Below are 54,985 nucleotides of genomic sequence, written 5' to 3'. Positions count from 1 at the left end.
CCTTCGCTGGCGGTGTCTTTGTGGTCACCCATGGGGCCATCATGGCGGACAGGTCCGTGCTGTGACGGGTGAGGCGGCTCCCGCGCGTCGGTGCGCGTCGGTGGGCGTGTGCGGGCCGCGGCGTGAGCGACTGCGCGCTGGCAGGACCTGAGGGCTCATGCAGCGTCGGATCCGACCCTCATGTCCTGCCAGAGGGACGTCGGCGGCTTAGGCTTGCGCGATACCTCACCGACCGAAGGTGCGACCATGAGCCTGCCCACCATCACCCGCGACGCGGCCGGAGCGCCGTCCATCGACTTCTCCGGCGCGGAGATGCCCGAGGGCCTCGTGGTCGAGGTGCTGAACGCCGGCGCCGGGCCCGTCGTCGTCGAGGGTCAGCACATCACCGTGCACTACAGCGGCTGGTTGTGGGACGGCGCCAAGTTCGACTCGTCGTGGGATCGCGGCGCGGCCATCGACTTCCCGATCGCCTACGGCGCGCTGATCGACGGCTGGGTGGACGGCATCGTCGGCCAGCCCGTGGGTTCGCAGCTGCTGCTGGTGGTGCCGCCGGAGTCGGGCTACGGCTTCCGCCCCATGGGTCCGATCCCCGCGGGCTCGACGCTGGTCTTCGTCGTGGACGTCATCGCGGCTCAGTAGCGGCGGGCGTGGGCGCGGAGGTGTCGGACCGCGCCATTCGGTCCGCGATCCAGGCGGCGTCGAGCGCGACGCCGTGGATCATGGACGAGGCGAGCGAACGCTGGAAGAGCGCGCCGAGCACGTAGAGCCCGGGCTGCGTGCGGCAGATGCCGCGATCGTGGGCGGGGAGTCCGTCGGCCTGGATGTCAGGGAGGTCCAGCCACGCGCCGTCCGCGTGGAATCCGGTGCACCATACGATCGCCCCGACGTCGAGCTCCTCGCCGGCGTCCGTGACCGGTCTGCCGTGGTCGACGCGGGCGATGCGGCCCACTCGACGCACGCCCGCCGCGGCGATGTCCGCGGTCTTCACCCGGATCAGCGGGCCGCCGTGGCCCTTGAGGTTCGCGGCGGCGCGTCGACCCATCGGGGTGTCGAGCGTGAGGACGTGGGAGAAGACCCAGAACACCACGCGGCTGGCGCGCCGTCCGAGCCGGCTGTCGATATGGAACGGGATCTGGCCGGGGTGGCGTCCCGCGAGGACGACGTGGTGGGTCTGGGCGAGCTCGAGCGAGATGTCGGCGCCCGAGTTGCCTGCGCCGACCACCAGCACGTCGCCCGCGGGGACATCCGACGGGCGACGGTACTCGGAGGAGTGCAGCTGGACGGTGCCGGGGTCGATCTGCGAGGCGAATGCGGGGATCTGCGGCAGCGCGTCGTAGCCGGCGGCGAGCACCACGCGGTCCGCGTGGATCGTGTCGGTGGCGGTCTCCACGACGAAGCCGGCGTGGTCCTTCCCGAGCCGTGTCACGCGGGTTCCCGAGCGCACCGGCAGGCCGTGCACGGCGGCGTATCGCTCCAGGTAGTCGGCGAACTGCCCTCGCGTGGGGTAGCTCTGCGGGGGTGCGGGATAGGGCGTGCCGGGAAGCCCGCTGTAGCGGGCGGGCGTGAAGAGGGTGAGGGAGTCCCATCGGGTGCGCCAGGCGTCGCCGACGCGGTCGCTCGCGTCGAGGATCACATGGGGTATGCCGCGCTCCTTGAGGCGATACCCCATGGCGAGCCCTGCCTGTCCGCCGCCGATGACGACGGTGTCGATCCGCTCGGTGCCCATCTCAGTTCTCCTTCGACGAGGTAATTCGCCCGAAGTAGTGTCGGATGAATATAGGATAGATCCATGACCGACGTTGTCAACAGGAGGACCTACCGCTCACAGGTGCGCAAGGAGCAGGCCGAGCGCACCCGCGCAGCGATCCTGCATGCTGCCAGGGAGCTTCTGACGACGGAGGGCTACGGCGTGCCCGTCTCGCAGATCGCGCGCCGCGCCGGCGTCGCCGTCGACACCGTCTACGCGAGCGTGGGACGCAAGCCGGAGCTGGTGCTCGCCGTCATCGACACGGTGCTCGGCACCTCCGAGCAGCCGATCCCCGCGGAGCAGCGCGACTACGTGATCGCGCTGCGCGCCGCCGCGACCGCACGCGAGAAGATCCGCATCTACGCGCAGGCTCTCGGTCGCCTGCTGCCCGTCGTCGCGCCGCTCCAGGAGGCGCTGCGCGAGGCGGGCCGCACCGACAAGGCGTGCGCCGAGGTCTGGTCGCGCCTCGACGAGCGCCGCGCGGGCAACATGCTGCTGTTCGCAGCCGACCTGCGCGCCACCGGCGAGCTCCGCGCCGACCTCGACGACCAGGCCGTGGCGGACCTGGTCTGGTCGACGAACAGCGCCGAGCACTACGCCGTGCTCATGCGCCGCGGCTGGACCGCCGGGCAGTTCGCAGCACACCTTCAGGACGTGTGGATCCGCGCGCTCGTGGTGCCGGAGGCGTGGGGCGACGCGAGCTGACGGATGCCGGGTCGGTGCTGCCGCGTGCGCCCGTTGCGGAACCCCGCTCGCATCTCGCACGGTCCGTGCCTGCGGCCTATCGTGGGCCGTGTCGGACCAGCGCCACCTGGAGGACCTCATGAGCACCACGTACCGCGTCGGCTACTTCGTCGGAAGCCTGTCGTCCACATCCATCAACCGCCTGCTGAGCAGGGCGCTGATCCGGCTAGCGCCCGAGGACCTGGAGTTCACCGAGATCCCCATCGGCGGCCTGCCGCTCTACAGCCCCGACTACGACGAGGACTACCCGCCCGAGGCGCGCGCTCTCAAGGACGCGATCGCCGCGTCGCAGGCGGTCCTGTTCGTCACCCCCGAGTACAACAGGTCCATCCCCGGCGCGCTCAAGAACGCGATCGACTGGGCGTCACGGCCCAAGGGCACCAACTCGTTCCACCACCTGCCGGCCGCGGTGATCGGCGCATCGCCCGGCAAGATCGGCACCGCCGTCGGGCAGCAGAGCCTCCGCGCGGTCCTGAGCTTCTGCAACGCCCGGCAGATGACCGCGCCTGAGGCCTACGTGACCTTCACGCCGGGGCTCGTCACGGCCGACGGCGAGGTCACCGACCCGTCCGTCGAGGCCTTCCTCACCGCCTACATGCAGGAGTTCCGCGACCATGTGGTCCGTGTGCTGACGGTGCTGCCGCGCGGCTGACCTATGCCACTGCGGGCTCGACGCCCGCCACTGCGCGGCCGACCTATGCCACTGCGAGTTCGACGCGCGCCACTGCGCGCTGGCTTGGTACGTCAGTGCACGTTTCTGCCGGGATTCGTACAGTCATGTTCCATTACGCGGTGGCGGTGGCGGTGGCGGTGGCGGTGGCGGTGGCCGCGGGCGTGGGTGCGGGTGCGGGTGCGAAGGCGAGGGTGCCTATGCCACCGGGCTGCTGGCGCAGAGACGACGAAAGGCCCCTCGTATGAGGGGCCTTTCTCGTGGAGCGGGTGACGGGAATCGAACCCGCGCTATCAGCTTGGGAAGCTGAAGTTCTGCCATTGAACTACACCCGCAGCGCCATGACGGCCCTCCCATCGTAATGGGTTCGGGCCGCGGGAAGCGAACTTCCCCAGGCGGGCCTCAGAGCAGCGTGGCCGTCAGGGACCAGCGGGCGGTGAACGTCTCGCCCGGTGCCAGTGGGTGCACGCCCACGCCGTCGACGCCCTCGGCGGCGAGCCGCAGCGCGTCGTTGGCGTGCGTGACGGGCTCTACCGCGAAGAACGGCTTGCCCTCGGGGACGTAGCAGACGATGTGGCTCAGCGCGTCGTCTGCCTCGAGGTCCAGCTGCAGGGCGCGCGGCCACGTGAGGGTCGCGGCGATGGGGGAGGTGCGGCCGGTGAGGCAGTCGTCCACGTGCACGTGCCCGAGCGGCCGACGCGTGCGGTAGTCGGCATGCGCGGGGACCTCGCCAGCGGCGCCGGTCGGCAGGCAGTTCACGAGCTCGTAGCCTGCGTCGCAGCGGATCTGCAGCTCTGCGTCCCCGCCGAGCGGCGCGGAGTCGGAGCCAAGCCGCCGCACGAAGTACGGGTGGTGACCCAGACCGGCAGGGAAGGTCTCGTCGGACACGTTTGTGAGCGCCATCGTCACGATCAGCCGGGCCCCGTCGAGCGCGTACGTGAATGCCGTGGTGAAGGGCCACGGGAAGTTGGGGTCCTCGAGGTCGCGCGAATCGAGCGTGAGGACTGCGTGGGTCGCGTCGAACTCGGCGACGTTCCACGGGTGCTTGAGGCCCACGCCGTGGATGGCGGTGCCGTCTCCGCTCGTGACGCGCAGCGGGTGCTCCTCGCCGTTCCAGCGCAGCACCGGTCCGCTGATGCGGTTGGACCACGGGACCAGGGGGAACGACGCCGTGTCGCCGGACTTCTCCACCTCGGCGGGGGTGGGACGCATCGCGTCGACCCACGCGTCGTCGATCCGCACCTGGCCGTAGGCGATGGAGCCGCCGGTCGCGGGCAGCAGGCCCACGCGCCAGGTGCCGTTGTCGAGGATGAGCATCGAGTCCATGGCCCCATTGTGAGGCAGGCGCGAGGGTGCTTCGTGCTCCTCAGGTCCCGTGCGTGTCCGGCTCGTCCGATTCGTGCAGCAGGGTGCGGGAGGTTCGTCGCACCAGGTATGGCGAGGGTTCTGGGCCTTCCCGTGCGGCCGTGGCAGCGCGATACTTGCCCGATGAGACGGTCGTCCCCGCTGCTCGCGCTCGCCTGCGTGGTCGCGCTCGCGGGCTGCGGCGGCTCGCCTGGAGTCGACGCTCCCGACGGGTCGACGTCCGCCGCCGCCGTGTCGGCCTCCTCTGCCGCGACGTCGTCCTCGTGGGCCGGCACGGGCTGGGACGCATCGGCAGCGACGGTGGACATCGCCTTCCCGCGCACCTTGCAGGCGGACAGGAAGATCGAGGTGCGGCTCGACGGCGTGGTCACGGACGATGCCGTCGTGGTCGGCGCGATGCTCGACTCCCCGCGCTTCATGCCGACGAACCAGGTGGCGGAGAACGTGCGGATCTTCGACGGCTACACGACTAGGGTCAGGGTGCCGTTGGGCGCTGTGGTCTGCGACCCGCCCGACGCGGGCACGACCGTGACCTTGGAGGTCTCGGTGGACGGCGTCGTCCAGTCGCTCACGCTTCCCGCGCCTGACGAGGTCCTTGCCGGGATCGCGGCCGACGAATGCGCCATGAAGGCGGTGCAGGACGCGGCGCCGGTGGCCTTCGGCTCCGACGCGACCCGCTCCGGGACGGACGTGGACACGACGCTCGTGCTCACGCGAGGCACGGCGGCCGGCGACGTGGTGCTCGACTCTGTCGCAGGCTCGGTCGTGTTCGATCTGGCGGGGATCGACGGCGCGGTGCCGACGACCCTCGCGGCGGGCAGCGACCAGGTGGTGGTACCGGTCCGCCTGAGCGCCACGCGCTGCGATCCGCATGTCTTCGCGGAGAGCAAGAAGACGTTCGTCTTCCGTGTCTGGGAGGCGGTGGACGGCGCCGCTCCCGCCTATGTGGAGATCCGACCGCCGGCGGCGCTACAGGACCTGCTGCAGCAGGCGTTCGACGAATGCGGAAGCTCCTCACGCTCCGAGTGACATCCCTGGTATATGACAGATCGACCGCGTTTTCGGAATATCTGAGAAGCGACGTCGGGTTGCCCTCTGTGACTGCAGGAGCGGTCGGCGGCCCTGAGCTCACGAGGCTCGATGGCCGTCCGAGACCCCCGCACAGTGGGGAGCAAGGAGCACATCATGGCCATCGGTTCAGGGATCTTCCTGATCGTCGTCGGCGCGATCCTGACCTTCGCTCTGAACACCTCGGTCGACGCCGTCAACCTGGGTGCCGTCGGGTGGATCTGCATGATCGCGGGAGTGGCGGCGATCGTCATCTCGCTGATCGTGAACGCTCAGCGGGCGAACACCACGCACCGCGAGATCCGCGATGAGCACGCGGTGCGCGACGACCACCATGTGGAGCACCCCGCGCCTGAGCAGTGATCAGCCGTCGCGGCGTGCGACGCCTCATCGACACGGGGCCGGCTCGTCCATCTGACGGGTGCGGCCCCGTCGTCGTCCGCGGTCCCGTGCGGATGCCGTTCAGGTCTGCGTGGTCTCGATGTCCGCGATCGGCTCGGCCTCGGGGGCGAGGCCACGCCCGAACCTCACGAACGGGCGTCGGACCTGGAGCTCGAGCACCACGTTCCAGCGGCGGGCGGACCACAGCCCCACGGCGGTGGCCACGATGAGCGACGCGATGGCGCCGATGCCGATGGCCCATCGAGGTCCGTACTGCTCTCCGACCCATCCGACGATGGGGGAGCCGATGGGGGTGGTGCCCATGAACACCATCATGTAGAGCGCCAGCACGCGGCCGCGCATGGAGGGCTCCGTGGTGGTCTGCACGGTCGCGTTCGCGGCGGTGATCATCGTGAGTGCGGCGAAGCCGACGGGGATGCCCGCGATCGCGAACGTCCAGAACGTCGGCATGAGCGCCAGCAGCGAGTTCGCGGCGCCGAAGCCGAACGCGGCGATGACGACGAGCTTGAGCGTCGGCTGCCGGCGACGGGCGGCGAGCAGCGCGCCGCCGAGCGAGCCGATCGCGAGGATCGAGCCGAGCACGCCGTACTCGCCGGGTCCGCGACCGAACTCGACGCGCGCCATCATGGCGCTGGTGAGCTGGAAGTTGAGCCCCAGCATGCCGACCACTCCCACGACCACGAGGATCGCGATGATGTCGGGCCGGCTGCGCACGTAGCGGACGCCTTCGAGGACCTGGCCGGGTCCGCGGGGGGCGCGGCGCTGACGCTCGAACTCGTCGCTGCGCATCAGCAGCAGCGCGATGATCGTCGCCAGGAACGTGAAGCCGTTGAGCAGGAACACCCAGCCGGAGCCGATCCAGGCGATCAGCAGGCCGGCGAGGCCGGGGCCGATCAGGCGGGCGGCGTTGAACGACGCCGAGTTCAGGCCGACTGCGTTGGAGAGGTGCGACGCGGGGACCAGGTCGCTGACGAAGGCCTGGCGGGCAGGGTTGTCGAACGCGGTCATGAAGCCCAGGCCGAGCGCGAACGCGTACACGTGCCACAGCTGTGCATGGCCGCTGAGCACGATCGCCCCGAGTCCCACGCTGAGCGCGGCGCCGACGACCTGCGTGACGAGGAGCAGCTTGCGGTGGTCCACGCGGTCCGCGAGCACGCCTGTCCACGGTCCGATCAGGAGGAAAGGGAGGAACTGGAGCGCGGTGGTGACGCCGACCGCGAAGCCCGAGTTGTCCGTGAGGACGGTGAGCACCACCCAGTCCTGCGCGATCCGCTGCATCCAGGTGCCGATGTTCGACACCACTGCGCCTGCGAACCAGAGGCGGTAGTTGCGGATGCCGAGCGAGCTGAAGGTGCGATTCATTCCTGGGGTCTCAACGCGGAGGGGGTGCAGGTGATTCCTGACGTACGTCAACTGTATCGGCGTTCGCGGATGCCACGGTCGCCTAGGGTGGCTCCCATGAGCCGATCACTGCTGATCCTGGGAGGCACCGCCTGGCTGGGCGCCGAGATCGCGCGGCAGGCGGTCGCGCGCGGCTGGGACGTGACATGCCTGGCTCGCGGCACGTCGGGCGTCGCGCCTGCGGGGGCGACGCTGGTGCCGGTGGATCGTTCCAGCCCAGGCGCGTACGACGCGGTGGCGGGGCGTCGTTTCGACGCGGTCGTGGAGGTCAGCTGGCAGCCCCGCTTCGTGCAGGAGGCGCTGGTGGCGCTGGCCGGCGCGACGGACCACTGGACCTACGTGTCGTCCGTGTCCGTGTATGCCGCCGTACGCGCGGAGAACACGGAGGACTCGCCACGACAGCCCGCGCTCGATCCCAGGGCCGATGCCACCGGCGCCGACTATGCGCAGGCGAAGGTGGCCTGTGAGGACCTGACCCTGGCGCTGCGTCCGCAGGCCCTGATCGCCCGCCCCGGCCTGATCGTCGGCCCCGGCGACCCGTCGGACCGTTTCGGCTACTGGCCCGCGCGCGCGGCGCTCGCGGGTGAGGGGCCGCTGCTGGTGCCCAAGGATGCGGCGCCTACCCAGTCCCTGGACGTGCGGGATCTGGCGGCGTGGATCCTGGATGCAGGCGCGGCGGGGGTGGTCGGTCCGGTGAACGCGGTGGGGGAGCAGATCCCGTTGGCGGACGTGGTGGCGCTCGCGCGGGAGGTCGCGGGGCACACCGGTGAGGTGCGTGAGGCGACCACTCCGTGGCTCGCGATCCACCGGGTGGTCGGCTGGTCTGGTCCCAGGGCGTTGCCGCTGTGGGTGGCCGCGGGTCCGTTCCCGCCGATGGGGACGCATGCGTCGGCCCGGTACCGCGATTCGGGTGGTGCGTGGCGTCCCCAGGCGGAGACGATGCGTGACGTCCTGGCATGGGAGAGGGGCCTGGGCGTGGATCGCGAGCGGGCGACGGGCCTGAGCCGCGACGCGGAGCTGGAGCTGATCGGGCAGCTGCCCTGACGGCCGTGCGTGCGCTCGCTGCGCTTGCTCTCGCGTCCGATGTCTGACTAATGTCAGCGATATGGATCCGCGTCTCGTCCAGTCGTTCCGTCAGTTCCAGCGCGTCGTGACGCGCGAGGTCGGCGCGCTGCAGGGCGACTTCCTGGACCGCGGCCGACCGTTCGCGGCCTCACGCCTGCTCTGGGAGGTCGGCGAGGGCGACGTGGAGATCGCCGCCCTGCGCGCGCGCCTGGGCCTCGACTCGGGCTACGCCTCGCGCCTGCTGCGCACCCTGGAGGCCGAAGGGCTCGTGGAGGTCGCGCCCAGTCCCGCTGACGCCCGCGCCCGCGTGGTCAGGAGGACCGCTGCAGGCACCGCGGAGGTGACGACGCTGGACGCGCTGAGCGACGACGCCGCGGCCACGCTGCTCGCCGGCTTGGACCCGGATGAGCAGCAGGCGCTCGACGCCGCGACCCGCACCGTCACCCGACTGCTCACCCGCCACCACGTGACGGTCGAGACCGTGGACCCGTCGTCGCCCGATGCGCGCTGGTGCGTCGAGCGGTACTACGAGGAGCTCCAGTCCGCGTTCGACGCCGGGTACGACCCCGCCAAGGCGGTCCCGATCGCCTCCGACGACCTGGCTGAGCCGCACGGCGCCTTCCTCGTCGCCCGCCTGCACGGCCAACCCGTCGCGTGCGGCGGCGTCACCGTGCCCGTGGGCGCGCCGGCCTTCCTCAAGAGGATGTGGGTCGCCCCCTCCGCTCGCGGGCTGGGCGTGGGCGCGCTGCTGCTCGACGCGCTCGAGGCGCGCGCGGTCCGCGGCGGCGCGGACGTGGTCCGCCTGGACACGAACTCCGTGCTCGGGCCCGCGTGCCGCATGTACGAGTCGCGCGGCTATGTGCAGGTGCCTGACTTCAACGGCGAGCCGCACGCCGACCGGTGGTACGCGAAGCAGCTGTGACCGCGGCGCGTTCCCGCCGCAGTCGCCGCGCGGAACGTCCGCCCTCGCGCGACACTGTGGCCATGACGGCCGTCACCCTCGAGACCGACCCGACCGTGCGCATCGTCCCCGCGTCCCAGGCGCGGCGCGAGGACCTCGACGCGATCTTCGACGCCCCGGGCGACCAGCGCTCGTGCCGATGCCAGTGGACGCGCCTCGCCAGCGCGGAGTACCGGACCATGACGGCCGCCGCACGTGCAGAGGCGCTGGCCGAGCAGGCCGGCTGCGATCGCGGCGGCGATGCGGCCAGCTCGGGCCTCATCGCCTTCGTCGACGGTGAGCCCGCGGGGTGGGTGGCCGTCGAGCCGCGCACCGTCTACCGACGGTTCCGCACCGCCCGGATCCCCTGGCTGGGCCGTGACGAGGACAAGGACGACGACGGCGTCTGGGTCGTGTCGTGCTTCGTGGTGCGTCGCGGCTTCCGCGGTCGCGGCCTCATGGCGGTGCTCGCCGCCGCAGCGGTCGCGCACTCCGCCCAAGGGGGCGCACGGGCCGTGGAGGGATATCCGGTGGTCCTCGATCCGGCGAAGGGCACCTACCCCGGCGAGCTCTACGTCGGCACCGTCGGAGCCTTCGAGGCGGCGGGGATGACGGAGGTGGCCGCGCCCAGCGCCCGCCGCCGCGTGATGCGCATCCAGCTGTGACGCCCCGGCTCTAGCCTTGAGCCATGACGCACCGCCCGCTGAAGATCCTCATCCTCGGAGGAACCGCCTGGCTGGGGGCGCTCACCGCCCGGACCGCCATGACGCGTGGACACGACGTGACGTGCCTGGCACGGGGAGTCTCGGGCGCGGTGCCCGAAGGTGCGCACCTCGTCGTCTCGGATCGCGATCAGCCCGGGGCCTACCGGCAGGTGGCGAACCGCGACTGGGACGCGGTCGTGGAGGTGAGCTGGCAGCCCCGTCATGTCCGGGAGGCCGCGGAGGCGCTCGCCGTGCGCGTGGGCCACTGGACCTACGTGTCCTCGGTGGCGGCCTACCTTCCCGTGCGGCACGTGATCGACGAGGACGCGCCGCTGCGCGAGCCCGCCGCCGTCGACGAGCGGGTGGACGGCTCGCGCTACGACGCCGCGAAGTCCCGCTGCGAGGCCGACACGCTGGTCGCGCACCCCGACGCGATGGTGGTGCGTGCCGGGGTGATCGCAGGCCCTGACGACCCGACCGACCGCACCGCGTACTGGGTGCGTCGCGCGGCGCAGGCCGGCGACGGCCCCATGCTCGTCCCTGCCGAGCCCGCCGTGCCGGTCCAGATCATCGACGTGCGCGACCTGGTCGAATGGATGGTCGAGGCGATCGAGGCCGGCGTCACGGGGCCGGTCAACGCGGTGGGCGCCAGGATGTCGATGAGGACGCTGATCGACGCGGCCCGGGACGTCGCGTGCGCCACGGGTCCTCTTGTCGAGGCGCCCGGGCCGTGGCTGCTCGACCATGGCGTGCGCGAGTGGAAAGGACAGTCCTCCATGGGCCTGTGGGTGGACGACAAGGGCGAGCCCGCGCGCTGCGGCTACCACTCCGATCGGCGGTACACCGGGCTCGGCGGACGTCGGCGCGCGCTCGCGGACACGCTGAGCGACGTGCTCGCGCAGGAGCGTGCGCTCGGCCTCGACCGCGAGGGCCTCGCGCCTCTCAGCCGCGGGCGGGAGCTCGAGCTGATCGCGCAGCTGGCGGGCTGAACGTCCCGATCCTCACGCGTCAGGTGCCGTGGAGGTCAATGCAGGCCCCGCAATTTCGGCACGCGGCGTATCGCATCCGCTCCGCTGCGTGACACGATGTGCGAATGACAGCTCTCGCCGCCCGCCTCGACGCCGCCATCGACGCTGCGCTCGAGGCGGAACGCCTGGTGGGGTGCGTCGTGCTCGTCGCGGTCGACGGCGCGGTCGCGTACGCGCGCGCCGCGGGCATGCGCGACCGCGAGGCGGGTGCACCCATGCAGCGCGACTCGATCTTCCGGCTCGCGTCCGTCACCAAGACCTTCGTGACCGCCGCCGCCATGCGGCTGGTGGAGGAGAACGTGGTGGGCCTCGACGAGCCGACGTCGCTCTGGCTCACCCGCTTCCACCCCCTGCTGCCCGACGGCACCGAGCCGGACATGACCCTGCGTCACCTGCTCACCCACACGTCGGGGCTCGGGTACGGCTTCGCGCAGCAGCCTGGCCATCCGTACCACGCGCTCGGGGTCTCCGACGGTCTCGACTCGTCCGTCGAGACGCTGCACGAGAACCTGGACCGGCTCGCCCAGGCGCCGCTCCACTTCGCGCCAGGGGAGCGATGGGAGTACGGGCTCAGCCTCGACGTGGCGGGCCACCTGCTCGAGGCGTCGTCCGGAGTGCCGCTCATCGAGATCATGAGGCACGCCATCATCGAGCCGCTGGGTCTCCACGACCTCGGGTTCGTGGCGAAGGACCTGCACCGTCTGGTGGTGCCGTACGCCTTGGACGCCTCCGGACCGGTGCGGATGACCGACCCGTACGTGCTGAGGTACGAGGACGGGACGTCGACCGTGTTCTCGCCGAGCCGCGCGACGTCCCCGCAGCTCTATCCGTCGGGCGGCTCGGGCATGGTCGGCACCGCCGACGAGGTGCTGAAGCTCCTCGAGGCGCTGCGCCGTGACGGTCAGGGGATCCTCACGCCCGACTCGGCGGGGCAGATGATGTCGATGCAGGTGGGGCCGGAGAACGAGTGCAACGGTCCCGGCTGGGGCTTCGGGCTGGGCGGGGCGGTGCTCGCCGATCCGGCTGTGGCGCAGGTCCCGCACTCGCCGGGCACCTTCGTGTGGGGTGGCGCGTACGGTCACCACTGGTTCGTGGACCCCGCCGAGCGGATCACGACGGTGATCCTCACCAACACCGCGCCGGAGGGCATGGACGGCCCGAGCGCGGCCGCGATCACGCAGGCGGTCTACGGCTGAGCCTCGCACGGGGTCGAGCGCTTCGCCTCGTGGGCGTCGGCCGGGTCGTCCCGTGATGCCCTCGCCTCCGCTCGACTGGCGGATCGCGTGCATCGGACGTATCGTTCAACCAAATGGTTGTATCAACTGATCTGACCGACGCCGAGGTGGACCGCCTGTTCCACGCCTTGGCCGATGCGACGCGACGAGACATCGTCCGCCGTACCCTCGCCGACGACGCGTCGGTGACCGACCTCGCCGCCGCGTACGCGATGTCCTTCGCGGCGGTCAGCAAGCACGTCGCCGTGCTCGAGGAGGCTGGACTCGTGACCCGCCACCAGGACGGAAGGCGCCGCCTCGTGCGCGCCGATCCCGCCCGCCTCGCGCGAGCCCAGGAGCTGCTCGCCCGCTACGAGCAGCTCTGGCGCCACCGCGTCGGCCGTCTCGATGCCCTCCTCGGCGAGGCGTCGCCCGCGCCCCATCCGCGACCCAGCGGTCCCCACCCCTGACCCGCCCGCACCCCGGAAGGACCACCATGCCCATCACGAATGTCGAGAAGGACCTCGACGCCCTCACCATGACCATCACCGCCGAGTTCCCGGTCCCGGTCTCGCGGCTCTGGGGCGCGTTCGACGACCCGCGTCAGCTCGAGCAGTTCTGGGGCCCTCCCGGCTGGCCGGCCCGCTTCACCAGGCACGACATGGCCGTCGGCGGACGCTCCCACTACACGATGACGGGCCCGGAGGGGGAGAGCTCGTCCGGCTACTGGGAGTTCACCCGGATCGAGCCCGGCAAGACGATCGAGCTGGTCGACGGCTTCGCCACCGACGACGGCGAGCCCAACCCCCAGATGCCCACGATGCGCATGTCCATGGTGTTCGAACCGACCGACGCAGGCTCACGATTCGTGTCCACCACCTGGTTCAACTCGCTCGACGAGCTGAACCAGCTGCTCGAGATGGGGATGGAGCAGGGCACCCTCATGGCCATGGGCCAGATGGATCGCGTGCTCGAAGGGCTGCGCGAGTTCGCCGCGGGCAAGGGCACGCTGCTCGAGGAGCTCAGCGAGGTGCACGTGCGCATCACCCGGTGGATCGAGGCCGACCGCGACACCGTCTGGCACGCGTACAACACCCCCGAGCTCATGCGGCAGTGGCTGCTGGGCCCCGACGGCTGGCGCATGACGGAATGCGAGATGGACCTCACCAAGGGCGGCTCGTACCGCTACGCGTGGGAGCCGGAGGAGGGCACCGAGGGGACGGCCTTCGGGTTCGAGGGCGAATGCCTGCTCGCCGAGCCGCCGTACCGCGCCGTCACCACCGAGCGCATGCGCGGCACGCCCGCGCCGCAGACCACGAACGACCTCACCATGGTCGAGGACGACGGCGGCACGCTCCTCACGCTCGTGATCCAGTACCCCGACGAGGCCAGCAAGGAGTTCATCCTGGGCACCGGCATGGTCGAGGGCATGGAGACCAGCTACGCGCGCCTGGAGCGGATGCTTCAGGACGACTGAGCGCGCGGCTTCGACGCCACCACGACCACGGCGCCCAGCTGGTCGTCCCGCTCCACGCGGGAGGTCAGGCCGAGCGCCGTGGCGTGCGAGGCGGTGAGAGGGGCCTGCGGTACGGACGTCTCGACCACCGCGTGCCCCCCCGGGCGCAGCAGCGCGGCGGCCGCCTCGAGCACGCGCCGCTGCAGATCGGTGCCGTCCGCGCCTCCGTCGAGCGCCCGCAGCGGCTCGTGCTCCCGCGCCTCGCGCGGCATGTGCGCGATCTGAGCGGTGGGCACATAGGGCGGGCAGGCGGTGACGACGTCCACGCGCCCACGCAGGTCGGGAGCCAGGTCGTCCGCCATGTCGGAGACGACGGCGGTGGCGCCGTACGCTCCCAGCGTGACCGACGCGACGGCCACCGCGGCAGGGTCGAGGTCGGCGCCGATCACTGTCGCACCCGGCCGACGCGACGCGACGACGGCCGCGATCGCGCCGGTGCCGGTGCACAGGTCCACCACGACCCCGTCGGCCGGGGCGAGCGCGACGGCCAGACGCGCCACGAGCTCGGTGCGTCGACGCGGCACGAAGGTGCCGGGAGCGACGGGGATGCGCAGCCCGGCGAAGTGCGCCCAGCCGACCAGCGGCTCCAGCGGCTCGCCCGCGCAGCGCCGTGCGATCAGGTCCTCCAGCGCCGCGGACCCGCTCGCGGCCGCCTCGACCAGCAGCGCTGCCTCGTCCTCGGCGAACACGCAGCCCGCAGCCCGCAGCCGTGCCGCGACGGCCGTCAGGTCCGGGTCCATGGGCCGACGCTACCGCGCGCGACGCCGGGGCGGCTCAGTCGCCGAGCGCGGGCGTGCTGGCCGACGGCGCCGACGCGGTGGACGCCGGCGACGGCGCGGTCCGCACGATCGGGGTCGCGCCGGTGGTCAGCGGCGCGCGCGGGATCGTCATGGTCACGGTGGTGCCGTGCCCCACGGTGCTCGTGACGTTGAGAGTGCCGCCATGCGCGTCCACGATGGCCGCGGTGATCGCGAGGCCCAGCCCGGCGCCGCCACCCGTCGCACGCGAGCGCGACGAGTCGCCGCGCACGAAGCGCTCGGTCGCCCGTGCGGCGACCTCGGGGCTCATGCCAGGCCCGTCGTCCTCCACCGCGATGCGGACAGCGCCGGAGGTGGTGGTGACGCGCACCGTGACGTTGTCGCCGCCGTGGATCGCCGCGTTCCGCACGATGTTGATCACGGCCTGCCGCACCTTGTCCGCGTCGACGGCGGCGATCGCGGGGCCGTCGGCCTCGAGCGCGAACTCGGTGTCGGGGTCCGCGGCCGCGGAGTCGCCCACGATCTCCGCCGCGAGGGCGGTGATGTCGGCGTCCACCCGCTGCAGCTCGGGCAGCGCGTCGTACTTCGCAAGCTCCAGCATGTCCTCGACCAGGCGCTTCATGCGACCGGCCTCGGACTCGGTGCGCACCCAGGCATCGTCCACGTCGGCCTTGTCGGACAGGGCGCCCTTGCGGTACAGCTGCGCATAGCCCAGGACCGTGGTGAGCGGGGTGCGGAGCTCATGGGACGCGTCGGCGACGAACTCGCGCAGCTTGGCCTCGGAACGCTCGCGCTCGGTGAGGGAGGCCTGAAGACGGCCGATCATCCCGTTCAGCGCGATCGCCAGGTCGTGGCTCTCGGAGCCCGCGGACGCGCCCTCGAGACGCACCGACATGTCGCCCTCGGCGATCTGCTTGGACGCGTCCACCATCCGCCGCATGGGCGTGATCCCCAGCCGGATCACCCACAGGCCCACGAGAGCGAGGCCTGCCAGCAGCGCACCGATGCCGAACGCCTCGATCACGACGAGGCGGGTGGTCGCGTCCTGCACGCTGTCCATGGACAGCGCGGTGAACGACCAGTAGGTCCCTCCGGAGGCGTTGAAGGGCCGCACCAGCACCCGGTACTCGCCGGCCTCGCCGCCCAGCGCGTCGACCGTCGTGGAGAACGCCTGGCCGTCGGCGAACAGCGCCACGTCGAGCTGCGACAGATCGGGCTCGGTGTCGTCGGACGCCGTGTTGGGCTTGAGGGCGAAACCGTACGATCCGTCGGTCGCGTTGATGAGCCCGGTGTAGGCGTCGGAGGGCCGCTCGGAGCTCTCGGTGGAGCCGGGCGGCGTGAGCGGCACGATGACGTCGCTGCTCGAGTCGTTGCGGTGGAGCAGGACCGCGTCGATCTGGCCGGAGTACGACTCGAGCCGGGCGTCGAGCTGCTGCACCAGATAGCTGTGCGTGGTGACGGTGACGGTGACGGCCACGCCGATCGCGATCGCCGCGACGACGGCGAGGCCGATCATCAGCCGGGTCCTCAGAGAGAGCCCGGGGTGCGCCTCGCTCATGTGTGCTGGACCCTCATCGTGTAGCCGACTCCGCGCACGGTGTGGATGAGCTTGGGCTCGAAGGCGTCCACCTTGCGGCGGATGTAGCCGATGTACGTCTCGACGACCGACGGGTCGTCGTCGGGGGAGTAGCCCCACACGTTCTGCAGCAGCTGCCCGCGCGACAGGACGCGCCCGGTGTTCTGCAGCAGGAACTTCACGAGGTTGTACTCGGTGGGCGACAGGTGGATCTCCTCGCCGTTGCGGGTGACGCGGTGCGACACGTCGTCCATCGCGAGGTCCGCGAGCGTCCACGTCTCAGCGGAGTCGGGGGACGCGTCGACGCGGCGCAGCACCGCCTCGACGCGCGCCACGAGCTCCTCGAGCGCGAACGGCTTGGACAGGTAGTCGTCGCCGCCGATCTGCAGGCCTTGGACCTTGTCCGATGCCGAGTCGCGCGCGGTGAGGAAGATGACGGGCGTGCGGTTGCCGCTGTCTCGCAGGCGCTTGGTCACGGCGAAGCCGTCGAGGTCCGGCATCATCACGTCGAGCACGATGAGATCCGGCGCCGACTCACGCACCAGCTTGAGCGCGGTCTGACCGTCGGGGGCGAACGTGACGTCGAAGCCCTCGTACTTGAGGGCGGCGACGAGCATGGTGCGAAGGTTGTCCTCGTCGTCGACAACCAGGATGCGGCGCTGTGACATGCGAACAGTCTCACAGAGACGGCTCCACGTTCGCTGAGAACAGGTGGTCAGAACGCTCAGATCGGCCACGTGGTTCCCGCCGAAACCGCGCGAATGGGACCAGAACCTGCAGGAAACCGGTCGCCGGCGTGATCGGCGAGCTCTCTGTGGTCCTTCTTAGCGCTTTCTTAGAATCCCCAGGTTTGCTGGATGAACGAAGGGTGAACAGCCCTCATCGTCCCAACGACCACGCTCAGGGGAGCCCACCATGTCAGTCTTCGCCTACATCGCCGCCGATCTGGTGGCCATCGCCGCCCTCGTCTTCGGGCTGTACTTCCCGCGCCATAGGCGCAAGGACCTCATCGTGTCCTTCCTCGCCATCAACGTGGGCGTCATGGGCGTCACCTACGCCATGGCCACGGCCGACCTCACGCTCGGGTTCGGCATGGGCATCTTCGCGGTCCTGTCGATCATCCGCCTGCGCTCCACCGAGATGGAGCACAACGAGATCGCCTACTACTTCACGGCGATCGCGCTCGGCCTCCTGGGCGGCTTCCCGTCGGGCAACCCGGCGGTGAGCTTCACGCTGATGGCCGTGCTGCTCGCCGTCATCCTCATCGGCGACCACCCCGCCCTGTTCGGCCGCACACGCATGACCCAGCTGGTGCTGGATCGCGCCGTCGCCGACGAGAAGGCCGCCTCCGACCTCGCGGCCGCCATGCTCGGCGCCACCGTGCACCGGATCTCCATCCGCAAGGTCGACTACGTGGCGGAGACCACCGCCTGCGAGGTGCGCTACACGCTGATCGACCCGGACGACGCGCTGGGCACCGTCGCCGCGACGGGCGAGCTCCACGTCACGAGCCCGGCGGGCCTGCGATGACGCTCGTCACGCCCTGGGAGGCGTACGTCGGCACCCTGCCCGCGATCAGCCTCGAGCAGATCGAGACCACGGCGGCCATGCTCACCAGGGTGGACCGCAAGTACGTGGTCGAGCCCGGTCACTGGGCCGAGGTCGTCGCGTCGCTCGACGTGCCCGTGCAGGTCCTGGAGATCGACGGACGGCGGTCGTTCCGCTACGAGTCCGTCTACCTGGACACCGACGATCTGCAGATGTACCGGGACGCAGCGCGCCGGCGACCTCGCCGCACCAAGGTCCGCACCAGGCACTATCTGGACACGGGCGCCTCGGCGATCGAGGTCAAGGAGCGGAGCGCCTCAGGATCCACGGTCAAGTCGCGGCTGTTCCTCGACTCCCGGCCCGACGTGGCCGAGGGGCTCACGTCGGAGGCGCTCGACTTCGTGGGCGGCTTCCCCCGCTTGGCCGATGTGGCCGCGTCGCTCCGTCCCTCCCTCACCACCACCTATGTGCGGACCACGCTCGTCACCCCGGACGGGCGGGTCACTGTCGATGCCGGAGTCGAGGCGCATGACGTCGACGGCCGATCCATCGCGTACGACCACCGCCTGATCGTGGAGACCAAGGTCTCCCACCACGCCGGCGCCGTGGATCGCACCCTCTGGGCGCGAGGCATCCGCCCCGCCCGCGTCAGCAAGTACTGCACGTCCATGGCCGCGCTGCGGCCCGACCTTCCGTCCAACCGCTGGGCACGGACCCTGCGTCGGCACGTCGACGCACCCGCGCTCGCGAGCTGAGAATCCCCGAAAGGCCCCACCCATGAAGATCCCCCGCAAGCCTGCGATCGCGTTCGCGTCCTTCGCCGCCGCCAGCGCGCTGTTCCTCAGCGCGTGCTCCTCGAGCACCACCGACGCGTCGTCCAGCACCACCACCGACTCCTCGACGGACTCGACCACGGAGACCGTCTCGTCGTCCACGACCAACGGCGAGGCGACGTACGACGACCTTGACATCTCGGACGTCGATCTCAGCCCCAGCACCGACGGTGCGACGACGATCACCCTCGCAGACGGCGCCTCGTCGTCCGACGGCGACGGTGTCACGATCGACGGCGACACCATCACCATCACCGCGGCCGGCACGTACGTGCTGTCCGGCGAGCTGTCCGACGGCCAGGTGGTCGTCGACGTCGAGGACGGCGACGTGTACCTGGTGCTCGACGGCGCGTCGATCACCATGTCCGGCGCTCCCGCGATCCAGGTGGACAACGCGTCGAACACGATCGTCTACACCGAGGCGGGCACCACCAACACGCTCGCCGACACCGGCACGTACGACGACACCGACGAGGAGACCGGAGGCGCGGCCCTGTGGTCCAGCGACGACCTGTTCCTCGCCGGTGAGGGAACGCTCATCGTCGACGCCGGCCGCAACGACGGCATCACCAGCAAGGACACGCTCGTCATCGCGTCCGGCACCGTCGAGGTGACGGCCGTGGACGACGGCATCCGCGGCAAGGACGCGCTCGTCATCCTCGACGGCGACATCACGGTCGACGCAGGCACCGGCCACGCGCTCAAGTCCGACAACGAGGCGGACGACGAGGACACCTCCCGCTTCGTGGGCGTCGTGTGGATCGAGGGCGGGACGATCGACCTCACCTCCGGCGAGGACGGGATCCACGCCGCGAACCAGGTGACGATCGACGGCGGCGACGTCACGGTCGATGCCGGCGACGACGGCATCCACTCGGACGTGTATCTGCGCATCGGCGACGCCGAGATCGACATCACGAACTCGTACGAGGGCCTGGAGGCGGCGATGATGTACCTCGACGCCGGCACGGTGTCGATCGTGTCCAGCGACGACGGCATCAACGGCTCCGACGGCTCGGGCCAGTCCGACACGACGGGCATGGGCGGCGCGCCTGGAGGCGGCTCGATGCCGAACGGCGGCGGCCCCGGCGGTGGCAGCGCATCGGGCACGTCCACCACCACGGACGGCACCACCTCGACGACGTCCACCACCACCACGTCGGGCACCATCTCGGTGACCTACACGACGTCGACCGACGACACGTCGACCGCGAGCACCACGACCACCGCCATGGGTGGCGTGGACGCCGCCGAGGAAGGGGTCCTCGTGACCATCAGCGGCGGCACGTATCTCATCAATGCGGACGGCGACGGGCTCGACTCGAACGGCAGCATCGAGATGACCGGCGGCACCGTCGTCATCTCCGGTCCCACCAACAACGGCAACGGCGCGATCGACTACAACGGCACGTTCGAGATCACCGGCGGCACGATCGCCGCGTCGGGCGCCTCCGGCATGGCCCAGTCGCCCTCCAGCGGCGAGGCGACGCTGTCGATCTCCTTCAACAACACGGTCGCCTCGGGCACCACCCTGTCCGTGCTCGACTCTGACGGGAACCTCGTGATGTCGTTCACCACGGAGAAGACGTCGTCCTCGCTCGTGCTGTCCTCCTCCGAGCTGACGTCGGGAGAGACGTACACGGTCGTCTCGGGCGGCACCGCCTCCGGGGGAGACGCGTACGGTCCGCTCATGATCGGCGGCACCCTCACGGGCGGCGACACCCTGGGCACGCTCGACGCCTCCTGACCCGGCCGCACGGGGCCGCCGCACCGTTCCGGGATGCGGCGGTCCTCGTGCGTCCTGGCAGGACATGAGTGTCGATCGCGGCGCAGATCCTGCCGCCATGTACTGCCAGCGCGACCTGGCCGCCCCGGCCGGTGCGGAGCGACACGGTGAGCGTCGCCGCGCGTGACGCCGGAAGCGGCCCTAGCCTGAGATCGTGCGCGCGGGCGCACCGTCCCGGAGGAGGCCGATCATGGCGACCGTCAGCACCTATCTCAACTTCGACGGCACCTGCGAGGAGGCGTTCGCCTTCTACAGGACCGTGTTCGGCACCGAGTTCTCGGCGCCCGTGATGCGCAAGTCCGCGATGCCCGCAGGCGAGGGGATGCCTCCGCTCGCGCCCGAGGAGGCGGAGGGCGTGATGCACGTCGCGCTCCCGATCCTGGGCGGCCACCAGATCATGGGCACCGACATCACCCCCAGCATGGGTCACGTGCTCAAGCACGGCAACGACACGTCCATCAATCTCGAATGCGACGACCTGGCGCAGCTGAACCACCTGTTCTTCGCCCTGTCCGAGTCCGCAGGCGAGACCTTCGGCCCCATGCCGATGCCGTGGGGCCAGCACTTCGCCACCGTCGTGGACCAGTTCGGCATCCGCTGGATGCTGGTCGCACCGCTCGAGGCCGCACCGGCCGCCCCGTCCGCGTAGCGTGAGGGGCGGAAGGGAGTCCGCCATGGCCACCGTCGTCCTCATCCACTCCGCCCTGGGCCTCACGCCCACCGTCCTCAAGTGGGCCGATGACCTCCGTGCCGAAGGGCACAACGTCATCACCCCCGACCTGTACGAAGGCGCGATCTACGGCAACCTCGACGAAGGCGTGGCGCACGCCGACTCGGTCCCCATGAGCGCGCACGTGGCGGCCGCAAGGGCGGCGATCGCCGAGGCCGGCGGTCTGGGCCCCGACCCCGTGTACGCAGGCTTCTCGCTCGGGGCCGCGGTGGCTCAGATCCTCGCGCTCACCGACCCCGATGCGCGGGGCGTGGTGCTGATGCACGGTGCCATGTCTCCCCAGTGGATCGACGGCGCCGAGTGGGGCGAGCGGCTCACCGGCCAGCTGCACTACGCCGTGGACGACCCGTGGTGCGAGGCGGAGGAGGTGCAGGCGTTCGTGCGCTTCGCCCCCGACGGCGCGCTCGACGAGTTCAAGTACGACGGTTCCGCGCACCTCTTCGCCTTCGAGCAGCTGGGCGAGTACGACGCGTACCAGGGAGCCCTCATGCACGATCGGGTGATCGCGTTCCTCGCGGAGCTGTGACCCTCGTGTCGGGAGCGCTGCGCGGCACAGGGCGTTCGACGTGACCCTCAGCGCCACTCGGTGGAGGGCATGGAGCGATGCCCGATGCGGTCCTCGAGCTCACCAAGCTCGTCCATCACGTCGGATGCGACCCACACGCGGGAGCGTGCGGACCCGGTGATCTCCTCGAGCACGCCCGCATCAGTGAGGTGGTCCAAGGCCTCGTAGGCGCGGCGATGCGACGCTCTGGCAACCTTCTCGGCGCGTCCGATGTCGAGCACGGGGCTGGACAGCAGCCCGTCGACGAGGGTGCGGGAAGCCGAGCCTTGCCTCGCTGTGATCTTCTCGTGCCACGCCGCAGGCATCGCAGCAAGGTGGTCTGCGGACTCCAGCGCCGCCTCGGCCGCGGTCGACGTGCACTGTGCGACGTAGCGCACGAGCGGTTCTGGGTCTCCAGCCCGGTAGGAGGCAAGATGCGTGAAGTACATGTCCGTGTCTGCGAGCATCGCGGCCGCGACGGGGACGGTCGCCGACACGGTGAGGCCGCGCCTCCGGTATGTCGCGCCGATGAGCGCGCGGCCGATGCGCCCGTTGCCGTCGGTGAACGGGTGGATCGACTCGAACTGGCCATGCGTGATCGCAGCCTGCGCGACGGCGGGCATGTCGGTGCGCGAGTGGAAGGCGAGGAGGTCGTCCATGAGCGGCCGGACGTTCGCGGCGTCGCGTGGGGCGAGGTCCGACCCGCCGATCCAGTTCTGCATCGGACGGTACTTGCCGGCGAACTGAGCTTCACGCAGGTCGCCGTCGAGGAGCCGTTGGTGGGCTTCCAGGATTGCGTCGTGCGTGAGCGGAGCGTGGGCGCAGGAGTCGGTCAGCGCTGTGAGGGCGCGGCTTGCGGCGACGGTGGACCGGGCGCCGGCCGCCGCATCCGCATCGACGGAGGCGCGTGCAATGTCGTCAAGGGTGGAGTAGACGTGCTCGATCTTGGAGGACGCAACAGCCTCGGATCGTACGAGCAACTCGCCGAGGCCACCGAGGTGTTCGGAGCGGGACTCGATCCGAGCGATCGCGGCGACCGCATGCTCGAGCTCTGCCGTGAGGCTGGTCGGCAGAGTGACCGGCTGCTGCGCGATGTGTGCCGGGATCTCGACCGTGATCTCGGTGAGCATCCGATCGGCACGGTGGGGCCTGTTCCCTGAGACGCCCCGCTGGTCGGGGTTGGTGGACCATGGGCGGGTCTCGTGGGTTGCTGCGGGCCGTCCGGTGGCGGCGTGTTGCGTTCCGGTTGGTGTCGCTGCGGCGTCCTGCGACTGTGGGGTGCTGCCCATCGGTGCCTCCATCTTCTGACACCGGCAGTAATGTGAAGTGCTGTATATATCAATAAATGACACTCAGGACTTGTCTTGATGTCAGATTCGCGGTGAAGTCAAGTCCCTGCGCGTCACCGACATCGCCCGGCTCCACGCCCTTGTGGGGCTTCCTTGGGTCAAAGGCGCGCGACGGACTCGATGTCCTCCTCGAACTCCGCGACCACCTCGGGCGCGACGGTCGCGCGCGTGGCGCCGATCGCGTCCAGATAGTCGGCCGTGGTCGGGCCGCCCGCCACGCCCTCGTCCGCGGCGACCGCCTTCTCCAGCGCCGCCTGCGAGGCGCGTCTCGCAGCGAACTCGATGTCCGCGGGCGTGAACCCGTCGGATGCCGCGACGAGCGCTGCGACGTCCACAGGCCCAGCCGCGGGCGGGATGAACCGCTCCCAGATCGCCACGCGCGCCTCGGCGTCGGGCAGGCCGATCGGGATGACGTAGTCGAAGCGCCCGTGCCTCAGGAACGCGGAGTCGAGCGAGCGGATGAAGTTCGTGGCGCACACGAGCAGGCGGTCAGGGCGCTCGCGGAAGGCGGGGATGATCTTCAGCAGCTCGTTGGTGACGCCCTGCAGCGGTGAGGGCGGGTCGCCGCGGCGGTGCGAGGCGATCTCCTCGACCTCGTCGATGAGGACGACGGCGTGCTCCAGCTCGTCGATCCGGGTGAACGTCTCCCGGAGCGCCCCCGCGAGGCCCTTCGGGTCAGCGGCAAGGCGCGAGGGGAACACCTCCACGAACGACCACTCGAGACGTGAGGCCACCGCCTTCGCGAAGGTGGTCTTGCCGGTCCCCGGCGGTCCGAACAGCACGACCGCACGCGGCGGAGCCACCCCGAACCGGTCGGCCAGCTCGGGCTGCGCCAGCGGCAGCACCAGGCGCTTCTCCAGCAGCTCCTTCTCGTGCCGCATGCCGCCGACCGCATCCCAGAGGCCGCGGGGCAGCAGGCGTCCTCCCAGCTCCGCTAGCGGGCCGCGCTCCTCGCGTTGCACGGGGAGCCGACGCTCCAGGTAGCGGACAGCCTTCTTCTCCGCGAAGCCCGCGTCGCGGTACGCGTCCAGGTAGTCCTGTTCGGCGGGCACCAGCGCGGAGACGACGGTCACTCCGTCGTCGGCCACGCGGCTCTCGATCGCGCCCAGCAGAGCGGCTCCGATGCCGCGGCCGTGCCAGTCCTCGTCGACGGCGTGGAACACGACCCAGGCCTGGTTGTGGGCGCGTCGACCGACCGCGGCGCCGACGACCTCCTCGCCCACGACGGCGACCACCGCGTCGTCCTCCTGGGCGGAGGTGAGGACCTCGGCGAGCGCGTAGACGGGCTCGGCCCCAGCGGCGCGGGAGCCCTCCCACAGCCGAACGATGTCCTCAAGATCCTCAGCGTGGGCGTCGCGGATGCGCCACGAGCTCATGTCGTCCTCCTCTGCACGTCGATGTGCTCACCGGGTATACCCCAGTGGGTATCGAGGGTAGCGGCGGCGCGGACGACGCGCCAGGGGACTCCTGGCCCTCACCACCCAGTATTCACGCGGACGGGCGCCTCGCGCCGAGCGAGGTGAGCACCGCGAGCACGCGCCGATGGTCGTCGGGCGTCGCCACCAGCCCCAGCTTCGCGAAGATCGACGTCACGTGCTTCTCCACCGCACCCGCGCTCAGCACCAGCGTCTCCTGGATTCCCGCGTTCGATCGGCCCTCGGTCATCAGCGTCAGCACCTCGCGCTCACGGGGCGTGAGGGACTCGAGCGGATCGCGATGGCGGCTCACCAGCGCTGCGGCGAGCTCGGGATCCAGCACCGTCCCGCCCGCAGCCACCGACTCGATCGCGCGCCCGAACGCCGCGATGTCCGTCACCCGGTCCTTCAGCAGGTAGCCCACGCCACCGCGTCCATCAGCCAGCAGCTCCTCCGCGTAGGCGCGCTCCATGTGCTGCGACAACAGCACGCACGGGAGGCCGGGAAGCTCGCGCCGGAGCTCGAGGCAGGCGACCAGGCCGTCGTCCGCGCCGCGCGGCGGCATGCGGATGTCCGACACGACCACATCGGGCCGCCCCTGCTCCCGGACCGCCGCCAGCAGCTCGGTGGCCGAGCCGACAGCAGCGACCACCTCGTGGCCCAGCTCCGCGATGAGGCGCACCAGCCCCTCGCGCACGAGCGCCGAGTCGTCGGCCAGGACGATGCGCATGCGGCCCCTATCCGACCGGCAGCGTGGCGGTGACGACGGTCCCCCCGCCGTCCGCGTCGGTCACGGTGAGCGTACCGCCGGCGCCCGCGAGGCGGTCCTCCAGGCCTGCAAGGCCGTGGCCCTTCGCGACGCTCGCCCCACCCCGGCCGTCATCCTGCACGGTCACGCGCAGGGTGCCCAGCGAGTCGGAGATGTCGACGGCGGCGGCCCGCGCTCCCGCGTGCTTCGCCACGTTCGCCAACGCTTCTGAGACCACGAAGTACGCGGCCGTCTCCGTGGCGACCCCCAGCGGTGCGGCCGCCGTGACGGAGACCGTCACCGGCACGGGGCATCGCTCCGCGAGCGACCTCACTGCCGCAGCGAGGCCCCTTTCCGCGAGCAGCGGCGGAGCGAAGCCCCTGGTCAGCGCGCGGATCTCCGCGAGGGTCTCCTGGCTCTGCTCGCGCACCGCCGCCAGCAGCTCGCGGGCGCGCTCCGGGTCCGCGTCAAGGGCCCTCTCGGCGGCAGCCGCATCCATCTGGAGCCGCACCAGCCGCTGCTGCGGCCCGTCGTGCAGGTCGCGTTCGATCCGTCGCAGCGACGTGCTCTCGGCGGAGGCGGCCGCGCCCCGCTGCGATTCGAGCCGCTCCACCTCCGCACGCAGCCGCGCCTCGTCCGACGTGCCGAGGAGCCCCCGGCCGAGCCACCAGTGCGCGAGCGCCAGGCCTCGCGCCACCCACGGCAGCGTGGCGAGCGCGATCACGCCCAGCGCGACGTGCGCCACCGTGGTGTTGATCCAGTACAGGAAGCCCTCGGTGGGGTGCACACCCTCCGGCGGAAGGAACGGCTCCCAGATCCAGGCGGACACGCCGCCGAGCGCCATCGCCACCCAGCTGACGGTGACGCTCCACGTGAAGGTGGCCAGCGGCAGCGCGACCACGGCGTGCACCAGGTCCTTCCACAGCTGCGGGACGGCGAACACGTGCAGCAGGCGGCGCATGCCGGAGCTTCCGGCGGGTGCGACGGTGTAGACGCCCTCGATCCGCTCGGGCCGCACCAGGCGCAGACGCACGCGCTCGAACGCGGCGAATCCACGCATCGTCCACAGCGTCGCGACTCCCAGCGGCACGCCCACCCAGATGATGACGAGGCTCGCGCTCGTCGTCGCGAGCGTGACCGCGACGACGAACGACGCCGTCGCGATCGGGAACGCGGTCAGCAGGTAGGCGACGTCCTTGCCGGTCTGCACGGCGCGCTGCACGATCCACGGCCGCTGAGGGGTCTCGTTATCCATGGCTCCATTCCACCGGGTGGACGCCGTGCTCGCCATGAGGTGCGCCCCCGATCCGCACGGGGGATAACCCCCGGATCGTCGGCCTGGCGGCGCGCGGGCGCGGGCGTCCTGTGCATCAACGGGTGGAGGCGATCACCGGATCGGGCCGCACTCCTCGTACCGTCTCCCTGATGGCATCGGCAAGAGGCGTGGCCGTCCACCCGAAGCGCTGCTCGAACTCGTGCGCGTCCACCAGGTACGGCGCCTCGAACTCGTAGAGCATCTCGAGGCTCTCCCGAACCCGGGACGAGAAGAGGCTGGCGACCCGCATCGGGAGCCCGCGGAGGGAGAGCACCTTCGGCTGTCCCGTCCTGCCTGCCGTGCGCCACACCCTGGTGCAGAGCTCGGCCTGGGTCATGGGAGTCAGCGCGGGGAGCACCCATGCGCGTCCCCAGGCGTCGTCGGAGGTGCCGATGTCCGCCATCGCGCGCGCCACGTCGGGCACGTAGGCGAAGGCGTGAAGCCTGTCCATGCGGCCGATGACGGCCATCCGTCGGCCTTCGAACGCCGGCTCGACGAGCAGCTCCCGGGTGAGCGCGTAGTCGGAACCCAGATAGTGGGAGGGTCGGGTGAGGGCCACCTCCACCTGCCCCGAGCGATGCGCGGCGAGCGCCTCGGCCGCCATCTCCTTGCGCAGCGAGCCCTTCGTGCTGGCGGGCACCTCAGGGGAACGGTCGCTGATCGGGCCGTCGGGCCGCCCGAAGCAGTACAGGTTGTCGGCCAGCACCAGACGGGTGCCCGTGCGCGCTGCCGCGTCGAGGATCGCCTCCTGCAACGGCGGGAACTCCTCGCGCCAGCGGTGGTAGGGCGGCTGCGTCAGCTGATACGCCACGTCGGCGTCCTTCAGCGCTGCCGTCAGGAACTCCGGGTCGCGGACGTCGCCCACCCGCTGCTCGGCCTCGGGCGGCAAGCCCGCGCGCGAGCCCGAGCGGTTGATCGAGACGACGCGGTGGCCTCGTGACGCGAGCTCCCTGGCCAAGGGCGCGCCGATGGACCCGGTGCCCAGGACGACATGAGTGGCCACAGTTCTCCCCCCGTGGAGCGGCTGATGATGACGGGCCCCGCGCCGGGCCGCGCGCCGTCGTCCAGATTTGTCCGATTCGGCGTCCAAGTCAAGCGCCTGCGCCCGACTGTCAGTTGCGGGCAGGCGCGGCGCGTCTGGGGACGCCGCGGCGCCGGGTCAGGACGGCCCGACGGCGTGCGAGACTGCTGGCATGAGCGACTACCAGGTGACTGAGCTCGGTGCCCTCGACGACTGGCGGGCCCACTACGGCGGCTTCGTGCCGGACCGTTCGCGCGAGGGCAGGCGCGTCGTGGACCACGAGCTGCCTATGCAGTTCATCGGCATGACCGCGAACGCCCTGGTCCCGGGCGAGCAGGCCGGCTACTGGCACACCCACGCGTCCGACGAGGAGCTGTACGTGTTCCTGGCGGGGGAGGGGCAGATGGGTCTGGATGACGACGTGGTCGACGTCCGTGCGGGTTCCTGCATCAGGGTGGGTCAGGGCGTGTGGCGCACGTGGCGCTGCCTGCCCGACAGTCCCACCGAGCTGCGGTGGCTGTGCATCCGCGCCGACGGCGGCGCGCTCCCGCACCTCCCCGACGATGCGACGCGAGACGAGTCCCGCCCGTCGCCGTGGTGATCGCTCGCAGTTCAGGGATCCACAGAGTTGCACTTACATGTGAAACGTGGTTACGCTTGCATCTGCAATAGAGAAGGTGACAGTGATGACGATGACACTGCGCGCGGCAGATGGCCGCGCTGAGATTGCGGTGACAGACGACGAGAGCAAGGCAGCCGCGCTTGCTCTGAAGAATTTTCCGACCGAGGCAGCGGCCGAAGGTCTGGTGGAGATCAGCGTTCCTCGCGAGCTGGTGGATCTGGTGCACATGGTGCTTCATGCGGCTTCTCGTGGCGAGCAGCTCACTATCGGCAGCATGCCTGACGAGCTCTCGACCTCGGTTGCGGCTGACCAGCTGGGGATCTCTCGCCCGACGCTGATGAAGTTGATCGAGAACGGTGAGCTTGACGCGCACAAGGTGGGGACGCATACCCGCATCAAGACCGAGGATGTCCGAGTCTTTCGCCGCGCACGTCTTGAGCGTCAGAGGCGGGCCTTCGATGAACTTCGTGAGCTCGAAGAGGGTCTTGGCTCGTAGATGGGGCTCCGCTAGGGTTCACGCGTGGGGGTGCGGGTATTCGTCGACGCGAATGTCCTCTTCTCGCGCATTCTGAGAGACTGGCTGTTCCTGCTCAAGATTGAGTCGGGCGGCGTGATGTTCACCATCGGCTCAAGCGAGGATGTCATCGCTGAGACCATCGCCCGTTACCGCGATCAGCATCCAGCCGCACCTGGCGCGCGGATCGCAGCGATACGTGAGCGCATCGTTGCTCACCTCGATGAAGTTGTCTCCGAGTACGACGTCCAGGACTGGATGCTCGAAGACGACCCGGGTGATGGACATGTGCGCGCTGCGGTCTGCGACGGTGGGTTCGACATGCTGGTCGCATGCGACAAGAAGTTGCTCTGCGAACGGGAGAAGAGGGCGCTGCCCTATGAGCCGATTCACCCGGACCAGTTCTTCGTGCTCGTCGATGACTCGGCTCCGGCGGCTGTGCGGCGTGTGACTTCGGAGCAGGCCGCCTACTTCGTCAAGAAGAGCGGAGAGGTCGACCTCCCTCAGGCCCTCCGGGATGCGAACTGCCCCGAGTTCGCAGAACGCATCGCCGAGCATCTCCGCGCGATGATGTGACTCAGCCCCTCTGCAGCTCCTCGCCCAGCTCCTTGGAGCGTGCGACGGCGGCGTTCGCTCCGGCCGAGATCACGTCCTGCAGGCCTGCCGCGCCCATCGCCGCGAGGGCCGCGAGCGTGGTGCCGCCCTTGGAGCTGACCTTGGCGCGCAGCTCGGCAGGGGACTCCCCGGATTGCTCGAGCAGCGCGCCTGCGCCGATCAGGGTCTGAGCGGCGAGCGCCTCCGCCAGCTCACGGTCCAGGCCGTTCGCCATCCCCGCTGCCGCCATCGCCTCGGCGACGGCATAGAAGAACGCAGGCCCTGACCCGGACACGACGGACACGCCCGGGATCTGCTCCTCGTCGACGCGAACCACGAGGCCGGTGCCGGCAAGGATCCGCTCGGCGAGCGCCAGGTGCTCCTCGGTGGCGTACGCGCCCGCGGAGATGGACGTGGCGCCCTTGCCCAGCCGTGCAGGCGTGTTCGGCATCGAGCGCACCACGGCCGTGCCGTCGGTCAGCAGGTCCTCGTAGAACGACGATGGCAGCGCCGCTGCGACCGTCAGCACCAGCGCAGCGGGGGAGACCGCGTCGGCGATCTGGGCGAGCAGCGCCCGCATGTCCTGCGGCTTGACCGAGGTGACCACCACGTCCGCCCCGACCACCGCGTCGGCCGCCGACGTGGTGGTCTCCACGCCGAACTGCGCTGCCACGGGTGCCAGCCGTTCCTCGCTGCGACCGGCGGCCACGATCTGCTCGGCGGGCCACCCCGCTCCTCGCATCGCACCGATGACGGTGGTGCCGATAGTGCCTCCGCCGCCCAGGACGGCCACGCGGGGGAATGTCGTCTCGCTCATGCGGTCCAGGCTAGCGGGCGGGTACGACGACGCCCGCCCCGCCGGGTGGTGGGACGGGCGTCGGGCGGTGCGTGGGTGACGACGTCAGGCGGTGCGGCGGCGCAGCGTCGTGACGCCCAGGATCAGCGAGCCTGCGATGAAGCCCAGCAGGATCAGCACCTCGGGCCAGATCGCGGAGGCATCGTTCGCGAGGATGTCGTTGATCGCGTCGATGGCGTAGCTCAGCGGCAGCACCGTCGAGATCCAGTACAGGACGGTCGGCATGTCCTCACGGGCCATGAACAGGCCGGCGATCAGCAGCTGAGGCAGCAGCACCACAGGCATCATCTGGACGGCTTGGAACTCGGTACGTGCCAGGGACGATGCGGCCAGGCCGAGCGCGGTGCCCAGCAGTGCGTCGAGCACGATGATGAGCACGAGCGCCCACACGGGCCCGGCCACGTCCAGGCTCAGCACGTAGACCGAGTACAGCACCAGCAGCGTGCCCTGCACCACGGCGACCAGGCCGAACGCCAAGGCGTAGCCCAGCACCACGTCGCCCCTGCGCATCGGCGACGCCATGAGGCGCTCCATCGTGCCGGAGGTGCGCTCCCTGAGCGTGGCGACGGAGGTGATGATGAACATCAGCAGCATGGGGAACAGGCCCATGAGCCGGGCGCCCAGCGGGTCGAACATGGGTGCCTGCGTCGTGGGGTCGATCGTGTCGCCGAACAGCCACCACAACAGGGTGAGCAGCACCAGCGGCAGCACCAGCATCATCGCGATGGTGCGCTTGTCCGCGCGCAGCTGGAGCAGCACGCGCTTGGCGGTGGCGACGGTCAGCCGGGCGTTCATGCCGCCTCCTTCCGACGTGCGAGGACCAGGAAGGCTGACTCGGCGTCGGCGGTGCCCGTTTCGGCCGTGATCTCGTCGAGGGTGCCGTCGGCGAGGATGCGGCCCTCGCGGAGGAACAGCAGGCGGTCGCAGCGGGTGGCCTCATCCATGACGTGGCTGGACACCAGCAGCGTGGTGCCGCCTTCGGCGAACCGACGGAAGAGCTTCCACAGGTCGTCCCGCAAGGCGGGGTCCAGGCCGACCGTCGGTTCGTCGAGCACGAGCAGCTCGGGCCTGCCGAGGATCGCGGCGGCGAGCGAGACGCGGGAGAGCTGGCCGCCCGAGAGGGTGCTCACCACCTGGTCGGCCTGCTCGTCCAGGCCCACGCTGGAGATGGTGTGCGTGACGTTGTCGGCGTCGGCTCCCACGAGCGCGCCGAAGTAGCTGAGGTTCTGGCGCACGGTGAGGTCGCCGTACACGGACGGCGCCTGGGTCACGTAGCCGACCCGGCTGCGCAGAGGCGGGGTGCCTGCGTCGAGGCCGAAGATCTTGATCTCGCCGCCGGCGACGATCTGGGCGCCCACGATCGAGCGCATGAGCGTGGACTTGCCGCCGCCCGACGGGCCGAGCAGTCCGACGACGGCGCCGCGAGGCACTGTCAGCGACAGGTCGTGGAGCACCTCTTTGTGTCCGCGCACGACCCTGAGGCCGTGGATCTCGATCGCATTTTTCTCCATGTGAGGAATTGTGGCCTTTCCTGACCGATCACGCAAGCGGTCCGAGGTCCTCCGTCAGATACCGCTGGAGAGTCGGACCGTACAGCGCCACGAGCCGCTCCCGTGACGACTCCTCCAGTGTGGCGAAACCCAGGACGTGGCGCGCGACGGCGAGCCCAAGCATCTGCGACGCGATCAGCGACGCCCGCAGCCGCGCGTCCTCCTCCTCGTAGTCGTGGGCCAGCAGCACCTGCATCAGCACGTCGTCGAACATCACGCCGCGCATCGCCGTCGCCACCTCGTCGAACGCGATCGCTGTGCGCAGCACCGTGCGCAGTCGCACGCCATCCACCGGGTCGTCCCACAGCCGCAGGAACTGGTCCGTGATGGCAGCCCCGAGCCCCTCCACCGGGGTCGCCATCAGCGCCGCGAGCCGGGGATCGTCACGTTCCGCCGGTCGGAGCGAGGACACGAACAGCTCGACCTTGGAGCCGAACCAGTGGCGCACCAGCGCGGGATCCACGTGCGCCGCACGCGCGACCGCACGCATCGAGGCGGAGTAGCCGTCGCGGATGAAGACGTTCGCCGCCGCTGCCAGGATCTCCGCCCTCGTGTCGGAGCCTGCGCCGCGAGGGCCGCGCGGCGCAGGGGTCACAGCCCGAACCGCGTGAAGAACGCCTGCACCTTCTCGTCGACCCCGGAGGCGACGAACACCGCTGTGCCATGCCGCCACACGATCGTCGTGGCGTCGGTCCCCGACAGGACGGCGCGCTCTCCGACCTCGGCGCCCATGGAGTCCGTCACCGGCTCCACATCGGATGCGCCCGCCGCAAGCGCCGTGTAGGCCGCCAGCGCCTCGTCCTCGGTGTAGTGCTGGATCGCGCGGAGCGTCACCACATCCGTGCCGTCGGTGTACTGCAGGTCGTACACCTCGGCCGCGCGCTCCGGAACCGACGGATCCAGCGGATCCACCGTGGTGACGCCCGTGAGCGCCATCGCGCCGACCGTGAGCGGCATGGCGGCGAGGAAGTCGCTCGGATCCGTCAACGTCGTCGGCTCCACGATGGAGCCCGCCGGGCCTGTCACATGGGTCTCCGGAGGCACGACGACGGTCCCGGGCGACAACATCGCCGCCACCGCGAACCCGACGCCCGTCCACACGGCCGCACCGATCAGCACCAGGACGATGGCCCACGCCTTCGATGCGCGGGGCCGATCCTGCGCCGGAGCGCCGTCGTCCGGTGCCAGCCCCGAGCCGTCGTCATCGGCCTCTGCGACGGGGAGCACGTCGGTCTCGGTGGTGACAGCAGCGCCGTCCTCCGGACCGTCCAGCTCGCGTGCGTCCTCGTCCATGTCACGGCCCTCCTCATCCAGCATCTCCGCGATCGCCGCCGACATCGGGAGCGCGGCGTCGTCCTCCGCGCCGACGGGGGCCGCACCGACGGGGGCGAACACCGTTCGGGGCTCGAACCGCGGCGTGAAAGGAGCGGCCGCCTCCTCCGAGAAGCGCGAGGCACGGGAAGGCACGGACCCGCTGGACCCGTGCGCGAGCGCCGCGGGAGCCGCAGGCACCCCGCCCATCGGCGTCGGCGCGCCGGAGGCCGACAACGACGCGTTCGCGATGGCGGTCGCTCCGAGCAGCCGCACGTCATCCACGGCGTCCGCCGTGCCAGGGCCGTCGTAAGGGGAGAGCCGACGCTCCTGAGGCGGGACGACCGGCACGCCGTCGGTGGTCGGCATGATCTCGTCGCTGTCGGGCGGCGTCACCGCCTCGACGATCTCGCCCTCGTCCCCCTCGATCGGCACGGGAACCGACCCGCGCGCCGGCGCGGGCACGGACGGCCTGCTCGGCGCGGTCTCGCCGCGCGCGCCACCTGCCGACGCCTCCTCAGGCATCGACGACGAGGCACCCCACCTGGTGTCCGGCATGGCCCCAGCCTAGGGGCATCGCCCCGACCGCGGCCTGGAACGCGCGGCGTACGATCCTCGCGGAGGGGCGGACGACCGGTTGTCACACGCCACGGCTACCGTGTGCACCATGGCCACCACCCGTCGAACCGCTCCTGGCTACCGCTGCACCGAGTGCGGGTGGTCCGCCGTGAAATGGGTCGGGCGCTGCGGCGAGTGCCAGGCTTGGGGCACGGTCGTCGAGGCCGGAGCGTCCGCCGCCGGACCCGCCACCAAGGCCACCGCTCCCACGCGTCCGGCCACTCCCATCCCCGACGTGTCGGCCGAGTCGTCGCAGCGGCGCGCCACCGGAGTCGGGGAGTTCGATCGCGTGCTCGGCGGCGGACTCGTCCCGGGCGCCGTGATCCTGCTCGCCGGGGAGCCCGGCGTCGGCAAGTCCACCCTGCTCCTCGACGTCGCCGCGCGCGCCGCCCGCTCAGGAGACCGCGTGCTCTACGTCTCGGGCGAGGAGTCCGCCGGGCAGGTCAGGCTGCGTGCCGAGCGGATCGGCGCGCTCGAGCGCGGCGTGCTGCTGGCCGCCGAGACCGACCTTGGCGCCGTGCTGTCGCACATCGACTCGGCGCAGCCCCAGCTCCTGATGGTCGACTCGATCCAGACCCTCGCCTCCGCTGAGATCGACGGCACCGCCGGCGGAGTCGGCCAGGTGCGCGAGGTCGCGCAGTCGCTCATCCAGGCCGCCAAGACCCGCGGGATCCCCACCGTGCTCGTCGGCCACGTCACCAAGGACGGCTCCGTCGCCGGGCCCCGGCTCGTCGAGCACCTGGTGGACGTCGTCTGCCAGTTCGAAGGCGAGCAGCATTCCGCGCTGCGGCTTCTGCGCGCCATCAAGAACCGCTTCGGATCTGTCGACGAGGTCGGCTGCTTCCAGCTGGTCGACGACGGTATCGAATCGGTCACCGACCCCTCCGGCCTTTTCCTCTCGCACGATGGAGCCCACGTCCCGGGCACGTGCGCCACGATCACGCTCGACGGGAAGCGACCGCTTCCGGCTGAGATCCAGGCGCTCGTCGCGCCGTCCGCGCTCAGCAATCCGCGCCGCGCCACCTCAGGCATCGACGGTGCCCGGGTGTCGATGATCCTCGCCGTGCTGCACCGCAGGGCGGGGCTCGCGGTCGCCGCGGACGACGTCTACGTCTCGACCATCGGCGGCGCCAGGGTGACGGAGCCAGCGGCGGATGTGGCGCTCGCATTGGCGCTCGCGTCGGCTCGGCTCGACAGGCCGGTGCGGCAGCATATGGCCGCCGTCGGCGAGGTTGCACTGTCGGGCGCGGTGCGCCCAGTCAGCGCGTTGTCGCAGCGAATCGCGGAGGCCGGGCGGCTGGGCTTCAAGGACATCGTGGTGCCGGCGTCGGCAACGCACGTCTCCGCGCCTGCCGGAGTCCGCCTGCATCCGGTCAGCACGCTTGCGGAGGCGGTGCATGCGGCGCTGCCGGCGGAGGACCGGACGGCCGCACCGGCGCCTTTCTAGGCGGTGAGCTGGAACTGCGCCGCGTCGGCCTGGATCCCCTGCAGCGTCAACGTCGCCCAGTAGTACCCGGGATCCGTCGAATGGGTCGCCGTGCCGCACTCAGGCGCCGACCAGTTGCCATTCCATGTCACCTGAAATGTCTCCGTCGCGTCGTTCGCGAGCAGCAGGTCCCGGGCTGTGATCGGCGACTGGTCGGGGCAGTCGGCCGTCGTATAGATCTGAGTGTCACCCGACGTGATCAACAGGGTGCTGTCCTCACCGCCGATCGACAGGAGGCACGGCGAGCTGCTCGCGTGCGCCACCGAGACGTCGAAGACTGGCAAGGAGCCCACCGCCACCGACTGAGGGTTCGGTGTGACTGTGATCGTCACGTCGTCCACGCCGCACGCGCGGCTCGCATCCGCCGCGGCCGAGGTAGTGGCCTCCGGCGACTGGCTCGACTCGGCGACAGGCAGGTCGGTGCCATCCCCGCTCGGAGAGAAGATGAGGAACCAGGCGACCACCACGAGCAGGATCACGCCCAGGACCACCACCAGACGGCGACGCCAGTACACATTCGCGGACTGACGCCCCACGGGACGCCGCAGACCCTCCATGGCTCCTCCTTCCGCCTTCACCTCACCGTAGCCACGCACCGCGCTGGAACAATGGAGCCATGCCGACCACCCCGCAAGCGCATCGTGACCGTCGCATCGTGGAGCAGATCACCACGTGGTTCGCGCGTGAGGCAAGGGACCTGCCGTGGCGGCGGGCGGACTGCTCGCCGTGGGGCGTCCTCGTCAGCGAGGTCATGCTGCAGCAGACCCCCGTCGTGCGCGTCGAACCCGTGTGGCACGAGTGGATGCGGCGATGGCCCAGCCCCGCCGACCTCGCCGGCGCCGATCAGGCCGATGCTGTGCGTGCGTGGGGTCGGCTCGGCTACCCGCGCAGGGCCAAGCGCCTCTGGGAGTGCGCGCGGGCGCTCGTCGAGCATCACGGGGGAGAGGTGCCGTCCGACGAGGAGCGCCTGCTCGCGCTGCCGGGGATCGGCGCCTACACGGCAGCCGCGGTGGCGGCCTTCGCCTACGGCCAGCGCTCCGTCGTGCTCGACACGAACGTGCGCCGTGTGATCGGGCGCGCCTGGGAGGCGCGCGCGCTGCCGCCGCTGCACCAGACCGTCGGCGAGCGCGAACGCGCCGCAGCGCTCGTCCCTCACGACGCCACGGCGGCGGTGCGATGGGCAGCCGGGTCCATGGAGCTGGGCGCGCTCGTCTGCACCGCGAGGGCGCCACGATGCGACGAATGCCCGATCGCAGCGGACTGTGCCTGGCTCGCAGCCGGCGCACAAGGTCTCGACGCTGCGCCCCGGCGTGTGCAGCCGTGGCACGGCACGGATCGCCAGGTGCGAGGTCGCATCATGGCGCTGCTGCGCGCCGCCCACGCTCCCGTCACCGTCGGCGGGCACGCCTCGCTCGAGGACATCGAGCCCGGTCAGCTCGACTCCTGCCTCGACTCGCTCGTCGACGACGGGCTGGTGCGGCCAGTCGACGCGCAGCGGGGGACGTACGCGCTGTGACCCGGTCCGCGGTCGCGCGTCGTCCCTAGAGCCACTCCGTCCCGTGCACGGCATGCGGCTCGATCGCGGCGAGCTCGTCAGCGGTGAGCGGAGCGGCGTCCAATGCGGCGAGAGTGGCGTGCAGCTGCTCCACGGACGACGCCCCCACCAGCGCGGAGGTGACGCGGGGGTCGCGAAGCACCCAGGTGACGGCCATCTGGGCGAGCGTCTGGCCGCGGCCCACCGCGATCTCGTTCAGCGCCTGCGCGCGCTCCAGGTACAGGTCGGTGATGTTCTTCTCGGACAGGAACGCGGAGTGCGTGACCCGCGAGCCAGCGGGGATGCCGCCCAGGTAGCGGTCCGTCAGCAGGCCCTGCGCCAGAGGCGAGAAGACGATCGCGCCTGCGCCCACCTCGCCGAGCGCGTCGAGCAGGCCACCCTGCTCCACCCGGCGGTCGAACATGTTGTAGCGAGGCTGGTGGATCAGCAGCGGCGTCCCGAGCTCCCGCAGGATGCGGGCGGCCTCGCGGGTGCCTTGCGCGTCGTAGTTCGAGATGCCCGCGTACAGCGCCTTGCCGGACCGCACGGCCTGGTCGAGCGCCATCATCGACTCCTCGATGGGTGTGTCCGGGTCGGGGCGGTGGTGGTAGAAGACGTCCACGTAGTCGAGACCCATGCGCGCCAGCGACTGGTCCAGGCTGGCGAGCAAGTACTTCCGCGAGCCGAAGTCGCCGTACGGGCCGGGCCACATCGTGTAGCCGGCCTTGGTGCTCACGAGGATCTCGTCGCGGTAAGGCTTGAGGTCCTCGGCGACGATGCGGCCGAAGTTCGTCTCGGCGCTGCCCGGTGGCGGGCCGTAGTTGTTCGCCAGGTCGAAGTGGGTGACGCCTGCGTCGAACGCGGCGAGGACGATGTCCCGCATCGTCTCCTGCGGCTTGGTGTCGCCGAAGTTCTGCCAGAGCCCCAGGCTGACACCGGGCAGGCGCAGCCCTGAGCGTCCGCAGCGGCGGTAGGTCATGGTGTCGTAGCGGGCGGCGTCGGCCACATACGGATCGTGAGTCATGCCGCCAGCCTAGAACCCCGCTCGGTCAGTCGGTCTGCTCTGAGACCAGCGCGTCCAGGGTCGTGGCCGACGGCACGCATCGTCCATCCTGGAGCGTGCCCACCACCAGCCAGTCCCCGATGAAGAGCATCCGGCTGCACGATGGCACCGACACCAGCTGCTCTCGCGTGGCCCTGTCCCAGATCAGCAGGCTCCCCATCGTGTCCGGGGGCTGAACCGTGCGAGCGGCGACGATGCCCGGCCCCAGATACACGTCGCCGGCGACGTCGGGAATCGAGACAGCCTGGGTCTGTCCGTCGTTCTGCCACACCACCGTGCGCGAACCGCCTGTCGGTTGCCCCGCCACGTCGTCGCCGCACGAGGTCACGGGAACGAGGGAGTGGTGGCCTGCGGGCGTCGGGAGCACCTCGCTCCGGGTGCGCGATCCTCCGCCGACCGTGAACGACAGCGGTTGCAGCAAGTGGTCTGCGTCGAGCCCGTGCACGCCTACCGAGAAGTCGGCGCCGTATTCTCCGCAGGCATCGGGGAAGAAGCCCAGGTACACGCCGGTCCGCCACGTGGTGAACACTCCGGTCGTCGGGTCGATGATCCCCAGGAATGTGTCGTCGAGGCCCGACGTGTGGGGAACGCGGCCCACGGCGGTGAGCCCGCCGTCGACGAACCAGAGCGAGCCCCAGGTCACGTCCAGCGCGCCCGCGTCGCCAACGATCTCGCCGACCTTGGTCAGGCCGGCGTCGGTGCCCGTCCACAGGCCGTACGTGCGGCACTGGTGGACGCCCCTGCCCCACGAGGAGAACGCCACCGCGACCCTCTCGCCGTCCAGGGCACCTGAAGGTGAGACCTCGCACCCCGCGGGATCGTCCTGCGGGGCGAGCACCTCCGTGACCTCGCCGTCGGTGCTGAGCAGCGCGACTCCCGGAACCTCGCCTTCGTGATAGCCGTCATCGTCGGGCGCGCCCTCGTAGAAGGCGACAAGGAGCGTCCCGTCGGTGTCGAGCGCGAGTACATGGGTGTCCCGCCAGGCGCCGGGAAGCGGGCTGTTGTCGAACGCCTCCATGAGGTTTCCGAACGCCCAGGACGCGCCGATACCGAGCATCGCAGCGCCCGCGGCAACAGCCGCAGAGATCTTCAGTCGAGCCCCCCTCGCCATGCGCACAGACTAGCGTTGCGGCGCACATCGCCTAGGGTCCGCATGGACGACGCGCGGTTCCGCCGCAGCCGGTCTCGGAGCGCGCGGCCGGACGACACTCGGGCGGCAGGACGACACTCGGGCGGCGGCCTGCACGGGAGGCCTGCCTGGACCCCTCTGACTCCTCCGCGAGATGGCACGCGAGTGCACAGATCTCGGCGAATCCGTGTATCCACGTGCCATCTCGCGTCGCTCGACTTCCACCGCTCGGCCAACCGCCCCGCTTCGTTGCCGCGCCGCGCGTGACGATTCGCGGATGACCACCTCTGTGGAGCGGGACGCACGTCTGCGCGCGCTCCTCGCTCGGATGAACGCCCCCTTCGCGCGTGCCTTGGGCGGTGCCGAGCTGCGCGCTGCGATCGGTCGCCGCGGCCTCGAGTCCGCGATCAGGCACGGTGCGCTCGTGCGACTCCTTCCCGACACCTATGTGAGCGCGGCGATCGCGGAGAGCCACGCCGCCCGATGCGCTGCCGTGCTTCGGTGGGGTCGAGGCCACGTGCTCCTGACGGGGGCGTCGGTTCTCCATCTGTACGACCAACGGTTCGCGTGCCCCGAGAAGGTGCACTGCGTCGCCGCGTTGGAGCGCCGGTTCCGCATCCCGCCGTGGGTGGCCCTGCGGCGCCGTCGCCTGGGGGCGTGGAGCTCGTCGGTGAGGGGGCAATCATGCGTCCCGCTCGAGGAGGCGGTCGTGGATGCCTGGCGTGCCGCCGCCCCCGACCGTCGTATCGGCCTCGTCTACGAGGTGCTGTGGCGACGCGTCGTGACGGCGCGCGCTCTCGGACGGGTGGCGGCCTCCGCGCCGCGCGTTCCCGAGCGTCGCCGGCTCCTGGGGGTGGTCGAGGGGTTCATCGCTGGCGATACGTCGCCCGCCGAGGTGATGGCCCGGCACGAGGTGTTCACGGGCCCGGCCTGGCGATCTCTCGAGTGGCAGGTGGCGCTGATCGGCGCAGGTCGGAGGCGTGTCGCTGACGCTGTGCATCGCGGCGCCCGGGTGGTGGTGGAGTTCGACGGCGCGGCGTTCCATGACAGCCCCGAGGCGGTCCGGCGTGACCGCGAACGCGACGCCGAGCTCGCAGCGTCGGGGTGGATCACCGTGCGATTCGGCTATCGGGACCTGCGTGATCGCCCGCAGTGGTGTCGCGACGCTCTCGCGAGTGTCATCGCATCGCGCTGGTCGCGAGATGGCACGTGAGAGCACAGATTGCGCCAGATCTGTGCCCTCACGTGCCACTTCAGGCGACGGCGGCGCGCGGGGGCGCGCACGGGGAGCGGTGCGCGGGGGGCGCGCGGGGGGGCCCGCGCGGCGCGCGAGGGGCGTGGCGGCGCCAACCCCGGGGTACGACGAAGGCCCCGGTCCCTTGCGGGGCCGGGGCCTTGTCTGCGGTTCAGGTCAGGCGGAGGCTGCGCCGCCCTCGGGGGCGTCGGCCGCGGCCGACGTGGCAGCCACCACCGGGTCGATCGCCACCGGGGCACCCGTGACGTCGTCCTTGTCGAGGCCTTCGAACGTGAACTCCGCGAGCGGACCCTCGCCCTTCACGTCCACCCGCACGATCTGCCCCGCGGTGACCTCGCCGAAGAGGATCTTCTCCGACAGCGGGTCCTCGATGTCGCGCTGGATCGCGCGGCGCAGCGGACGGGCGCCGAGGACGGGGTCGTAGCCCTTGTCCGCCAGCAGCGCCTTGGCTGCAGGCGTGAGCTCGATGCCCATGTCCTTGTCCTTCATGCGGTCGTCCAAGCGGGCGATCATGAGGTCGACGATGTGGATGATCTCGTCCTGCGTGAGCTGCGGGAAGACCACCACGTTGTCCACGCGGTTGAGGAACTCGGGGCGGAAGTGCTCCTTGAGCTTGGTGTTGACCAGGCTTGTCATCTCCTCGTACGTCTGGCCGCCCTCGCGCTGGACGGAGAAGCCGGTGGCCTGGCGACGCGAGATCGCGTCAGCGCCCAGGTTGGTGGTCATGATGATGATGGTGTTCTTGAAGTTCACCTCACGGCCCTGGGCGTCGGTCAGCTTGCCGTCCTCAAGGATCTGCAGCAGCGAGTTGAAGATGTCCGGGTGGGCCTTCTCGACCTCGTCGAACAGGACGACGGAGAACGGCTTGCGGCGCACCTTCTCGGTGAGCTGGCCGCCCTCCTCGAAGCCGACGTAGCCGGGAGGCGCACCGAACAGTCGGGCGACCGTGTGCTTCTCGCCGTACTCGGACATGTCGAGCGAGATCAGCGAGTCCTCGTCGCCGAACAGGAACTCGGCGAGCGCCTTGGCGAGCTCGGTCTTTCCGACGCCGGTGGGGCCGGCGAAGATGAACGAGCCTCCAGGGCGCTTCGGGTCCTTGAGGCCGGCACGGGTACGGCGGATCGACTGCGACAGCACCTTGACGGCCTGGTCCTGACCGATGATGCGCTTGTGCAGCTCCTCCTCCATGCGCAGCAGGCGTCCGGACTCGTCGGAGCTGACGCGTGTCACCGGCACGCCGGTGGACATCGACAGCACCTCGGCGATCAGGTCCTCGTCCACGACGGCGGCCACGTCGAGGTCGCCCGACTTCCAGGCCTCCTCCTTCGTGGAGCGCTCCTCGGTGAGACGACGCTCCACGTCGCGCAGCGACGCGGCCTTCTCGAAGTCCTGCTCGTCGATCGCGGACTCCTTGTCGCGGCGGACGTTGGCGATCTTCTCGTCCAGGTCACGCAGCTCGGGCGGCGAGGTCATGCGACGGATGCGCAGGCGTGCGCCTGCCTCGTCGATGAGGTCGATCGCCTTGTCCGGCAGGAAGCGGTCGGAGATGTAGCGGTCGGCCATCTGCGCGGCGGCGACGATCGCGTCGTCCGTGATGGTGACGCGGTGGAACGCCTCGTAGCGGTCGCGGAGGCCCTTGAGGATCTCGATGGCGTGGCTGAGCTCCGGCTCGGGCACCTGGATGGGCTGGAAGCGGCGCTCGAGCGCGGGGTCCTTCTCGACGTGCTTGCGGTACTCGTCGAGCGTGGTGGCGCCGATGGTCTGCAGCTCGCCGCGGGCCAGCATGGGCTTGAGGATCGAGGCGGCATCGATCGCGCCCTCGGCGGCGCCCGCACCCACCAGGGTGTGGATCTCGTCGATGAACAGGATGATGTCGCCGCGGGTGCGGATCTCCTTGAGGACCTTCTTGAGGCGCTCCTCGAAGTCACCGCGGTAGCGGGAGCCCGCGACCAGGGATCCGAGGTCCAGCGTGTAGAGGTGCTTGTCCTTCAGCGTCTCGGGCACGTCGCCTCGGACGATCGCCTGGGCGAGGCCCTCGACGACGGCGGTCTTGCCGACGCCGGGCTCGCCGATGAGGACGGGGTTGTTCTTGGTGCGGCGCGACAGCACCTGCATGACGCGCTCCTGGATGAGCTCGCGGCCGATGACCGGGTCGAGCTTGCCTTCGCGCGCGGCCTGCGTGTAGTTGCGGCCGAACTGGTCGAGAACGGTGGAGCCGGCGGGGGTGCCCTCGGCCGGTCCACTGCCGGCGCCCGCGGCGGCGGGCTCCTTGCCCTCGTAGCCCGAGAGCAGCTGGATGACCTGCTGGCGCACTCCGCCCAGGTCTGCGCCGAGCTTGCCGAGCACCTGGGCCGCGACGCCCTCGCCCTCACGGATCAGGCCGAGCAGGATGTGCTCCGTGCCGATGTAGTTGTGGCCCAGCTGCAGCGCCTCGCGCAGCGACAGCTCGAGCACCTTCTTGGCGCGCGGGGTGAACGGGATGTGACCGGAGGGGGCGTGCGAGCCCTCGCCGATGATCTCCTGCACCTGCTCGCGGACGCCGTTGAGGGAGATGTCCATGGCCTCAAGGGCCTTGGCGGCGACGCCTTCGCCCTCGCGGACGAGGCCGAGCAGGATGTGCTCCGTCCCGATGTAGTTGTGGTTGAGCATGCGCGCCTCTTCCTGCGCAAGCACCACGACGCGACGGGCCCGATCGGTGAACCGCTCGAACATCTGTACCTCCCAAGAGTCGTCCGGCCGAGGCCGGGTGTTGCCGCCCCTCCCGCCGTGGCGAGGGGTGGACTGCGACGGGGCAGGCCCCGGTGCGCTTCCAGGCTAACCAGCGGGAGGGTCTGCGAATGCCCATGTTCGCCAGGGGCGTGAAGGTGTTCACCGGCAGGAAACACGGGGTGCGACTTCCCAGGCGGACGACGCGTGGACGTCACCCGGACGAAACGCCAGTGCCCTGGCTCGTCGCACGACGGGGGAGGCTCACGCCTCCAGGACGATGGTGATCGGCCCGTCGTTGACGAGCTCCACCTTCATGTCGGCGCCGAAGATCCCTGTGCCCACGGTCAACCCACGGTCGCGCAACGCCTCGACCACGGCGTCGACCAGGGGCTCGGCCACAGGCCCTGGCGCAGCCTGGTTCCATGTGGGGCGCCGGCCCTTGCGGGTGTCCGCGTAAAGCGTGAACTGGCTGACGACGATGACGGGCGCACCCTCATCGAGGACGGACCGTTCGTCGTTGAGGATGCGAAGATCCGCGATCTTCCGAGCGATCAGCTCGACCTGCTCCTTGCCGTCGTCATGGGTGACGCCCACGAGCGCGACGATGCCCTGGCGATCGAAGGATGCGGTGACCGTCCCGTCGACGGTGACGCAGGCGCGGGACGCCCGCTGGAGGACGGCACGCATCAGGCGGTCCTGGATGCGGGCGAGGCGAGCGAGCGCACGGCCCGACGGGCGGCTGCCCTGGGCGCCAGGCTCACCACGTGCCGCGCTTGGGTCCCGCTCCCGGGCGATGATGCGGCGCGACCTTCACGCGCACCTCCACGAAGTACACGATCACGGCGACGATCGAGAGCAGGCCCAGGAAGCCGACGATCCCGCCGCCTCCGCCGAGCGGGTACGGCATGGAGATGAACGCGATGAGCGCGGCGACGCCGAGGATCACGAGCCAGATCGTCTTGGTCTGCTTGCCCGCCGCGACGTAGGCCTCGTTCGAGTACTTCGCAGCGTCGATCAGACCCCAGACGGACCCGACGAGAGCGGCGACCGACAGGACCAGGATCACGAGGTTCTGCAGCGACGAGAACAAGGAGGACTCCTCAGACGACCGGCGACACGACGCGACCACGGTAGCGCAGGGCGGGGCGGAGGCGGAATGCCCGGCGTGCAGCCTCGATGGGGCGAGAGCGGCGTGCGGTCAGGACATCGACGCGTGCGCGGCGTCGAGAGCGTCGCGCTTCGAGGCGGCGCTCCTCTTGCGCAGCCAGTTCGCGAACCACAGCGCGTGCAGCACCGCGACGCCGATCGAGGCCCACCGCTGCCAGCCGTGCTCGGTGGCGCTCGCCGCCAGGAACGCGACCGTGAACACTGCATATGCCACGCCGTCGGCGGCGTCCTTGAAGAGGAGTCGCGCGACGAGCAGCGCGCTCACGCCGAGCAGCAGGATGATCATGAAGGCGGTGGTCACGGTTCCCCCTGAGACGTGTGTTCCGTCCAGGCTACGTGACCGAGCCGGTCAGCGCCTCGGCGGGGGTCAGGCGGGCATGTCGCCGCCGTCGGCGGCGCACCCCTTTCCCATCAGCAGGCCCTTCATGGTGGGGCCGACCGTGGGCGGTCGGTCGGCGCTGAAGCCGTCGGCGTTCACGATGAGCTCCTGCGAGGCGCTGAGCGCACCACCGTCTGACGGGACGATGAGGGTGGCCGACGGGTCGGTGGACCGCTTGAGCACCGCGAGCGCGATGGGGCCCAGCTCGTGGTGCCTCGCGACGGAGGTGACATGGCCGGCGACGGGGGCGTCGTCCTCGAGCCCCAGTCGCACCGAGGCGCCGGGCTCGGGCAGGGAGTGCGCGGACCCGTCCAGGTGCAGCATCGTCAGACGACGAGGCGGGCGGCCGACGTTGTGCACCTTGGCGACGGTCTCCTGCCCGCGGTAGCAGCCCTTGTGCAGATGCACGGCCGTGCGCAGCCAGTCGAGCTCGTGAGGGAGCGTGGTGGCGTCCACCTCGGCGGCGGCGCGAGGCCTGTACGCCTCGATGCGTAGCGCCTCCGCGGCCCAGGTGCCGGCGAGGATCCAGCCTGACTCGAGCCGCTCGTCGACCTCCTTGTCCAGGTCGGGACGAGGCACGAGCACCAGACGCCACGGACGCAGGGCTCCCGGGTGGGAGTCGGTGGACGCGGCGTAGGTGGTGCCGCCGGCGACGACGTCGGGCCAGGGGTCCACCCAGGTCACCGGCTCGCCGCTGGCCGCGGGTGCGCGCACCGCCTCGCCCAGCGCGGCCCAGTCGGCCGTGACGTCGGCCACGTCCACGCGCAGCATGAAGCGCATGCGGTCCAGGAACGTGGCGAGGCCTTCGGCGGTCTCGGTGATTAGCCAGGTGGTCGCGCCGTCGTCCACGGCGGCGGCCACGTGCTCGATCCGGCCTTGGGGACTGAGGATCATGAGCTCGGTGGACGCCCCGGGTGTGAGCGCCGCGACCTCCTGCGTGGACAGGGAGTTCAGCCACGACAGCCGGTCGGGTCCCGTGACGGTCACCACCCCCAGGTGCGACTGGTCGACGACGCCGCGACCCTGCGCGAGGGCGCGCTGCTCGGCGGTCGGATCTCCGTAGTGCCAGGCGACTCCGGCGTCCAGCCCGGTCGCCTCGACGGCGCCGTGGCGGCTCAGCAGGGGACTGGCGGTGAGGGTGCTCATGGGACAGGAACGTCTAGGGGGCCGCGGGCGATTCCGCGTCGACGCGGTTCATGCGCGCGGCGACGTAGGACTGCAGCTCGTGACCGAACGCCGCGAGGTCCCACGCCCACATGAGCTCGCCCTGCACGTTGCCGTACATGCGGGTCGCTCCGCGGACCTCGGGGCCGCTCTCGGTGGAGGCGACGAAGCGCGTCGCGAGGTCCACGCGGCCGTTGCCGACCGCGCCGAAGTAGGCGGACAGCACGCCGGAGGCCTCGGTCATGATCACCTCGAGCGGGTGCTGGAAGTCCTGCAGCTCGACGCCCTCGGGCACGGCGGGCGCGACCCGCCAGAAGCCGGACTCGACCTGCCAGACCTGGCCCTCCTCGCCGTCGGGCCCCATCAAGGTGATGGTCGACGAGTACGTGAGGTACGGCCCTCCATCATGGTCGAAGGACACGCGCTGCCGGAACGCGGACGCCGGCACGCCGGGGTATGAGAGCTCGCCGGAGCCCTCCCACTCGCCCACGAGCCACGCGAGCGGGTAGACCTCTGGCGCCAAGCCGTCGGGAAGGACGAACGTCACCGCGCTCCGTCCTTCAGGAGGTGCAGGACGACGATGCCGACGATCCAGGCGGTGGCGGCGAAGCCGAGCACAGCGAGGATGGTGTAGGTGAGCCCCAGTGCTGTCATGCGCCCATCCTAGGACGAAAGCCCCGCCTCGGTTCGAGCCGTGACGGTCACGCCCGGCGGGTGGCGCGGGTCGCGAGCAGGTAGACCTCGCAGCCCATGCAGAAGTCGAAGACCGAGTTCAGGAACGACGCGAGCACGATGAAGCCGATCGCGATGAAGTAGCCGACCACCACGTTCAGCGCGAGGAAGAGGATCGCCAGCACCGCGAACGCCATGCCCACCTGCTGCGCGAAACGCGGTGCGCGGAACGACTCGGTCTCCGTGGGAGGAGCGAGCCGAGGCCGTACCCACCTGGCGAACATGGCGGACTGCGCGGTCGCCTGGGGGCCGACGATCGCGCCGGGCAGGAACAGCGCTGCCAGGAGGAAGGACAGCACCAGCCCGACGTTGTTGGCGCCGACGACCAGCGCGGCGACTGCGAACACGAGCGTGACGGCTGCGCCGAACCGCGGCCCGCGTGGGTCGATGCGGATGTCCTTGGCCATGGGGAGCTCCTTGGGGGTGGGGATGCCGCGCGCCTTGGTGGCGGCTGCGGGGATTCTACGTGGATGGACCGCCGGAGCGTCATGCCCTGGCAGGTATCAGGACCGGGCAGGGCCCGTGCCCGATCAGATCGCGTACTCGGTGCCGCCCGCGGGCGTCGTCTCGATGGCCTCGCGTGCCTGCGCCTCGGTGGGAGCACCGGACATGCGGGCGACGACCACGCCGTTCGTGTCGAGGACCAGGGTCGTGGGGGTGCGCATGATGTCGAGCTCGCGCGCCAGGTCCAGCCGTTCGGACGCGTCGATCTCGACGTGGCTCACGCCCTCGTACTCGGCGGCGACGCGCTGGAGCAGGGTGCGGGTGGGAGGGCACTTGGCGCAGACGGGGGTCGAGAACTGCACGAAGGTGGCGCGGTAGCCGCGTGGTGCACCCAGGACGGCAGGCGTGAGCGCGCCGGGGATCTCCACTCGGGTCACGCGGCCCTGACGGCGCGACCACCACCAGTAGGCGAGGGACGCGACCGCGAGCAGCGCGACCACGATGACGATGCGGATAAGCAAGGAGGGACCTCCGTCAGCCGATGAGCAGGCGCCCCGCGAGGTAGACGAGCACGCCGGCGATAAGAACAGGCGCGATGGCCGACGACATTCCCGCCCACCTGGTGCGGGGTCGCGGCTCACGTCGGTACAGCTCGCTCATGAGCACCACGGACGCACCGGTGAGGAGCCCCACGAGGATGCCCCCGTACCAGCTCAGCGAGGTGAAGACGAAGCCCATCCCCGCGCCCGCGCCCGCGCCCAGGAGGAACGTGAGCGCCACGTTCACCCCGGGTCGCCGCGTCGCCGACGAGAACACGGCCGCCATCGCGAGCGTGATCGCGCCCGCGACCACCAGGTCCTCGGACCCAGGGGTGCGGATCGCCGCGATCCACGCCGATCCGGCGGTCGCGATCGCTCCGCCCGCAGCAGTGCCCGCGACCGCGTTGAGCACATGTCCGCGGGGGGAGGGCAGGAACACCTCGGCGATCAGGGCTGCGACCGTGATGGCTGCGAGCGCGATCACGATGTAGCGCAGGTACGGCTCGGTGCGCCCGATCGCGACCGCCACGATCGCGAGCGCGCCGCCTCCGCCGACGATCGCCGTCGTCGTCCACTGTCGACCCATGTGGACCAGATGGGACCAGCCGATGCCCATCGACACGGCGAGTACCAGGATCGCGAGCGCCAGGTAGCGGGCGCCCAGATAGCCGGAGCCTGCCACCACCGCTGCGGCGACGGCAGTCATCGACGCGCGGGAGGTCGGAGCCATGGTGGTTAGTGTGTCACGGGCTGCGCCGCTACAGTAAAGCCAACCAGGAGGTGGCGATGGCAGACCTGCTTGTGCTCACCCCGTCAGGCGACGGGGCCGGAGCCGTCCTGCCCGCGCTCTCCTTGCTCAGCCATCGGACCCGTGTCGTGGAGCCCGAGCCGGCGGCCATGCTCGACGCGATGGACGCCGACGTGCTCGTGGTCGACGCCCGCAACGACCTTGCCGAGGCGCGCAACAACTGCAAGCTCGTCCAGGTCACCGGGGTGACCGTCCCTCTGCTGCTGGTGCTTCGTGACGGAGGCATGTCGATCGTCACGAGCGAATGGGGTGCCGACGACGTGGTCCTCGCCGACGCCTCGCCCGCGGAGGTCGAGGCCCGCATCCGGCTGCTCATGGGCCGGGCGAGTGCTCAGGACCCGCTGGAGAAGGCCGCGGAGTTCTCCTCCGGCGACCTCACGGTGGACGTGGGCGGCTACACCGCCAGGCTCAAGGGCGTCCCGCTGGACCTGACCTACAAGGAGTTCGAGCTCCTCAAGTACCTCATGCAGCATCCGGGACGCGTCTACACGCGCGACCAGCTGCTTCAGGAGGTGTGGGGATTCGACTACTACGGCGGCACACGCACGGTGGACGTCCACGTCCGCCGCCTGCGCGCGAAGCTCGGCTCGGAGCACGAGCAGCTGATCGGCACGGTGCGCAACGTCGGGTACCGCTTCGACCCGCCCGCACCGCAGCCCGCAGAGAAGTCAGGCAGCGCGTCCGCGTGAGCCCGAGCGGGGCGCGCAGAGCCTCGCGATCATCCTCGAGCAGGACGTCGGTCCTGGGAGCCGCTGGGTAGTCTGGACGCAGTTCCCCGCCCTCCCCGCCCGAGGAGACTGAATGCCCGACAAGCCCACACGCCTCTTCTCCCGGCTGACGCCGTCGACGGAGAGGACTCTGTCCGACATCCTTCGGACCGAGCGTGCGGGCGGCATCCTTCTGCTGGTCGGAACCGTCGCCGCGTTGATCTGGGCGAACTCGGCGTGGGCCGATTCGTACGAGGCGCTGAAGTCGTTCCAGATCGGCCCGCATGCGCTCCACCTCGACCTGTCCGTCGAGGACTGGGCGAAGGACGGCCTCCTGGCCATCTTCTTCTTCGTCGTGGGGCTCGAGCTCAAGCGTGAGATCGTCGCCGGCGAGCTGCGTCGTCCCGCCACCGCGATCGTTCCGATCGTCGCCGCCGTCGGCGGCATGGCGATGCCGGCCATCCTGTACACGGTCGTGAACCTCCAGGACGGCGGGTCCCCGGAGGGCTGGGCGGTGCCGACGGCCACCGACATCGCGTTCGCCGTGGCGGTGCTCTCCGTGGTCGGCAAGTGGCTGCCGAATGCGCTCCGCGCGTTCCTTCTCACCCTCGCCGTGGTCGACGACCTGCTCGCGATCATCATCATCGCCGTGTTCTTCACGGACCAGATCAACTTCCTGTGGCTCGCGGCGTCCGTCGTGTGCATCGCCGTGTTCGGGCTCCTCGCAGCCAAGCGGATCACCCCGTGGTGGCTGATGGTGCCGCTCGCGGTGGCCGCGTGGGCGTTCATGCACGCGTCCGGCATCCACGCCACGATCGCCGGCGTCGCGCTCGGCATGGTGGTCCCCGCGATCAGGCGCAAGGGAGAGAAGCACGCGCTCGCGGAGCACTGGGAGCACAAGTGGCGTCCCGTGTCGGCAGGCTTCGCGGTGCCGGTGTTCGCGCTGTTCGCCGCAGGCATCGCCATCTCCAGCGAAGCGATCTCGACCGCCGTGTCCGACCCCGTCGCCCAGGGCGTCGTCATCGGCCTCGTCATCGGCAAGCCTCTGGGCATCGTGCTGGCGACCTGGCTCGTCGCCACCTTCACGAAGGCGAACCTCGATCGGGGCCTCAACTGGCTCGACGTGCTCGGGATGGCATTCCTCGCAGGCATCGGCTTCACGGTCTCGCTGCTGATCGGCGACCTGGCCTTCAGCGACGAGCGGGTGGCCGAGGTGAAGATGGCCGTGCTCGCCGCCTCGATCCTCGCGGCGATCATCGGCGCCTCGATGCTCTTCTGGCGCGACCGGTTCTACCGGCGCCTGTACGAGTCACGGTCGAACCCTGTCGTCGGCCATGACCGCATGGGAGACGCCCACGAGCTGGCGCGCATGATCGGCGGCACCGTCGCGCCTCGACCTGAGAAGGACGACGCGCACTAGCCGCAGCCCGCCGGCAGTCGCGTGACGGTCGTCCGCCGGCTCACGCCCGCGGTGCGCGGACCGCAGCTCCCGGCGCCGACGGACACAGCGCGGCGACCTCGCACGATCCGCAGTCGGGCTTGCGCGCGGTGCACCTGCGTCGTCCATGGAAGATGATCCGGTGCGACCACAGGGTCCACTCGCGCCGCTCGATCAACGCCATCAGGTCGCGCTCGACAGCCACGGGATCGTCGTTCACCGTCAGGCCCAGCCTGCGGGCCAACCGGCCCATGTGGGTGTCCACCGTGATGCCGGGCACGTCGAACGCATTGCCCAGCACCACGTTCGCCGTCTTCCGGCCGACGCCGCGCAGCGTCACCAGGTCCTTCAGCCGGCCTGGGACCTCGCCGTCGTGCTTCTCGACGATGTCCCGGCTGAGCCCCAGCAGGGACTCCGCCTTCGCGCGGTAGAAGCCGGTGGACCTGATCAGCTCCTCCAGCTCGTGACGGTCCGCGCTCGCCATCGCCGCCGCGTCGGGGAAGCGCGCGAAGAGCGCGGGCGTCACCTGGTTGACGCGCACATCGGTGCACTGGGCCGACAGCACCGTCGCCGCGAGCAGCTGGAAGGGCGTGCCGTAGTCCAGCTCGCAGCGCGCGTCGGGGTACGCGTCGGCGAGCGCGCGGTTGATCGCGCGTGCACGCCGCACGAGCGACACAGGCGGGTCGGCGTCCTGCGAGGCGGCCACGGTGAGCGGGGTGCGGCGGGGCATGGCCCCACCCTAGGCGACCCTCAAGGCGCGAGGGTCGACGGCCGATAGAGGAGTGGTCAGGACGGGCGCACTCCAGCCGCCCTGAGGTCCACGAAGGGGGTGCGGTGAGCACCATGCCGTCTGCGGAGCGGATCGCCGAGCTGAGGCAGCGACGACGCGACATCCGCCGTGAGCTCGCACGCGTGCGCTGGTGGCGGCGTCTCATCGCGGCCCGCCGGGAGCTCACCATCGCCGCGCTCGCACGCCCGGGGGGCGCCGAGGCGCTCGAGCTCGACGACATCTGGGAGGCGCTCGCCGCCGACGCTCCGAGCTCGCGAGAGCTGGTCGCTGCGGTGTGGCCCGAGAGAGGAGCGGTCGCGCCCGGTAGCATCGAGGAGTTGGACACGCTTGATATGCGGCTCGAGGCCTACGAGGCACGGGTGGCAGAGAACCTGGAGACGGTGACGGCATTGATGGTCAAGGCGATGGGCGAGGCACACCGACGTGACGTCGCGGAGCGCCGCTATGCCTGAGGCACCCCAGAACGGGCGCAACCCGCGCGAGGAGCAGCTGCTGCGCTCGTCACCGCTGTTCGGAGGCATGGACACCGCCAGCGCGCGCTCGCTGATCGAGCAGATGACGCGCCGCGAGTTCGCCAAGGGCGAGACCATCTTCACCGAGGGTTCCGAGGGTCACGCCATGTACGTCGTGGTCAGGGGCAAGGTGAAACTGGCTCGCACCGCGCGTGACGGCCGTGAGAACCTTCTGGGCCTCATGGGGGTCGGCGACATGGTCGGCGAACTGTCCGTGTTCGACCCTGGACCCCGGCTGTCGCGTGCTCACGTGGTCGAGGAGTCGGTCCTCTACGAGCTTCCGAAGGAGGTGCTCGACGCCTGGCTCGACGAGCACCTGGACATGTCTCGTCATCTGTTGCGCGCGCTCGCGCAGCGCATCCGGCGCACCACCAACACGATGGCCGACCTCGTCTTCTCGGACGTTCCAGGTCGTGTGGCGAAGGCGATCCTCGACCTCGGCCACCGCTTCGGGCGCATGGAGCGCGGTCACGTGACGGTGCGCCACGGGCTGACGCAGGAGGAGCTCGCGCAGCTCGTCGGCGCGTCGCGCGAGACGGTGAACAAGGCGCTCGCGGACTTCGCGTCGCGCGGCTGGATCGACGTCCACATCGGGTCCGTCGAGGTCTACGAGCCCGAGCGCCTGCGCGCACGTTCGCGCTGACACGCGGAAGCCGCGGCCCTGCGGCAGCGCGGGCGCCGGGCGCCGGGCGCCGGGCGCGGATGCCGTCCCCTAGGGGCTGGGCTACTGGCGCACCGCCACGACGATCTCGACCTCCACCGGTGCGCCCAACGGCAGCGCCGCGACGCCCACGGCCGACCTGGCGTGGCGGCCGGCATCGCCGAACACGTCGACCATGAGCGCCGATGCGGCGTTCAGGATGGCCGGCTGCTGGGTGAAGTCGGGGGCCGACGAGACGAAGCCCGTGACCTTGACCACGGACACGATCGAGTCGAGACCTCCTGCTGCGCGGGCGGCCGCGGCGAGCGCGTTCAGAGCCGCCGCGCGGGCGCACTCGGCGGCTCGCTCAGGCGACACGTCGTCCGCGCGCTGTCCCACATGACCGGTGGCGAGCAGCGCGCCGTCGACGAAGGGGAGCTGACCCGAGGTGTACACGAGGTCGCCGTGCCGAAGCGCGGGGACGTACGTGCCGACCGGGTTCGCGACCTCGGGGAGCGTCAGGCCGAGCGACGCGAGCCGCTGGGTGGCGCTCATGCGCCGGCCTTCGGACGCTTCATGTACGCGACGAGCCCGCCTGTGGGTCCCGTGACCACCTGGACCAGCTCCCAGCCGTCCTCGCCCCACTGGTCGAGGATCTGCTTGGTCGCATGGTCGATGAGCGGCACCGTCGAGTATTCCCACGTCGTCATGCATGCGAGCCTATATCCACGTGCAACCTCACGGGATTCTGGATCGTTGTGACGGCAACGTAAGGTTGGTGCATGGGTCTCTTCGTCTCCGAACGCGCGCGCCGTGACGGACGTGCGACGTTCGCGCAGCTCATCGGCGGGCTGCTCGCGTTCGTCGTCCTGTCCGTGGTCGGCGGAATCCTGCTCGCAGGCCTCGCTCTGCCAGCGGTGACGGTCGTGGGAAACACTGCCGAGGGCACCTCGAACCTCTTCGAGGAGCTGCCAGGCGACCTGGCCCAGGTCACGCTTCCACAGCAGTCGAACATCTACGACCGCACCGGCAACACGCTGATCGCGACCTTCTACTCCCAGAACCGCGTGGTCGTGCCGCTCGAGGACATCTCGCCATGGCTGCAGAAGGCGGTCGTCGCGGTCGAGGACCAGCGCTTCTGGGAGCACAACGGAGTGGACGGACAGGGAATCCTGCGCGCCGCCGTGTCGTATGTCGGTGGCGGCGGCAGCACCGTCGGAGGCTCGACCATCACCCAGCAGCTGGTGAAGAACACGCTGCTGCAGAAGGCCATCGACTCCGGCGATGAGGCGGCGATCAAGGCCGCTACCGAGACCACCATCGAGCGCAAGATCCGCGAATGGAGGCTGGCCCTCGCCTACGAGGAGAAGGTCAACTCGGTGTACGGCACCCACTGCACCGACGATCCCCAGGTGGACTGCGGCAAGGAGGAGATCCTCCAGCAGTACCTCAACATCGCGCAGTTCGGCACCAACACGTACGGCGTCGAGGCGGCGGCGGAGTACTACTTCGGCAAGTCGGCGGCGGAGGTGAACGCCCTCGAGGCCGCGACGATCGCAGGGATCACCCAGAACCCCACCAAGTGGGACCCGGTCCGGCATCCTGAGCAGTCGATCACCCGTCGCAACATCGTGCTCGGCGTGATGTACGAGCAAGGGATGATCACCAAGGACGAGTTCGACCAGTACGTGGCCACTCCTCTCGAGGACTACATGAACGTCACGTACCCCAAGTTCTCGTGCCGTGCGTCCGAGCTGGCGCCGTTCTTCTGCGACTACGTCACCAAGGTCATCAAGCAGGACCCGGCGTTCAACGGCGAGGGCACCGACCTTCTGTACACCGGTGGGCTCGACATCGTGACGACGCTCGACGTCGACAAGCAGACCATCGCGAACGAGGAGCTGCGCGCGTCGCTCCCCATCGACGATCCATCCGGGTGGGCGATGGCGCTCGTGTCGCTCGACTCGTCCACTGGCCAGATCCTCGCGATGAGCCAGACGAGAGAGTTCGACCCGACCTCCGAGGCCCCGAACTCGACCTCCGTGAACTACTCGACCGACCGTGACTACGGCGGATCGCGAGGGTTCTCTCCAGGGTCGACGTTCAAACCGATCATCCTCACCACCTGGCTCGAGTCCGGGCGATCGCTCATGCAGACCGTCAGCGGCAACATCAAGGAGTACAAGGTCGCGGACTGGCCGGACAGCTGTACGAGCCTGGTCGGAGGCGGCACCTGGAAGCCGACCAACACCGGCGGTGAGGGTGCCGGAACCATGTCGGTGCTGAACGCCACCGCGAACTCGGTCAACACCGCGTACGTCGCGATGTCGTCGCAGCTGGACCTCTGCGATGTGGTCGACATGGCCTACAACCTCGGCTTCCACCGCGCGGACGGCAAGGACATCGAGTATGTGCCGTCGATCACCCTCGGCACCCAGAACGCCTCGCCGCTGACCATGGCCTCGGTCATGCAGACGTTCGCGAACGACGGCGTGCACTGCGAGCCGTACTCGATCCTGTCGATCACGGACTCGTCAGGTGCGGTCCCCAAGGACTCCGAGGGCAACGAGATCACCCTTCCGGGCGAGGACTGCAACAGGGTCATCTCTGAGGACATCGCTGTAGGTGTCCAGTACGCGATGTCGAAGGTCATCGAGTACGGATCAGGTGTGAAGGCGCAGCTCGCGAACGGGCGCGAGGCCGCCGGCAAGACCGGCACGTCGCAGCTCAACTCCCACCTGTGGTTCGTCGGCTACACGCCGCAGCTCACCACCGCGGTCTGGCTGGGCAACCCCGACCACGATGTGCCAGGTCACGATCTGACATTGAACGGCACGTACTACAAGGGGTGGATCTATGGTGGGACGATCTCCGCTCCCACGTGGAAGCACTACATGGATCGAGCGCTCGCGAACGAGCCGAACATCGACTTCATCC

The 54,985-nt window shown here is 70.4% G+C and carries 60 protein-coding genes and 1 tRNA gene (2 of these 61 only partly in view); 28 read left to right on the top strand and 33 right to left on the bottom strand.

Annotated features, from left to right (window positions below; translation table 11 throughout):
- A protein-coding gene (locus tag RN607_RS13290) for a phage holin family protein (protein ID WP_313543103.1) crosses the window boundary here: on the bottom strand, positions 1–32 show its 5' portion. The gene continues 2,560 nt to the left of window position 1, outside the view; only the first 32 of its 2,592 coding nucleotides appear in the window; the start codon lies at positions 30–32; its stop codon lies beyond the left edge, outside the window.
- Positions 33–246: 214 nt separating this feature from the next.
- Here RN607_RS13290 and RN607_RS13285 point away from each other — a divergent pair, with 214 nt between their 5' ends.
- Complete coding sequence (locus tag RN607_RS13285; RefSeq protein WP_313543101.1) at positions 247–639, top strand: FKBP-type peptidyl-prolyl cis-trans isomerase; 393 nt, start codon at positions 247–249, stop codon at positions 637–639.
- Here the strand turns inward: RN607_RS13285 and RN607_RS13280 are convergent.
- Positions 623–1,726: a flavin-containing monooxygenase gene (locus RN607_RS13280; protein WP_313543099.1), complete on the bottom strand. Its 1,104-nt coding sequence runs from the start codon at positions 1,724–1,726 to the stop codon at positions 623–625. The genes RN607_RS13285 and RN607_RS13280 overlap by 17 nt on opposite strands.
- 63 nt (positions 1,727–1,789) lie before the next feature.
- Between RN607_RS13280 and RN607_RS13275 the strand changes: the two genes are divergently transcribed.
- Positions 1,790–2,452, top strand: coding sequence for a TetR/AcrR family transcriptional regulator (locus RN607_RS13275; protein ID WP_313543097.1), 663 nt, complete (start codon positions 1,790–1,792; stop codon positions 2,450–2,452).
- A 118-nt stretch (positions 2,453–2,570) separates the two neighbouring features.
- Positions 2,571–3,143 carry an NADPH-dependent FMN reductase gene (locus RN607_RS13270; RefSeq protein WP_313543095.1) on the top strand — a complete coding sequence of 191 codons (573 nt, stop codon included), beginning with the start codon at positions 2,571–2,573 and terminating at the stop codon, positions 3,141–3,143.
- A gap of 279 nt (positions 3,144–3,422) precedes the next feature.
- Here RN607_RS13270 and RN607_RS13265 read toward each other — a convergent pair.
- Together RN607_RS13265 and RN607_RS13260 are read right to left on the bottom strand one after the other, a co-directional pair.
- Positions 3,423–3,496, bottom strand: a tRNA-Gly gene (locus tag RN607_RS13265).
- Between the two features lie 67 nt (positions 3,497–3,563).
- A complete protein-coding gene (locus tag RN607_RS13260) occupies positions 3,564–4,487 on the bottom strand; it encodes an aldose epimerase family protein (protein WP_313543093.1) in 924 nt (307 codons plus the stop codon).
- Between the two features lie 162 nt (positions 4,488–4,649).
- Here RN607_RS13260 and RN607_RS13255 point away from each other — a divergent pair, with 162 nt between their 5' ends.
- Both RN607_RS13255 and RN607_RS13250 read left to right on the top strand, forming a co-directional pair.
- Positions 4,650–5,555, top strand: coding sequence for a hypothetical protein (locus RN607_RS13255; RefSeq protein ID WP_313543091.1), 906 nt, complete (start codon positions 4,650–4,652; stop codon positions 5,553–5,555).
- A gap of 156 nt (positions 5,556–5,711) precedes the next feature.
- On the top strand, positions 5,712–5,957 hold the full coding sequence (locus tag RN607_RS13250) for a DUF6458 family protein (protein WP_313497937.1): 246 nt from the start codon (positions 5,712–5,714) through the stop codon (positions 5,955–5,957).
- Positions 5,958–6,056: 99 nt separating this feature from the next.
- Here the strand turns inward: RN607_RS13250 and RN607_RS13245 are convergent, their stop codons facing one another.
- On the bottom strand, positions 6,057–7,358 hold the full coding sequence (locus RN607_RS13245; protein WP_313497935.1) for an MFS transporter: 1,302 nt from the start codon (positions 7,356–7,358) through the stop codon (positions 6,057–6,059).
- Between the two features lie 96 nt (positions 7,359–7,454).
- Between RN607_RS13245 and RN607_RS13240 the strand changes: the two genes are divergently transcribed.
- From RN607_RS13240 to RN607_RS13210, 7 genes are all read left to right on the top strand, one after another.
- The gene (locus RN607_RS13240; protein ID WP_313497933.1) at positions 7,455–8,441 is read left to right on the top strand and encodes an NAD-dependent epimerase/dehydratase family protein; all 987 of its coding nucleotides are present in this window, start codon (positions 7,455–7,457) and stop codon (positions 8,439–8,441) included.
- Between the two features lie 61 nt (positions 8,442–8,502).
- The gene (locus RN607_RS13235) at positions 8,503–9,384 is read left to right on the top strand and encodes a bifunctional helix-turn-helix transcriptional regulator/GNAT family N-acetyltransferase (RefSeq protein WP_313497931.1); all 882 of its coding nucleotides are present in this window, start codon (positions 8,503–8,505) and stop codon (positions 9,382–9,384) included.
- A gap of 62 nt (positions 9,385–9,446) precedes the next feature.
- The gene (locus RN607_RS13230) at positions 9,447–10,067 is read left to right on the top strand and encodes a GNAT family N-acetyltransferase (protein ID WP_313497929.1); all 621 of its coding nucleotides are present in this window, start codon (positions 9,447–9,449) and stop codon (positions 10,065–10,067) included.
- Between the two features lie 23 nt (positions 10,068–10,090).
- Positions 10,091–11,095 (top strand): NAD-dependent epimerase/dehydratase family protein, encoded by a 1,005-nt coding sequence (locus RN607_RS13225; RefSeq protein ID WP_313497927.1) that lies wholly within the window; start codon positions 10,091–10,093, stop codon positions 11,093–11,095.
- A gap of 104 nt (positions 11,096–11,199) precedes the next feature.
- Positions 11,200–12,330, top strand: a complete 1,131-nt coding sequence (locus RN607_RS13220) for a serine hydrolase domain-containing protein (protein WP_313497925.1) — start codon at positions 11,200–11,202, stop codon at positions 12,328–12,330.
- A gap of 113 nt (positions 12,331–12,443) precedes the next feature.
- Positions 12,444–12,818, top strand: coding sequence for an ArsR/SmtB family transcription factor (locus RN607_RS13215; protein WP_313497923.1), 375 nt, complete (start codon positions 12,444–12,446; stop codon positions 12,816–12,818).
- 26 nt (positions 12,819–12,844) lie between these two features.
- The gene (locus RN607_RS13210) at positions 12,845–13,825 is read left to right on the top strand and encodes an SRPBCC family protein (protein ID WP_313497921.1); all 981 of its coding nucleotides are present in this window, start codon (positions 12,845–12,847) and stop codon (positions 13,823–13,825) included.
- Here RN607_RS13210 and RN607_RS13205 read toward each other — a convergent pair.
- From RN607_RS13205 to RN607_RS13195, 3 genes are read right to left on the bottom strand one after another with little or no spacing between them, the layout of a single operon-like run.
- Complete coding sequence (locus RN607_RS13205; RefSeq protein ID WP_313497919.1) at positions 13,813–14,604, bottom strand: putative protein N(5)-glutamine methyltransferase; 792 nt, start codon at positions 14,602–14,604, stop codon at positions 13,813–13,815. The genes RN607_RS13210 and RN607_RS13205 overlap by 13 nt on opposite strands.
- Before the next feature lie 34 nt (positions 14,605–14,638).
- The gene (locus RN607_RS13200) at positions 14,639–16,180 is read right to left on the bottom strand and encodes a sensor histidine kinase (RefSeq protein ID WP_313497918.1); all 1,542 of its coding nucleotides are present in this window, start codon (positions 16,178–16,180) and stop codon (positions 14,639–14,641) included.
- Entirely contained in the window at positions 16,177–16,866 is a 690-nt protein-coding gene (locus RN607_RS13195) for a response regulator transcription factor (RefSeq protein ID WP_313497916.1), read from the bottom strand. The genes RN607_RS13200 and RN607_RS13195 overlap by 4 nt, the downstream gene beginning before the upstream one ends.
- Before the next feature lie 247 nt (positions 16,867–17,113).
- Between RN607_RS13195 and RN607_RS13190 the strand changes: the two genes are divergently transcribed.
- The 5 genes from RN607_RS13190 (at position 17,114) to RN607_RS13170 (ending at position 21,621) form a co-directional block, all read left to right on the top strand.
- Positions 17,114–17,728, top strand: coding sequence for a DUF4956 domain-containing protein (locus RN607_RS13190; RefSeq protein WP_313497914.1), 615 nt, complete (start codon positions 17,114–17,116; stop codon positions 17,726–17,728).
- Entirely contained in the window at positions 17,725–18,501 is a 777-nt protein-coding gene (locus RN607_RS13185) for a VTC domain-containing protein (RefSeq protein ID WP_313497912.1), read from the top strand. The genes RN607_RS13190 and RN607_RS13185 overlap by 4 nt, the downstream gene beginning before the upstream one ends.
- A 22-nt stretch (positions 18,502–18,523) precedes the next feature.
- Positions 18,524–20,326 (top strand): carbohydrate-binding domain-containing protein, encoded by a 1,803-nt coding sequence (locus RN607_RS13180; RefSeq protein WP_313543089.1) that lies wholly within the window; start codon positions 18,524–18,526, stop codon positions 20,324–20,326.
- 229 nt (positions 20,327–20,555) lie between these two features.
- Positions 20,556–21,014, top strand: coding sequence for a VOC family protein (locus tag RN607_RS13175; RefSeq protein ID WP_313497909.1), 459 nt, complete (start codon positions 20,556–20,558; stop codon positions 21,012–21,014).
- 25 nt (positions 21,015–21,039) lie between these two features.
- The gene (locus tag RN607_RS13170; protein ID WP_313543087.1) at positions 21,040–21,621 is read left to right on the top strand and encodes a dienelactone hydrolase family protein; all 582 of its coding nucleotides are present in this window, start codon (positions 21,040–21,042) and stop codon (positions 21,619–21,621) included.
- 47 nt (positions 21,622–21,668) lie between these two features.
- On the opposite strand, the gene RN607_RS13165 is transcribed toward RN607_RS13170, so the two are convergent.
- From RN607_RS13165 to RN607_RS13145, 5 genes are all read right to left on the bottom strand, one after another.
- Positions 21,669–22,769 carry a Fic family protein gene (locus RN607_RS13165; RefSeq protein ID WP_313543085.1) on the bottom strand — a complete coding sequence of 367 codons (1,101 nt, stop codon included), beginning with the start codon at positions 22,767–22,769 and terminating at the stop codon, positions 21,669–21,671.
- A 317-nt stretch (positions 22,770–23,086) separates the two neighbouring features.
- Positions 23,087–24,364: an ATP-binding protein gene (locus tag RN607_RS13160; protein ID WP_313543083.1), complete on the bottom strand. Its 1,278-nt coding sequence runs from the start codon at positions 24,362–24,364 to the stop codon at positions 23,087–23,089.
- Between the two features lie 112 nt (positions 24,365–24,476).
- On the bottom strand, positions 24,477–25,133 hold the full coding sequence (locus tag RN607_RS13155) for a response regulator transcription factor (RefSeq protein WP_313543081.1): 657 nt from the start codon (positions 25,131–25,133) through the stop codon (positions 24,477–24,479).
- Positions 25,134–25,140: 7 nt separating this feature from the next.
- Positions 25,141–26,406, bottom strand: coding sequence for a sensor histidine kinase (locus RN607_RS13150; RefSeq protein ID WP_313543079.1), 1,266 nt, complete (start codon positions 26,404–26,406; stop codon positions 25,141–25,143).
- 115 nt (positions 26,407–26,521) lie between these two features.
- Positions 26,522–27,469, bottom strand: coding sequence for an NAD-dependent epimerase/dehydratase family protein (locus RN607_RS13145; RefSeq protein ID WP_313543077.1), 948 nt, complete (start codon positions 27,467–27,469; stop codon positions 26,522–26,524).
- Between the two features lie 190 nt (positions 27,470–27,659).
- On the opposite strand from RN607_RS13145, the gene RN607_RS13140 reads away from it, so the two are divergent.
- From RN607_RS13140 to RN607_RS13130, 3 genes are all read left to right on the top strand, one after another.
- Positions 27,660–28,088: a cupin domain-containing protein gene (locus tag RN607_RS13140; protein WP_313497898.1), complete on the top strand. Its 429-nt coding sequence runs from the start codon at positions 27,660–27,662 to the stop codon at positions 28,086–28,088.
- Between the two features lie 85 nt (positions 28,089–28,173).
- On the top strand, positions 28,174–28,605 hold the full coding sequence (locus RN607_RS13135) for an excisionase family DNA-binding protein (protein WP_313543075.1): 432 nt from the start codon (positions 28,174–28,176) through the stop codon (positions 28,603–28,605).
- A 24-nt stretch (positions 28,606–28,629) separates the two neighbouring features.
- Positions 28,630–29,199, top strand: coding sequence for a PIN domain-containing protein (locus RN607_RS13130; protein WP_313543073.1), 570 nt, complete (start codon positions 28,630–28,632; stop codon positions 29,197–29,199).
- A 1-nt stretch (position 29,200) separates the two neighbouring features.
- Here the strand turns inward: RN607_RS13130 and proC are convergent, their stop codons facing one another.
- From proC to RN607_RS13105, 5 genes are all read right to left on the bottom strand, one after another.
- Positions 29,201–30,034, bottom strand: a complete 834-nt coding sequence (proC, locus tag RN607_RS13125; RefSeq protein WP_313543071.1) for a pyrroline-5-carboxylate reductase — start codon at positions 30,032–30,034, stop codon at positions 29,201–29,203.
- 84 nt (positions 30,035–30,118) lie between these two features.
- The gene (locus RN607_RS13120) at positions 30,119–30,868 is read right to left on the bottom strand and encodes an ABC transporter permease (protein WP_313497891.1); all 750 of its coding nucleotides are present in this window, start codon (positions 30,866–30,868) and stop codon (positions 30,119–30,121) included.
- Positions 30,865–31,584: an ABC transporter ATP-binding protein gene (locus RN607_RS13115; RefSeq protein WP_313497889.1), complete on the bottom strand. Its 720-nt coding sequence runs from the start codon at positions 31,582–31,584 to the stop codon at positions 30,865–30,867. Before RN607_RS13115 ends, RN607_RS13120 begins: the two co-directional genes overlap by 4 nt.
- A gap of 28 nt (positions 31,585–31,612) precedes the next feature.
- Positions 31,613–32,218 (bottom strand): TetR/AcrR family transcriptional regulator, encoded by a 606-nt coding sequence (locus RN607_RS13110; protein WP_313543068.1) that lies wholly within the window; start codon positions 32,216–32,218, stop codon positions 31,613–31,615.
- Positions 32,215–33,492, bottom strand: a complete 1,278-nt coding sequence (locus tag RN607_RS13105; RefSeq protein WP_313543067.1) for a hypothetical protein — start codon at positions 33,490–33,492, stop codon at positions 32,215–32,217. The genes RN607_RS13110 and RN607_RS13105 overlap by 4 nt, the downstream gene beginning before the upstream one ends.
- A gap of 109 nt (positions 33,493–33,601) precedes the next feature.
- Here RN607_RS13105 and radA point away from each other — a divergent pair, with 109 nt between their 5' ends.
- Positions 33,602–34,999, top strand: a complete 1,398-nt coding sequence (gene radA / locus RN607_RS13100; RefSeq protein WP_313543065.1) for a DNA repair protein RadA — start codon at positions 33,602–33,604, stop codon at positions 34,997–34,999.
- Here radA and RN607_RS13095 read toward each other — a convergent pair.
- A complete protein-coding gene (locus tag RN607_RS13095) occupies positions 34,996–35,595 on the bottom strand; it encodes a hypothetical protein (RefSeq protein ID WP_313543063.1) in 600 nt (199 codons plus the stop codon). The two genes, radA and RN607_RS13095, sit on opposite strands and share 4 nt — an antisense overlap.
- Positions 35,596–35,654: 59 nt before the next feature.
- Here RN607_RS13095 and RN607_RS13090 point away from each other — a divergent pair, with 59 nt between their 5' ends.
- On the top strand, positions 35,655–36,554 hold the full coding sequence (locus tag RN607_RS13090; protein ID WP_313543061.1) for an iron-sulfur binding domain-containing protein: 900 nt from the start codon (positions 35,655–35,657) through the stop codon (positions 36,552–36,554).
- A gap of 25 nt (positions 36,555–36,579) precedes the next feature.
- On the opposite strand, the gene RN607_RS13085 is transcribed toward RN607_RS13090, so the two are convergent.
- Positions 36,580–37,596, bottom strand: coding sequence for an aldo/keto reductase (locus tag RN607_RS13085; RefSeq protein WP_313543059.1), 1,017 nt, complete (start codon positions 37,594–37,596; stop codon positions 36,580–36,582).
- Between the two features lie 25 nt (positions 37,597–37,621).
- A complete protein-coding gene (locus RN607_RS13080; RefSeq protein ID WP_313543057.1) occupies positions 37,622–38,746 on the bottom strand; it encodes a hypothetical protein in 1,125 nt (374 codons plus the stop codon).
- A gap of 295 nt (positions 38,747–39,041) precedes the next feature.
- On the opposite strand from RN607_RS13080, the gene RN607_RS13075 reads away from it, so the two are divergent.
- Positions 39,042–39,977, top strand: a complete 936-nt coding sequence (locus RN607_RS13075) for an endonuclease domain-containing protein (protein WP_313543055.1) — start codon at positions 39,042–39,044, stop codon at positions 39,975–39,977.
- A gap of 198 nt (positions 39,978–40,175) precedes the next feature.
- Here RN607_RS13075 and RN607_RS13070 read toward each other — a convergent pair whose 3' ends face one another.
- The 9 genes from RN607_RS13070 to RN607_RS13030 form a co-directional block, all read right to left on the bottom strand.
- Positions 40,176–42,731 carry an ATP-dependent Clp protease ATP-binding subunit gene (locus RN607_RS13070; RefSeq protein WP_313497875.1) on the bottom strand — a complete coding sequence of 852 codons (2,556 nt, stop codon included), beginning with the start codon at positions 42,729–42,731 and terminating at the stop codon, positions 40,176–40,178.
- Positions 42,732–42,989: 258 nt separating this feature from the next.
- Entirely contained in the window at positions 42,990–43,415 is a 426-nt protein-coding gene (gene dtd / locus RN607_RS13065) for a D-aminoacyl-tRNA deacylase (protein ID WP_313543053.1), read from the bottom strand.
- 70 nt (positions 43,416–43,485) lie between these two features.
- Entirely contained in the window at positions 43,486–43,818 is a 333-nt protein-coding gene (locus tag RN607_RS13060) for a DUF2516 family protein (RefSeq protein WP_313497859.1), read from the bottom strand.
- 108 nt (positions 43,819–43,926) lie between these two features.
- Positions 43,927–44,196 (bottom strand): hypothetical protein, encoded by a 270-nt coding sequence (locus RN607_RS13055; protein WP_313543051.1) that lies wholly within the window; start codon positions 44,194–44,196, stop codon positions 43,927–43,929.
- A gap of 66 nt (positions 44,197–44,262) precedes the next feature.
- Entirely contained in the window at positions 44,263–45,420 is a 1,158-nt protein-coding gene (gene ygfZ, locus RN607_RS13050) for a CAF17-like 4Fe-4S cluster assembly/insertion protein YgfZ (protein WP_313543049.1), read from the bottom strand.
- Between the two features lie 13 nt (positions 45,421–45,433).
- The gene (locus RN607_RS13045) at positions 45,434–45,985 is read right to left on the bottom strand and encodes a heme-binding beta-barrel domain-containing protein (protein WP_313497854.1); all 552 of its coding nucleotides are present in this window, start codon (positions 45,983–45,985) and stop codon (positions 45,434–45,436) included.
- Positions 45,986–46,139: 154 nt separating this feature from the next.
- The gene (locus RN607_RS13040; RefSeq protein WP_313543047.1) at positions 46,140–46,577 is read right to left on the bottom strand and encodes a DUF4395 domain-containing protein; all 438 of its coding nucleotides are present in this window, start codon (positions 46,575–46,577) and stop codon (positions 46,140–46,142) included.
- A 123-nt stretch (positions 46,578–46,700) separates the two neighbouring features.
- Complete coding sequence (locus tag RN607_RS13035) at positions 46,701–47,135, bottom strand: thioredoxin family protein (RefSeq protein WP_313543045.1); 435 nt, start codon at positions 47,133–47,135, stop codon at positions 46,701–46,703.
- Positions 47,136–47,148: 13 nt separating this feature from the next.
- Positions 47,149–47,883 (bottom strand): hypothetical protein, encoded by a 735-nt coding sequence (locus RN607_RS13030; RefSeq protein WP_313497849.1) that lies wholly within the window; start codon positions 47,881–47,883, stop codon positions 47,149–47,151.
- 56 nt (positions 47,884–47,939) lie between these two features.
- On the opposite strand from RN607_RS13030, the gene RN607_RS13025 reads away from it, so the two are divergent.
- Together RN607_RS13025 and nhaA are read left to right on the top strand one after the other, a co-directional pair.
- Positions 47,940–48,650 (top strand): winged helix-turn-helix domain-containing protein, encoded by a 711-nt coding sequence (locus RN607_RS13025; protein ID WP_313497847.1) that lies wholly within the window; start codon positions 47,940–47,942, stop codon positions 48,648–48,650.
- Between the two features lie 112 nt (positions 48,651–48,762).
- Positions 48,763–50,088: a Na+/H+ antiporter NhaA gene (nhaA, locus tag RN607_RS13020; RefSeq protein WP_313543044.1), complete on the top strand. Its 1,326-nt coding sequence runs from the start codon at positions 48,763–48,765 to the stop codon at positions 50,086–50,088.
- Positions 50,089–50,128: 40 nt separating this feature from the next.
- Here the strand turns inward: nhaA and nth are convergent, their stop codons facing one another.
- On the bottom strand, positions 50,129–50,836 hold the full coding sequence (gene nth / locus RN607_RS13015; protein ID WP_313543042.1) for an endonuclease III: 708 nt from the start codon (positions 50,834–50,836) through the stop codon (positions 50,129–50,131).
- A gap of 104 nt (positions 50,837–50,940) precedes the next feature.
- Between nth and RN607_RS13010 the strand changes: the two genes are divergently transcribed.
- Together RN607_RS13010 and RN607_RS13005 are read left to right on the top strand one after the other, a co-directional pair.
- Positions 50,941–51,348 carry a hypothetical protein gene (locus tag RN607_RS13010; RefSeq protein ID WP_313497842.1) on the top strand — a complete coding sequence of 136 codons (408 nt, stop codon included), beginning with the start codon at positions 50,941–50,943 and terminating at the stop codon, positions 51,346–51,348.
- Positions 51,341–52,051, top strand: coding sequence for a Crp/Fnr family transcriptional regulator (locus RN607_RS13005; RefSeq protein ID WP_313497840.1), 711 nt, complete (start codon positions 51,341–51,343; stop codon positions 52,049–52,051). The genes RN607_RS13010 and RN607_RS13005 overlap by 8 nt, the downstream gene beginning before the upstream one ends.
- Before the next feature lie 81 nt (positions 52,052–52,132).
- Here RN607_RS13005 and RN607_RS13000 read toward each other — a convergent pair whose 3' ends face one another.
- Positions 52,133–52,603, bottom strand: a complete 471-nt coding sequence (locus RN607_RS13000) for a RidA family protein (protein ID WP_313497838.1) — start codon at positions 52,601–52,603, stop codon at positions 52,133–52,135.
- Positions 52,600–52,758 (bottom strand): Sp36 family protein, encoded by a 159-nt coding sequence (sp36, locus tag RN607_RS12995; protein WP_313497836.1) that lies wholly within the window; start codon positions 52,756–52,758, stop codon positions 52,600–52,602. Before sp36 ends, RN607_RS13000 begins: the two co-directional genes overlap by 4 nt.
- Positions 52,759–52,830: 72 nt before the next feature.
- Between sp36 and RN607_RS12990 the strand changes: the two genes are divergently transcribed.
- On the top strand, positions 52,831–54,985 hold the 5' portion of the coding sequence (locus RN607_RS12990) for a penicillin-binding protein (RefSeq protein ID WP_313543040.1). The gene runs 443 nt beyond the window's last position; the window shows 2,155 of its 2,598 coding nt (coding positions 1–2,155); it begins with the start codon at positions 52,831–52,833; its stop codon lies off the right edge, out of view.

The organism is Demequina capsici (genome assembly GCF_032102965.1).
Classification (GTDB): domain Bacteria; phylum Actinomycetota; class Actinomycetes; order Actinomycetales; family Demequinaceae; genus Demequina; species Demequina capsici.
Note: the sequence above shows the minus strand (reverse complement) of the source record. Positions and strands in the feature narration are given on the sequence as shown.

Coding starts and splice junctions, on each gene's coding strand:
- RN607_RS13210 (WP_313497921.1), top strand. CDS start 12,845: ATGCCCATCACGAATGTCGAGAAGGACCTCGACGCCCTCACCATGACC.
- RN607_RS13120 (WP_313497891.1), bottom strand. CDS start 30,868: ATGAACGCCCGGCTGACCGTCGCCACCGCCAAGCGCGTGCTGCTCCAG.
- RN607_RS13150 (WP_313543079.1), bottom strand. CDS start 26,406: ATGGATAACGAGACCCCTCAGCGGCCGTGGATCGTGCAGCGCGCCGTG.
- RN607_RS13285 (WP_313543101.1), top strand. CDS start 247: ATGAGCCTGCCCACCATCACCCGCGACGCGGCCGGAGCGCCGTCCATC.
- RN607_RS13280 (WP_313543099.1), bottom strand. CDS start 1,726: ATGGGCACCGAGCGGATCGACACCGTCGTCATCGGCGGCGGACAGGCA.
- RN607_RS13270 (WP_313543095.1), top strand. CDS start 2,571: ATGAGCACCACGTACCGCGTCGGCTACTTCGTCGGAAGCCTGTCGTCC.
- RN607_RS13140 (WP_313497898.1), top strand. CDS start 27,660: ATGAGCGACTACCAGGTGACTGAGCTCGGTGCCCTCGACGACTGGCGG.
- RN607_RS13040 (WP_313543047.1), bottom strand. CDS start 46,577: ATGGCCAAGGACATCCGCATCGACCCACGCGGGCCGCGGTTCGGCGCA.
- RN607_RS13190 (WP_313497914.1), top strand. CDS start 17,114: ATGTCAGTCTTCGCCTACATCGCCGCCGATCTGGTGGCCATCGCCGCC.
- RN607_RS13165 (WP_313543085.1), bottom strand. CDS start 22,769: ATGCTCACCGAGATCACGGTCGAGATCCCGGCACACATCGCGCAGCAG.
- ygfZ (WP_313543049.1), bottom strand. CDS start 45,420: ATGAGCACCCTCACCGCCAGTCCCCTGCTGAGCCGCCACGGCGCCGTC.
- nth (WP_313543042.1), bottom strand. CDS start 50,836: ATGCCCCGCCGCACCCCGCTCACCGTGGCCGCCTCGCAGGACGCCGAC.
- nhaA (WP_313543044.1), top strand. CDS start 48,763: ATGCCCGACAAGCCCACACGCCTCTTCTCCCGGCTGACGCCGTCGACG.
- RN607_RS13095 (WP_313543063.1), bottom strand. CDS start 35,595: ATGGAGGGTCTGCGGCGTCCCGTGGGGCGTCAGTCCGCGAATGTGTAC.
- RN607_RS13215 (WP_313497923.1), top strand. CDS start 12,444: ATGGTTGTATCAACTGATCTGACCGACGCCGAGGTGGACCGCCTGTTC.
- radA (WP_313543065.1), top strand. CDS start 33,602: ATGGCCACCACCCGTCGAACCGCTCCTGGCTACCGCTGCACCGAGTGC.
- RN607_RS13260 (WP_313543093.1), bottom strand. CDS start 4,487: ATGGACTCGATGCTCATCCTCGACAACGGCACCTGGCGCGTGGGCCTG.
- RN607_RS13205 (WP_313497919.1), bottom strand. CDS start 14,604: ATGGACCCGGACCTGACGGCCGTCGCGGCACGGCTGCGGGCTGCGGGC.
- sp36 (WP_313497836.1), bottom strand. CDS start 52,758: ATGACGACGTGGGAATACTCGACGGTGCCGCTCATCGACCATGCGACC.
- RN607_RS13115 (WP_313497889.1), bottom strand. CDS start 31,584: ATGGAGAAAAATGCGATCGAGATCCACGGCCTCAGGGTCGTGCGCGGA.
- RN607_RS13170 (WP_313543087.1), top strand. CDS start 21,040: ATGGCCACCGTCGTCCTCATCCACTCCGCCCTGGGCCTCACGCCCACC.
- proC (WP_313543071.1), bottom strand. CDS start 30,034: ATGAGCGAGACGACATTCCCCCGCGTGGCCGTCCTGGGCGGCGGAGGC.
- RN607_RS13090 (WP_313543061.1), top strand. CDS start 35,655: ATGCCGACCACCCCGCAAGCGCATCGTGACCGTCGCATCGTGGAGCAG.
- RN607_RS13160 (WP_313543083.1), bottom strand. CDS start 24,364: ATGAGCTCGTGGCGCATCCGCGACGCCCACGCTGAGGATCTTGAGGAC.
- RN607_RS13080 (WP_313543057.1), bottom strand. CDS start 38,746: ATGGCGAGGGGGGCTCGACTGAAGATCTCTGCGGCTGTTGCCGCGGGC.
- RN607_RS13235 (WP_313497931.1), top strand. CDS start 8,503: ATGGATCCGCGTCTCGTCCAGTCGTTCCGTCAGTTCCAGCGCGTCGTG.
- RN607_RS13025 (WP_313497847.1), top strand. CDS start 47,940: ATGGCAGACCTGCTTGTGCTCACCCCGTCAGGCGACGGGGCCGGAGCC.
- RN607_RS13175 (WP_313497909.1), top strand. CDS start 20,556: ATGGCGACCGTCAGCACCTATCTCAACTTCGACGGCACCTGCGAGGAG.
- RN607_RS13005 (WP_313497840.1), top strand. CDS start 51,341: ATGCCTGAGGCACCCCAGAACGGGCGCAACCCGCGCGAGGAGCAGCTG.
- RN607_RS13225 (WP_313497927.1), top strand. CDS start 10,091: ATGACGCACCGCCCGCTGAAGATCCTCATCCTCGGAGGAACCGCCTGG.
- RN607_RS13105 (WP_313543067.1), bottom strand. CDS start 33,492: ATGCCGGACACCAGGTGGGGTGCCTCGTCGTCGATGCCTGAGGAGGCG.
- dtd (WP_313543053.1), bottom strand. CDS start 43,415: ATGCGTGCCGTCCTCCAGCGGGCGTCCCGCGCCTGCGTCACCGTCGAC.
- RN607_RS13275 (WP_313543097.1), top strand. CDS start 1,790: ATGACCGACGTTGTCAACAGGAGGACCTACCGCTCACAGGTGCGCAAG.
- RN607_RS13030 (WP_313497849.1), bottom strand. CDS start 47,883: ATGGCTCCGACCTCCCGCGCGTCGATGACTGCCGTCGCCGCAGCGGTG.
- RN607_RS13180 (WP_313543089.1), top strand. CDS start 18,524: ATGAAGATCCCCCGCAAGCCTGCGATCGCGTTCGCGTCCTTCGCCGCC.
- RN607_RS13200 (WP_313497918.1), bottom strand. CDS start 16,180: ATGAGCGAGGCGCACCCCGGGCTCTCTCTGAGGACCCGGCTGATGATC.
- RN607_RS13085 (WP_313543059.1), bottom strand. CDS start 37,596: ATGACTCACGATCCGTATGTGGCCGACGCCGCCCGCTACGACACCATG.
- RN607_RS13070 (WP_313497875.1), bottom strand. CDS start 42,731: ATGTTCGAGCGGTTCACCGATCGGGCCCGTCGCGTCGTGGTGCTTGCG.
- RN607_RS13075 (WP_313543055.1), top strand. CDS start 39,042: ATGACCACCTCTGTGGAGCGGGACGCACGTCTGCGCGCGCTCCTCGCT.
- RN607_RS13155 (WP_313543081.1), bottom strand. CDS start 25,133: ATGCGCATCGTCCTGGCCGACGACTCGGCGCTCGTGCGCGAGGGGCTG.
- RN607_RS13240 (WP_313497933.1), top strand. CDS start 7,455: ATGAGCCGATCACTGCTGATCCTGGGAGGCACCGCCTGGCTGGGCGCC.
- RN607_RS13000 (WP_313497838.1), bottom strand. CDS start 52,603: ATGAGCGCCACCCAGCGGCTCGCGTCGCTCGGCCTGACGCTCCCCGAG.
- RN607_RS13245 (WP_313497935.1), bottom strand. CDS start 7,358: ATGAATCGCACCTTCAGCTCGCTCGGCATCCGCAACTACCGCCTCTGG.
- RN607_RS13255 (WP_313543091.1), top strand. CDS start 4,650: ATGAGACGGTCGTCCCCGCTGCTCGCGCTCGCCTGCGTGGTCGCGCTC.
- RN607_RS13135 (WP_313543075.1), top strand. CDS start 28,174: ATGACGATGACACTGCGCGCGGCAGATGGCCGCGCTGAGATTGCGGTG.
- RN607_RS13230 (WP_313497929.1), top strand. CDS start 9,447: ATGACGGCCGTCACCCTCGAGACCGACCCGACCGTGCGCATCGTCCCC.
- RN607_RS13220 (WP_313497925.1), top strand. CDS start 11,200: ATGACAGCTCTCGCCGCCCGCCTCGACGCCGCCATCGACGCTGCGCTC.
- RN607_RS13195 (WP_313497916.1), bottom strand. CDS start 16,866: ATGTCACAGCGCCGCATCCTGGTTGTCGACGACGAGGACAACCTTCGC.
- RN607_RS13250 (WP_313497937.1), top strand. CDS start 5,712: ATGGCCATCGGTTCAGGGATCTTCCTGATCGTCGTCGGCGCGATCCTG.
- RN607_RS13185 (WP_313497912.1), top strand. CDS start 17,725: ATGACGCTCGTCACGCCCTGGGAGGCGTACGTCGGCACCCTGCCCGCG.